We start from the raw sequence: 49,212 nt of genomic DNA, 5'->3' as shown, positions 1-49,212 counted from the left end.
TAGGCTGATATGTAGTTTTTCATAACCTCTCTCGGTTCGCGTTCATTTCCTGGAATTCCCTTTGCATCTGTCAGGTCCTTCAGCATCTGAAGTGTTTCGTCTAATTTTGTCATCCCTTTACCCCTCTCGTTTATTATCTACTATTATACTAAACGCTGGAAAGTAATACAAAATGTTAATAACCCTGTTTCTGGCGGTCATGGTTAACTTCATTCTTTTTCATATAAGCATCTTCAATTTGGGTTCCTGAAAATCCAAGGGCCTGTCCAAGGTGCATATACTTGCTGAACAGCTGGATAAATTGTTCATCCGCACAGTTCTTTTCAAACTGGGCAATTGCGTTAAAAACATCGGCAAAATGAGCAGTGAGCGACTTTTCTTCCGTATACGGCTGAATCTCGATTCCACTCGTTTTTCCGATCTCAATTCCAAGAGACAAAATAAAATGGACGCCGTCCACGTACTCTTCAAGAATGACATCTGTTTCTGCCGGCGGTTTCAGGCTCCAGAATTTGAAGCATCTCGTTTCATTCGCAAGTTCCCCCACTTCCACATACAGGGCAAGAATCTTCTTGTGAATAAGGGATTCCTTCTCAAGGCCATGCTGTTTTTCTATTTTGCTGTCAAGGGTATGCTGCATCTCAAACAATTTTGTTAAATTCACGATTTCACTCTCCTCTACGAGCCAATTTTATCACTGCAGGAACCATGCTTCAAAATTTTTTCATGAAATATGAAACCTTCCGCCGCACTAATACGTATTGTAACAAAATATGTCTTGGAGGCATTGCTATGATTGTTATCTTCCTACGGCTGCTCCTGCTCGCACTCGTCATTTTCATCCTTTATTCTTTAGCAAAATACGTGCTGAATCCTAAACGCAAGCTAGAGCTTGCACAAGAACAGAACCGGTTTTATCTGCTCGATGACCCCGGCAATGTCCGCAAGAATTTTCTCCTGACATATAAAGGCGTCCGGTTTGAAGGCGAAAAATATCTCGGCACGACCGGTCAGGCGTTTGAAGTCGTCTCCATTTTCATCTGGACCGACACACCGAGCAAGCTTCAGGGACTTTCTTTCTCGGATTTCCAATTTATCGCAGATAAAGTGAAAGAAACCTATCCGCATGCAGCCATTGACTGGAAGAGTCCCGTCAGAGAATTTCTCTCAAAAGCACAAAAGCCGTGACCTTGTTGATCACGGCTTTTGGCTATTTCAGAAAAAATTCGTTCCATTTAATAATGCTTCTTCGTTCTCTGAGCAAATAGACAAATACAATAAGCGTGCAGAGGATCAGAATGGTCGCAATGAGCGACAGTCTGCCAAAGTAAGTGCCAAACGAAGTAAAACAGAAGGCCGCAGGAATATGCGTCCAGAAGGAAAGCTTTGCATATTCTTTAAACGAGCCGGATCTGTCCAGAATGCAGAGGGATAAGAGCGAAAAATTCACGAACGGAATCATCCGGAGCACGGTAATCTGCCCAACCGAAAGACGCGTATAATTCCCCAGCCATTTTTTCTTAAGCCCCGAAAAGCGGTCTAAGAAGGATGGAAACTGTTTCGACAGCGTATAAAAAGTGATGCTCGCAACAGTCAGCCCAATAATGGAATAAAACGTGCCGAATTCTGTTCCGAAAAGTATACCCCCGACAATACAAATGGCCACAACAGGTATGAACAAAAACTGCCTCAAAATGTGCATGCCGATAAAAAACACAGGTGCCAGAAATCCCGCAGACTGGACGGTATTGACCACAGCCGAAGTAGCAAGATCGATTGTTCCCACCTCTTTCATGCAGTCCCTGATGATGCTGTGTGAGAATCGTTCCCTAAAGTGTATCAGATGGGAGGCTGTCTTATGACAGCTTATAGAGAAAATAGACAAACAAAACGAGATGGACAACCATCAATGCCGGAAGACCTGCCGCAAACGTTCGGTGCTTCGTTTTGTGGCGGTACGTATTCATCCCTACAGTAAGTCCCGCTGCACCACCGATAAAGGCGACAAGCCAAAGAGTGTTCTCCTTGATTCTCCACTCGCCGCGTTTCGCTTTTTTCTTATCCGCTCCCATTATGTAAAATCCGTACACATTCAAGATCAAATAGTACGCAATCATGAGTGCCATATCATTCAACTCCATAAATAAATGATAAAAAGACCATTCTCATACGGTGAGAATGGTCTTGTGGTATTAGCTGTTAAGTTTAGCTTTAGCAGCGTCTGCAAGTTGAGCGAAAGCTTTTGCATCAGTAACTGCAAGCTCAGCAAGCATTTTGCGGTTAACTTCGATGCCTGCAAGCTTTAAGCCATGCATTAAACGGCTGTAAGAAAGACCGTTTAGGCGTGCAGCAGCGTTAATACGAGTGATCCAAAGCTGACGGAAGTCACGCTTTTTCTGACGGCGATCACGGTAAGCATACATTAATGATTTCATTACTTGCTGGTTAGCAACTTTGTATAATGTATGTTTTGAACCGAAATAACCTTTAGCTAATTTAAGAACTTTTTTACGTCTTTGACGTGAGACAGTACCGCCTTTTACTCTTGGCATGTCAATTCCCTCCTATGTGAAAACGAATTATTTAATGTTATCTAATAAATGACGGATGCGTTTGAAGTCGCCTTTGCTTACTAGCGTGCCTTTGCGAAGCTTGCGTTTTGCTTTCGTTGATTTGTTAGCAAATAAATGGCTAGTGTAAGCGTGTGAACGTTTTAATTTACCTGATCCAGTCTTTTTGAAACGCTTTGCAGCGCCGCGATGAGTTTTCATTTTTGGCATAAGGTATTCCTCCTCGTATCTTTACTTTTCAGCTTTAGGTGCAAGCACCAGGAACATACTGCGTCCATCCATTTTCGGATGAGACTCAATTGTACTTAAATCTTCACAAGCTTTAGAAAAACGGTCCAGAACACGCTGGCCAATTTCTTTATGAGTGATTGCACGTCCTTTAAAGCGGATGGAAGCTTTCACTTTGTCTCCTTTTTCAAGGAACTTGCGTGCATTTTTAAGTTTTGTGTTAAAATCATGCTCATCAATCGTCGGGCTGAAGCGAACCTCTTTCATGCTGATGATCTTTTGATTTTTACGTGCTTCTTTGTCTTTCTTCTGCTGCTCAAAACGGAATTTTCCGTAGTCCATAATGCGACATACAGGAGGCTTCGCGTTTGCGGCAACTAACACTAAGTCAAGATTCGCTCTGGCAGCAATCTCAAGCGCCTCTTGGCGTGTTTTGATTCCAAGCTGGTCGCCGTTTGCACCAATCAGACGAACCTCACGAGCGCGGATTCCATCGTTTACCATCATGTCTTTGCTAATAATTAGCCACCTCCAAGGATTTTTAACTGAACAGACTCTGCTCGCACTTTTTTCAAATAAAAAAGTGCGGGCGCATAAAACACCCACACTACGATTTAGTATACTAAGTATAAAATGGTCGTAAACCTGCAGACTGCGCAATGCGTCAATCAGGTGAGAAGCGGGTGCTTCTGCTTGCTAGACAAACGTTCTATTCAATTACCATGCAAATTATATCACGGAAAAAATTCCTGTGTCAAGTCATGCTGGCTTTTATTGCAACAAAAAGAATTGTATCAAACATCTTCCGCATGTGCAATACTTTTTTACAGATTTATCTTTTAACTTCTTTCACAATGCCGTCAATAAATGCATCCAGGCTGATTGTTTCAGATTTCTGCTCGCCGTATTTACGGACATTCACAGCTGATTCAGCTGCTTCATTATCGCCCACTACAAGCATATAAGGTGTTTTCTGAATCTGCGCCTCGCGGATTTTATATCCGATTTTCTCATCGCGTGCATCAAGCTCGACGCGGAGACCTGCAGCCTGCAGCTTCTCCTGAACGCTTTTCGCGTAATCAAGATGAACTGAAGGCGAAACCGGGATCACCTGAACCTGAGTTGGAGCAAGCCAAGTCGGGAACGCCCCTTTGTACTCTTCAATCAGGAAGGCTACAAAACGTTCCATCGTTGAGACAACCCCGCGGTGAATAACAACCGGACGGTGCTGTTTGCCGTCTTCTCCTACATAGTTCAGATCAAAGCGCTCCGGCAATAAGAAGTCAAGCTGCACAGTAGAAAGCGTTTCGTCTTTTCCAAGTGCTGTGCGGACCTGAACATCAAGCTTAGGACCATAGAACGCCGCTTCCCCTTCTGCTTCAAAATAGTCATGACCAAGCTCGTCCATCGCAGATTTAAGCATACTCTGTGCTTTTTCCCACATCGCATCATCGTCAAAATATTTCTCTTTGTCTTCCGGATCGCGGTAGGAAAGACGGAAGGAATAGTCATTGATGCCAAAGTCTTTATAAACTTCTTCAACAAGTTTTACAACCCGGATAAATTCATCTTTGATTTGATCAGGACGGACAAAGATATGGGCGTCATTCAGCGTCATTGCGCGGACACGCTGCAGTCCTGTAAGAGCTCCTGACATCTCATAGCGGTGCATCGTTCCAAGCTCTGCCACGCGGATCGGAAGTTCGCGGTAGCTGTGAATGTCATGCTTGTACACCATCATGTGATGCGGGCAATTCATCGGACGAAGAACAAGGTCTTCATTGTCCATGTTCATTGCAGGGAACATGTCATCCTGATAATGATCCCAGTGGCCGGATGTTTTGTACAGCTCCACACTGCCAAGCACCGGTGTGTATACGTGCTGGTAGCCCAGACGCTCTTCTTTATCCACAATGTAGCGCTCTACGATGCGCCTTATTGTCGCGCCTTTTGGAAGCCAGATTGGGAGGCCCTGTCCTACTTTTTGAGATGTCGTAAACAGGCTCAGTTCTTTTCCAAGCTTTCGGTGATCGCGCTCCTTCGCTTCTTCAAGCAGGCGCAGATGCTCATCAAGGTCTGCTTTTTTAATGAAAGCCGTACCGTAAATGCGCTGCAGCATTTTATTGTTGCTGTCCCCGCGCCAGTATGCGCCGGCTACACTTAAAAGCTTAAATTCTTTCAGCTTTCCTGTTGAAGGAACATGCACCCCGCGGCAGAGGTCAAAGAAATCGCCCTGTTCATAGATCGTCACTTTTTCCCCTTCAGGAATGGCATCAAGCAGCTCAATCTTCAGGTGATCGCCTATTTCTTCATATAACGCCTTTGCTTCTTCGCGTGTTACTTCTTTGCGGACGACCTCTATGTTTTCATTGATGATTTTCTTCATTTCTTTTTCAATCGCCGGCAGATCCTCAGCAGAAATCGATTCTTCCATATCGATGTCATAGTAGAACCCGTTTTCAATAACCGGACCGATTCCAAGCTTTACATTTCCATATAATCGTTTAATGGCCTGGGCGAGTACGTGGGCAGAGCTGTGGCGGATGATTTCCAGCGCATCTGGGCTGTCGAGTGTGACAATTTCAATGCTTCCGTCCTGCTCAATCGGTGTTTTCAAATCAATCAGTTCACCGTTCAGTTTACCGGCAATGGATTTTTTTCTCAGACCCGGGCTGATGGAGGCTGCGATATCTTCAGTTGATGTGCCTGCCTGATATTCCTTTACAGCTCCGTCCGGAAAAGTAATGTTTACATTTGACATCCTAAAGTCACTCCTTGCATGTTTTCTTAAAAAATAAAAAACCCGTCCCTAAAATAAGGGACGAGTGATTATTCGCCGTGGTTCCACCCTTGTTTCCATTCACATTACGCGCGGTGAATGGCTCAAAAAAGATCTGTAACGGGATTTCCCGTCAGCACTTACTCAGGAATAAGTCCTTTTCAAAGCTGAAGTTCAGAGGCGGTAAGCAGGTTATTCGTACTGGGAAGCTTTCAGCCATGTCTTCCCTCTCTTTGAGCCGTGATAACTCACCCGTGTCCTCATCAAAACTTTTCTTCTATTCATAACGTATTATAAAAGCATTCCGGGAGGAAATCAAGCTGATTCCGCTTTTTCCCTTCCGAAAGCTGAATTTAAACGCCAGCCATCTTTCTCGGATAAATGCTTACCCGTTCAAGAAAGATATTCTGGATGGTCTGCACCATTCCATAATCAGGTGAATCGGTATACAGGTGGATCTTCCCAGGGGCTATAGAGACAAGGGGAGCCAAAAGGGAAGCATCAATGTACATCGGGTGCTGATGAACGAACGTCCTGTCAATACGCCCCGCTAAATCCTCTTTGCTGATTTCAGAAAAATGCTCATTGTAAACGGTCAGTTCGTGTTCATGAACAATGTGAATAACCTCTGCCTTCGTTTCCCTGCTCATGGCATACTCTCTTAAACTATGAATAAACGTCTGATACTCCTGTTCAAGCTTATACTCTTCAATCGCAATCTCAATATATTTATATAAACGCTCCACATAGCTGTGAAGACGGAATTTTATAAAGGACGAAAGAGCAAATGCAAGATCAGGCTTAATAAAGTCATTCAGCGCTTCATAAATCGGCGTTTCTCTCACGGGAAGCTGTTTGGCACCGGGAATTTCCGTCCGTTCACCTTCAATGATCGCCTCTGCAATATGTATGATTTGCTGCTGTTCTTCAGGCTCATGAAAATAAAAGCGGTCCCTGATGATCGAAAGCATAAGACGTGATTCATTGTATTTAAGAATATAAGACGCAAGCGCCGGAATAAAAAGCGTTCTTGCCGCCGCATCAAAATCACTTGCCGAAACCCCGACTCCGTTTCCGTCAATTATGCACAATTCAACGTTCCGCTGATTTTGCTTAAGGACAAGCATTGTATAAAATCTCTCTGCTTCATCCGGAGAATTAAAAAATACTTTGATCAAGGTTGTCCCCCCTTTTAGCCAATACCTGATTCCATGTATATGGCCTGAGAAGAACAATTAGAATCACAAAACCAAAAAAAGCAGCACGCCGCAGGATTTGCGGTGTACTGCTTTTTCTATCTTTCGCGCCAGTTGCGGCCTTTCAGTTCGAACGGTTCTGCCAGATACTTGATCCTCTCCATAATTCTCGCTGATTTTACAGGCTCTTCTTCACCGCGCTGTGTAACGCTTAAATGCGACTGAAGATCTTTCATGCTGAAATTGGAGGTGAAAAACGTTGGAAGGTTTTCAAGCATGCGGTATTGGAGGATTGACCCCAGAATATCATCGCGCACCCAGCTTGACATCGCCTCGGCACCAATGTCATCAAGCATCAGCACCTTTACCTTTTTAACTGCCTCAACCTTCTCTTCCAGCGAATGATCATGCATGGAGCTTTTTAATTCCCTGAAAAATTCCGGCACATACACAAGCATGGAAGGAATCTTTTTCTTTGCAAGTTCGTTTGCAATCGCTCCGAGAATATAGGTTTTGCCGATCCCGAACGGACCGTACAAGTACAGCCCTTTGCGGTACTTGCCCTCTTGATAGTCCCTGCTGAAGCTTAGGGCCATGTCCACAACCTTCAGCCTGCTTGCTTCCTTGAGATCAATGTCTTCAAGGGTTGCATTCAGAACGTCACGCGGAATAAACATGGACTTGATGAGCGACTGCTGTTTTTTCCGTTCATCATCCGCTTCTTTCGTCGGGCAGACCTCATACTTCAGGTCAATGGTTTTTCCCTGAAGGATAAGCTTCGGATGATAGCCTTCTACTAGATTTTTGCATTCTCTGAGACTCGGGCAGTCTGCGCAGCGCTTGCTTTGTCCAATGTATTCGTAGAGTTTGATCAGGCTTCTGTTGATCATTTCTTCATTCACTTCAGAACTGTTTTCATGCAGAAATTCCTGGATATCCGGATTTTGCATGATCTGAGCCTTCATGGCACCCAGCCTCTTCTGAAAATCTTCCCGGCCTGAAAGACGCCCAAGAGATTTGTTGATGGATTCCATTTTGTTCACCTCCGCCTGAGATTAATTTTGTTCCCTGTACTGTCTGAGCTTTTCTTCAAGCCGTTTCCGTTCAAGCTCTGTTTCTTCGTCATCCTGCTCTGCGGCTGGTTCTCCACGTTCTTCGCTTTGCTGTAAATACTGTGGCAGCGTTTCTTTCCGGACAATTTTTCTGCCGGAAGATGTTTTCTTTGAAGCCCAGTCCTGATACTTTCTGTGCTCCTGCTTCGCAAGGTCCATCGCTTCCTTGACAGTTGACACCTGTTTCCGCGCCCAGTGGCTCGCGATTCGCTGAACATACGTCTTTGAGAGCTTCATGTCGGTTTTGAGCATGACATAGTAGATCAGGACGTTCACAACGCCCGGATGAAGCTTTTGTTTGAACATGACTTCTTCAACGATCTGCAGGTCTGCAGCAGATGGCTCTATGCCGTCTGCCAGGTCCTTTAAAAACTGCTTCGGCGAGATGCTCTCAAGCTGTCTGATCAGCGATTCTTCCTGTGACAGTTCAGCCTGAACCGCAGGCTTTGACCTGAGATGGGAAGGCTGTACTTTTTCAGTAAGAGCAGGAAGTCTTTCCCCGTGCTCAAACTGATACCAGTCTCTTGCAGCCTTTCTGAGTTCATCTATTTGAATGGCTTCATTCGCATCAATGGCGTTCATCACAACATTCTTCATCTCCATGGCTCCAATGCCGTAAAGATAAGAAAGTTTCTTGATCGTTTCTTTTACTTTCGGCGTAATGGATTTCCTTGGAATGACAGCTTCTGAAAGCCCGGCGTAAAACAGATCAAAATCAAAAACAGTGTCCGTCATATGGGGAGAGCTTCCCGTCTGAGAACCAAGAAAGTCCTTGCCTTCTTCAGGGATCATGGATTCCTGCATTTCTCCTGAAGCAAAAGAGTGCATTTCTGTTGGCTGCAGGGACTGAAACACCTCATTGAAGGGTTTTGTCACCTGCGTCAAGTTTTCCGGAAGGCTGCTGTCTGAAAAGTAGGCTTTCAGCTGACTGTATTTTGACTTTCCGATCCGGTTATACAGATAGATGTTTAATACCCCGTCCTGAAAAAATTCATCCGGCATGATGGGCGGCATCAGCTCATAGATGTAGAGTCTGGAATCTCCTTCTTCTTTCAGATAGGTTTTAAGCAGTCCAATGCCCTCAAGCTTAATCCGTTCTTCATAGATCTCCCTCAGGTTGCTTTGCATAAGAGACATCAAGCCATGATGCGTCGTTTCTCTGCTCCATATCCGGTCCTGTTCAAGCTCTGACCAGAGTGTCATATAGAGGGCATAGCATTTTGCCCCAAGCAGAGGCTGATAGAGCAGCGTCAGAACTTTTCTGTCAAAATCCTGCAGCAGCCCGTTCATTTTGACGAGATACCTGTCTACCGGAAGTAATTGTTTCCAATGATTGTCCATAGCATTCCCTCTGTTTCATCAGCCGAAACAAGCAGCATGCCTGCGAAAAGGAAAAAAGAGCCCAAAACCATGTTCTGCGCGCTCTTATTTCACCTTTTTGATCAGCTCTGATAATTCTTGAATAAATACATTTATATCTTTAAACTGGCGGTAAACGGACGCAAACCGGACGTAAGCCACTTCATCTACACCTGCAAGCCTGTCCATAACCATTTCGCCAATGTCGTCGCTGTTCACTTCTGATATTCCCTGATTCCGGAGTTCTTTTTCAATATCCTGCACAATCTCCTCCAGTTTCGGAAGAGGAACAGGGCGCTTTTCACACGCTTTGATGAGCCCCCGAAGAATCTTATCTTTGCTGAATTCTTCCCGGACCCCTTCTTTTTTGACAACAATGAGCGGAATCTCCTCTACCTTTTCAAACGTTGTGAAGCGGTACTGGCACTCTTCGCATTCACGCCGTCTCCGAATGGATTTTCCTTCATCAACAGGACGGGAGTCCAGAACTCTCGTGCCATTATGATGACATGTAGGACATTTCATACAACCAGCTCCAATCAAAAAGCATCGGGATTTCTGTTACAGTCTGATCTTGATGCCGAATCTTTTCTTCTATCTTTCCCAAAAGCCTGGACTTTCCTTCGCACGCAGCCGTTATCACTTCGGATAAAGTCCTGTGCCGATAAACGGAAGATCCTTATTCAACTTTTCGTAAGCCTCACTGATCAGCTTTTTGCTGAATCCGAAATCTGTTCCGAGCTTTGAATCTGTTGACACGTTGAAATCAATGGCTGTTTCGTAAGGCCGTACAGATATGACCGTGACAATCATCAGCGCTTTTTTAGGTTTTTCAATGGCAAGACTGATTTCGCCGTGCTCTTCGGAAACGGAGGTTACTTTTGCTCCAGGCATTCTGCCGAGCGTTTGCTGAACGGTTTCCATTGCCTTCTTGGCGGTCGTTTTATAATAGTGGCTTCTCAATGCCTCATCGTAATGATTTTCAGACGTTTCCTGTCCTGCAGAGAAGAAACTTTTCATTTTATGCATCATGCTCATAGTCAGGCTTGGCTCCTTTTCTAATTAGAATAAAAGGTATGTATGTAAAAGGTCATTGCATAAGAAAAAGAGGTGCATGCTGCACCTCTTTCATTTTACATGAAAATGAGTAATCATTAAAGAGCTTTTACTTGAGCCTGTTTCACTTGTACAGGACCCATGCCGCGCGGGATCTCAATGTTCTCGCGTGTTTGTGCGCAAAGAGCCTCTGCAATATAGTCTGCTGCAACATTCGGGTTTAAATCTCCGCAAGTATATACATCAATGCTTGCATATCCATGCTCAGGGAAGCTGTGAATCGTTAAGTGAGACTCAGAGATGATGACAACCCCGCTCACACCTTGAGGAGCAAATTTGTGAAAAGCTACCTCACGCACTTCAGCACCTGATTTCAGCGCAGCATTTACAAACGTTTTTTCAATAAAGTCCATATCATTCAGTTTATCAAAGTCGCATCCCCACAGTTCAGAGATTACGTGACGTCCCATTGTTTCCATTATATGGTTCCCCCTTTAGGAATTTTAGTTTACATGAAGTTCTTCGCAATGGATTGTTGAACTACCACGGGGGAAAGTTAGTCCAGAGAGGTCCTAACCCTTTAAGTAGCCACAAGGCCGCGTTCATTAAGAAGTTCACGAAAAATAGTATACTTTCTTTAGTTTGTTTTTGCAACACACTTTTTTCAAAAAAATGATGCTTCTCTTTCATGCAGGGGCTCGCAGCATACGCTGCCGGGGGTTTTAGTATTTTTTGAGCGGAGATAAATTTCGTTTTTGGGGGAGGACATAATTTGGAATACTTTCTGGCGGGATGGTGCTATTGAACCGGATTTTTTTCTGCTTGAGGGTTCTTATTGGGTGGGATGGTGATACCAAACCGGATTCTTCTCTGATTGAGGGTTCTTATCGGACGGATCAGGGCTACCAAACTGGATTCTTTTCCGCTTGAGGGTTCTTATCGGACGGATTGGTACCACCAAACCGGATTCTTCTCCGCCTGATTGTTCTTATCGGACGGATTGGTACCACCAAACCTGATTCTTCTCCGCTTGAGGGTTCTTATCGGACGGATTGGTACCACCAAACCTGATTCTTCTCCGCTTGAGGGTTCTTATCGGACGGATTGGTACCACCAAACCTGATTCTTCTCCGCTTGAGGGTTCTTATCGGACGGATTGGTACCACCAAACCTGATTCTTCTCCGCTTGAGGGTTCTTATCGGACGGATTGGTACCACCAAACCGGATTTTTCTCTGGTTTGAGGGTTCTTATCGGACGGATCAGGACCACCAAACTGGATTTTTCTTTGGTTGAGGGTTCTTATCAGGTGGAACGGTGCCATCAAACCGGATTTTTTTCTGCTTGAGGGTTCTTATTGGGTGGGATGGTGCCGTCAAACTGGATTCTTATCTGCTTGAGGGTTCTTATCGGACGGATTAGGACCACCAAACTGGATTTTTCTTTGGTTGAGGGTTCTTATCAGGTGGAACGGTGCCATCAAACCGGATTTTTTTCCGCTTGAGGGTTCTTATCGGACGGATCAGGACCACCAAACCAGATATTTCTCTGTTTGAGGGTTCTATCCTCACTGAGTCCTGTTACAGAGTGATTACTAGTTTGCTTATAACCCTTCGCACCATCTCCCTCCTGATGAAGGGGCATATCTTACGCACTAATAACCCTTCGCATAATTCTCCTGCCGCTGAAGGGACATATCTTATACACTTATGACCCTTCGCGCAATTCTCAATCCGCTGAAGGGACATATCTTATACACTTATAACCCTTCGCACCATCTCCCTCCTGATGAAGGGGCATATCTTACGCACTAATAACCCTTCGCACAATTCTCCTCCTTCTGAAGGGTCATTTCATATGTGCTTATATTTGTTCAAGCCAGATTTCCGTGCTATTCTCCTTGATCAGATACGCCAGATTAGTTTTCTCGCAGGTTTGCACCACCCCTAAAAGCTGGATGCATAAAGAAAAGACAGCCAAAGGCTGCCTTTTCCACTTATACGTTTATACCGCCGATAACTTCTTCATTTTCGAAGCAACGAATCGAACGAGATCCACGACTCTGCAAGAATAGCCCCACTCGTTGTCATACCATGCGAGCACTTTGATTTTCCGGTCTGCCATGACCATGGTGGACAGGCCGTCGATGATTGCGGAATGCGGGTTTGTATTAAAGTCAATCGATACTAGCGGCTCTGTTGTAAAATCCAGGATTCCCTGGAGTTCTCCGTCTGCAGCATCCATGAACGCAGCACTCACTTCTTCAACTGTCACGTCTCTTTTCACGTCGACAACGAGGTCGACGAGCGAGACATTCGGAGTCGGGACTCTAAGTGCCATGCCATGAAGTTTGCCCTTCAAATGAGGCAGGACAAGAGACAGCGCTTTTGCAGCGCCTGTTGTTGTCGGGATGATGGACTGGCCGCATGCTCTTGCTCTGCGCAGATCTTTGTGCGGGTTATCAATGTTTTTCTGATCGTTTGTGTAGGCGTGAACGGTTGTCATGAGGCCATTTTCAATGCCGAACTGTTCATCGAGCACTTTTACAACAGGTGCCAGGCAGTTTGTTGTGCATGATGCATTTGAAATGATGACGTGCTGTTCATTGTTGTAAGCCTCTTCATTTACGCCCATGACAACTGTAATGTCTTCATTTTTCCCCGGTGCTGTTAAGATGACTTTTTTTGCGCCGGCCTGTACATGGTACATCGCTTTTTCACCGTCGTTGAATTTACCCGTAGCTTCAACAACTATATCAATATCCATGAGCCCCCAAGGCAAATCCCTCGGATCTCTGAAATTAAGTAATTGGACCTTTTGTCCGTTAACTAGCAAATAATCATCAAAAGGAAGCACTTCCCCTTCGAACTTCCCGTGGTTTGTATCATATTTGATCATGTGCGCCAGCGTCTCAGCCGGATAGCTTGCGTTGATGGCGACAATCGTCATGCTTTCTTCAAAGATTGCTTTTCTGAATACCATTCTCCCAATTCGACCAAAACCGTTAATGGCAATCTTCGCTTTCATACCATTACCCCTCTCGGATTATGTGATATACTAATATATGCTTATTCGCACGATTAGTATATCACATTTAAGCCCAAATAGGATGATTAAATGTTCTTTTTTCAAAAAAAAATGAAACCAGGCTTCACTTAGAAGCCAGGTTCCATTTTTCAAGCAATGTATGAAACTGTTCTTTTGTTGCTTCGATCGTTCCGTTGTTGTCGATTACTTCATCCGCCTGATCCTTTTTTTCATTCAGGGGGAGCTGGGAAGCGATTCTCCATTTTGCATCTTCTTCTGATAAGCCGTTGCGTTTCATTAATCTGCTGAGCTGCACATCCGGATTCACGTATACGACCAGCGTAACATCCGCCAAGTGTGTCAGCTTGCTTTCAAACAAAAGCGGAATATCCAGGACGACCGCAGCCTCCCCGTTTGCCTCCGCCTCTTCCTTTTGCCTCAGCATTTCTTTTCTGACTGCCGGATGCACGATGCTGTTCAGTTTTTCCCGCTCTTTTGCATGTTGAAAAATAATGCTCCCAAGCTTCTCGCGGTCAATCGATCCGTCTTCCTGAAGGATGCCGCTCCCAAATGCTTCTGCAATCAGCCGGTATGCCGGCGCGCCTTGTTCTACGACCTGTCTCGCGATGATATCTGCATCTATAACCGGGATGTTTGCTTCTTTGAACATGTTTGATACGGTGCTTTTTCCGCTTGCAATTCCGCCTGTTAAACCAATTGAGAGCGTCACTTTTTATTCCCCCTGCTTCTAAAGCTTCCAGATTCCGAGTATAATCAGCAGAACTCCCGGAAGAAATGATAGTTTTTCCATCCAGGCAAATCTTGAAAAGAGGTGCCCGGATTTGATTCCGAACATTACAAATAATGAGCTCATAACGGCCACAAGCACGCTTGTCGCAAAGGGAGAATAGCCGAGCAGCGCCGCTCCTATTCCTGCCCCAAACGCATCAAGCGACAATGCAAATCCGAGCAGGAGGGCTTCAACCCCAGTGATTGTGCCGGATTTATCAATATCTGCTGCAGCCGGTCTGCTCAAAATGTTTATCACGATGCCAAACGACTTGATTTCAAGGTTAAGCAGGGTCTTTTCAGATTCTTCCTTTGTCATTTCCCTGACAGGCTGAAGAAACTGATAAAGCACCCATGCGCCAATACCTATTAAGATAATGCCGCCGAGCTTTCCGGTCAGACTGTGCGGGAGAACAGAGGCAAGCGCGTGTCCAACCCCCATTGCAAGCAGCAAGGTAACTGCCGAACAGCAGGCAATGATGAAGACCGACTTAAACGGCATGCTCATTTTTCTTAATCCATAAGTGAAACCGACTGAAAAGCTATCCAGACTTACTGCAAATGCCAATAAAAAAAGTGATGCAGCTGCAACCATAAACCATGCCCCTTCCGCAAATGCTACGGTAGTATATGACATCGGCCTATGAGGTGTTCACTTATCTCTGGCACCTGCTGCAGTAGTGAGTTCCCCTTCCTCCAACTACAGTTTTGATCAGGGTTTCGCCGCAGACCTTGCACGGTTCATTCGTTCTTCCGTATACAAACAGCTGCAGCTGAAACATGCCGATCTGACCTTGCGTGTTCACGTAGGATCTGACCGTGCTTCCGCCTTTTTCAACGGCTTCACTCAAAGTGCGCACAATTTCCTGCTGAAGCTTCGCTGTTTCCTCTGCGCTGAGCCCGTTTGCAGGACGCTCAGGGTGGATGCCGGATCTGAAGAGAGCTTCATCTACATAAATGTTCCCAAGGCCTACAAGCACCTTCTGATCAAGGAGCACAGCCTTGATTTTCCGATTCGTCTTTTTCAGCATTTCCTGCAGGTATTCAGGGGTAAAGCTTTCAGAGAACGGTTCCGGCCCAAGATGGGACAGGGGCATATGCAGTTCTTCCTCGCCTATGGTGAAAAGGTGCATCGTGCCAAACTTTCTTACATCCTTATACCTGAGCTCTGATCCATCCGTCATCTTAAATACGACATGCGTGTGCTTGTCGATGGGGTCAGACGACTGAAACAGGCCGTATTTCCCTTCCATCCTGAGATGGGAGACAAGGACATAGTCATCAAGGTAGAATTTGAGGAACTTCCCCCGTCTTCCGACATCCTGGATCGTCTGACCGGCAACGGCATCCTGAAACTGCACCGTTTCTTCCGGCTTTTTAATCATCTTCGGCCAATGGATATACACGGCCTCAATTGTTTTCCCTTTGACTAATTCAATCAGCGTCTGTCTGACGGTTTCAACCTCCGGCAGTTCAGGCATATTCTCACTTCCTTATTTTGCGTCGTACCAGGATGAACCATAGGAGTAGTCCACTTTAAGAGGCACTTTCAGTTCAACGGCATGTTCCATTACTTGCGGAACAAGCTTTTCAAGTATTGGTATTTCTTCTTTAGGAGCTTCAAAAATCAATTCATCGTGCACCTGAAGGAGCAGGCGTGTCTGCAGCTTTTCCTCTTTCAGCTTTGCAGCCATGTCAATCATCGCTTTTTTGATGATATCGGCCGCACTTCCCTGGATTGGGGTATTCATCGCCGTTCTCTCTGCAAAGCTTCTGATATTGAAATTCCTGCTCGTTATTTCAGGGATATAGCGTCTGCGGTGAAGAAGCGTTTTGACATAGCCGTTCTGCTTGGCTTCCTGTACAATCTCCTCCATATATTCCTTTACTCCATCGAAGCTTTCGAGGTAGCGTTTAATAAACTCTCCTGCCTCTTTCCGGGTAATGTTCAGACTTTGAGAAAGGCCATAGTCGCTGATTCCATATACGATACCAAAGTTAACAGCCTTCGCCTGCCTTCTCATATTTGAAGTAACGGCATCCGCTTCAACGCCGAAAACGTCCATGGCTGTTTTCGTATGAATATCAAGGTCATTTTGAAAGGCCTCAATCAGATTGCTGTCACCTGCAATGTGGGCAAGAACCCGGAGTTCAATCTGCGAATAATCTGCTGCAAACATGACCCAGTCTTTTTCAGAAGGGACAAAGGCCTGGCGGATTTTGCGGCCCTCTTCAAGGCGGATCGGGATATTCTGCAGATTCGGGTCCGTCGAGCTCAGGCGGCCTGTCTGAGTAAGCGTCTGTACATATCTTGTATGCACCTTTCTTGTGTCCTTGTGGACGACTTTCAAAAGCCCCTCAATATAGGTGGACTGAAGTTTTCCAAGCTGGCGGTAATGAAGGATTTCCTGCACGATTTCATGTTTGCCTGCGAGCTTTTCAAGGACGTCTGCAGACGTGGAGTATCCTGTCTTTGTTTTCTTTGCAGCAGGCAGTCCAAGCTTGTCAAAGAGAATCGAGCCAAGCTGCTTTGGCGAATTGATATTAAAGGCCTCACCGGCGAGACGGTGAATCGTTTCTTCCAGTGTCATCAGACGGTCTTTCAGCTCCCGTCCCATGTCTTCGAGACGCTCAATATCCACGCTCACACCTGTTGCTTCCATCTCCGCAAGAATAATGGAAAGCGGCATTTCAAGATCAAGATAAAGCTCAAGCTGCTCATTTTCCTCAAGTTGGAGCTGAAGCTTTTCTTTAACAGCCTTTAGGGCGAGACCTTTTCTCACAAGGTGTTCAGCAAGCATCGAAGCTTCCGGAATGGCGCGTTTTGCTCCCTTGCCATAAACCGTTTCGTCGGACTGAACAAGGTGAATTCCGCTGTGGCGGGCCACTCCTGCTGCATCAGCAAACGACTGCGACGGGTCCAGGATATAGGCTGCAAGCAAAACGTCAAATTCAACTGCGTTCAGCTCAATCCCCTGCCAGTGAAGAGCAACGATGGATTGTTTGGCATCATAGACCGTTTTGCGCTTCGTCCCGTCTGCCGCCCATTTTTTAAACACCTCAGATTTAACGGCAAGTTCTGCCGGCACATAGTAGCTGCCATTCTCATTGATGACGGCAAGTCCGATTATGCTGCTGCTGTGATAGTTGTCATCAAGCACTTCGACAATAAGGACGGCATCATCCGTCAGGTGCTTATCCGCTATTTCGTCCAGCATTTCAAATTGAACATCTTCAATGGGCTCAAGCTCTGCTTCTGTGTCCGCTCCCAGTTTGTCCAAGAGAGAATTGAAGCCGAGCTCTTTGTAAATACCCGCCACATTCTTCGCCTCAAAGCCCTTATACTCGGCTTCAGACAAGGTAATTTCAAGCGGCGCCTCACAGTTGATTGTTGCAAGCTCTTTGCTCATCATCGCCTGTTCTTTATTTTCTTCAAGCTTTTCTTTTAATTTTTTGGCCGTAACCTTGTCTAAGGATTCATAGAGCGCTTCAAGGGTTTCATGTTCCTTCAGAAGTTTGATCGCCGTTTTTTCTCCGACGCCCGGAACACCCGGGATGTTGTCTGAACTGTCTCCCATAAGCCCCTTCATATCGATAATCTGAGAGGGGGACAGGCCGTATTTCTCCATAACAAATTCAGGCGTATAGGAATCAACATCTGTTATTCCTTTTCTTGTAATGTCAACGGTGATCTGTTCTGAGACGAGCTGCGTCAAATCTTTATCACCTGAAATGACTTTTACTTCAAAACCGTCTTTTTCGGCTTGTTTTGACAGCGTTCCGATAATATCATCCGCTTCATAATTCGGAAGCTCATACCGTGATATGCTGTAGGCATCAAGCAGCTCCCTTATAAACGGAAATTGCTCCGACAGCTCCGGCGGGGTCTTCTGCCGGCCGCCCTTGTATTCTTTGAACGTTTCATGCCTGAAGGTCGTTTTTCCCGCATCAAAGGCAACCAGCATGTGAGACGGCTTTTCATCTTCAAGTATTTTCATTAGGATCATGGTAAATCCGTAAATAGCGTTTGTATGTACACCTTTGTCATTATTCAGCAGCGGAAGGGCAAAAAAAGCCCGGTAGGCAATGCTGTTCCCGTCAATCAGCACGAGTTTTTTCGGCATAGGTAAACCTCCCTGTAAAAGGATATAAAAAATCCCCTGATTTTCTTTCTCTATTCTACCATGACAGGCAGACAGAATGAAAATCAGGGGACAGGACGCTGTTAGTCAGTTCCGCCCATCAATGTTTTAGCATAATCAGAGTCAAACGGCATGATAATGACCGTTTCTTCGTCAATTGTCTTTTTATAGGATTCAAGTGTTCTGTACAACTCATAGAATTCCGGGTTTTTAGAATAGGAACTGTTGTAGATTCTCCCTGCTTCCTGTTCTCCCTGACTTCTTATAACATCTGCATTGGCTGCTGCTTTAGCCAGCATTTCCTTTACAGTCCGGTCGGTTGCTGCAATGGCGCTGTTTTTCTTTGCATCCCCCTGGGACAAGTAATCCTGGGCCGTTGACTGTCTTTCGGATATCATGCGGGTATAAACAGATGCTTCATTGTCCTCAGGCAGGTCGGTGCGTTTGATTCTGACATCTGTGACTGTAATTCCGTACCCGTCCTTTTCCAGAAGACCATTCACGATTTCAGTGACTTTATCATTAATGCTGCCTCTTGATGACTTTTCATCATTGATGATTTCATCATAGTTGAGCCGGCCAAGCTCTGAACGGACTGTGGAAAAAGTGAACTCTGCCATTTTTGTTTCAGCGTTCACGAGCGTTCTCGCATTGGCAATCATTTTTTTAGGATCATCCACTTTCCACACAGCATAATTATCGATCAGTATCCTTTTTTTGTCTTTCGTATTAATTTCCGCTTCTTCAACATCATATGTCATCTGATATTTCGGAATAGATGAGACCGACTGCACAAAGGGAATCTTCAAGTGCAGCCCCGGCTTTTCTATGATTCTTACAACCTCGCCAAACTGGCGGACTACTTTATATTCATTTTCTTTTACAACAAACATGTTCGTGAAAAGAACAATCGCTGCAGCAAGGGTGAGTAAAAGCCAGAGTCCCGTCTTTATATATTTGCTGTATCCTCCGGAATCTCCGCGCTTTTCACTCATGTCCACCAGGTTGTCATTGGCCATTCTTTTCACTTCCTTCCTCAGTTTCAGGCTTCGGCTCTTCTTTCTTTTTCTGCAGTTCGCCAATAGGGAGGTATTTCATTGTGCTGCCGTCATCCTTCATAAAATAGATCGTGGCTCCAGGAAGCACTTGATCGATCGTTTCAAGAATGAGACGCTTCTCTGTTATGCCCTCGGCTTTTTCATACTCGCTTAGAACAGCGTTGAAATTAGCTACTTCTCCGCGGGCTTTTTCGATTCTTGCCGTTTTGTCAGCTTCTGCTTTTGAGATGAGTGCATCCTCTTCCCCTTCAGCCTCACGCGTTCGCTGATTTGAGTATTTTTTTGCTTCATTGATTTTTGTATTCATCGTTTCACGCGCACTTGTTACGTCCGTGAAGGCTTTCCTTACCTCATCATTCGGAAGGTCAACATCCTGAAGTTTGACGGCCAGAACTGAAATGCCGATATCATACTTCTCCATCAGGGAAATCAGCAGTTCTTGAACATTTTCCTCGATTTCCACTTTTCCGGACGTGAGAGCATCGTCAATTTCAGAGCTGCCGATAATGCTTCGCAGGGAAGCTGATGTGGCGTCATACAGGATTTCCTCTGGATCTTCCGAGTTAAATAAGTACTTTTCAGGATCGGTAATTTTCCACTGTACAACCATATCTGCGAGAACGATATTTTCATCACCTGTGATCATCTTTGTATCCTTTGGAAAGGATTTTACTTCGCCGTTTTCTTCGGAATAGCCGAACTTAAGACTGAACGTTTCTTTGGACAGCTTTTCAACGGACTGAATTGGCCATGGCATTTTGAAGTGAAGACCGGGCTCACTGATGCCTTGTTCTACTTCACCGAATGTGATGATAACCGCCTGATCGGATTCATCGACCGTATACCATGTAGTAAATGCAACGATTAACAGGACTGCAGCCAGCAGAACTGCCCCTATGATCGTGTAAATGCGCCTGATGCTGATCATTTCTCCGCCCCCTTTTTCTCTTCACAAATATTTACGTTCTTTCCATGAAAAGGTTTCATCTTTTTTTTGAAGACAAAAAAAGGGACGAGAACAGGGATGTTCTCGTCCAAAAGATTGGCTCCTTGGATGAAGGGGTTTTCACTTAGTATATTATCAGCATTTTATTAAGCAGGAATAAATGTGATGTAAATATATTGTAAACTAGCCTTCGTTTTGGTTTTTGTTCAGTTTAACAGTAAACGTAGTCCCTTCTCCAACGGTGCTGCTCACATAAATTCGTCCTTTGTGCGCTTCCACCAGATGCTTGACGATGGCAAGCCCGAGTCCTGTTCCGCCTGAATTCCGGCTTCTCGCTTTGTCTACTCTGTAAAAACGTTCGAAAATCCGCGGAATTTCTTCTTTTTCAATGCCAATCCCCGTGTCACTCACGATAAATACGGCATGGTCACCGCCATCTTTGAGGATAACATTCACTTTGCCGCCCTTGGGTGTATAGTTCAATGCATTGCTGATCAGGTTGATGAAGATCTGCTTCAGGCGGTACACATCCCCGTAAATATGAAGCTCATCCTCCGGCATAACAAGTGACAGCCCGATTTCTTTTTCTTCTGCTTTGCTTTTTAGGATAATGATGACTTCTTCGAGAACTTCCTTCGCATTGCAGTGCTGAAGGTTCAGCTTAAAGCCCTGCTGTTCTATTTTGGACAGGTCAAGCAAATCCTGAATAAGCGTTTGAAGACGGTCGCTTTCTTTCAAGATGATCGAGAGAAAGTACTCCAGCGTCTGCCTGTCTTCAAGTGCTCCGTCAAGCAGCGTTTCCGTAAACCCTTTAATCGATGTAATCGGTGTTTTCAGCTCATGCGATACGTTCGCAACAAAGTCTTTTCTCATCTGTTCGAGTTTTTTCAGCTCAGTGATATCATGGAAAACAAGCACAATGCCTTTCCATTCATCGTTTGTGCCTATAATCGGCGCACCGTAAACTTCAAAATGCCTGCGCTCAATTTTCAGAGGGAGATGCAGCTGTTTTCTTGCTTTGATTTCAGTCATAAAGATATGCTCGACCAAATCAACAATCTCCCGGTGTTCGAACGCTTCATAATAAAGCTTGTATAGGAAGTCTGTTGATTTAATGTGAAAGAGCTCTTTGTATGCCCGGTTTACCAGGTTGATGTAGCCTCTTCCGTCAATCAGAATCAGACCGCTGCCCATATTTTCAATCAGTGTCTGCAGCCTGTCCTGCTGCATTTCCTGTGCACGGTTCATATCCTGAAGGTTTCTGGCAAGCACATTAATAGACTGGCTGAGCATGCCCGTTTCATCCAGGTGATCTTCATAGGTTCTTGCTTTATAATTTCCTTTTGCAAGCTCCATCGCAACATTTGTCGCCGATTCAATCGGCCTTGTGTAGCGTGATGTAATTCTGACAGCAAGCAGCAGAATGACAAGGAGGGCCATTCCCAGACTTGCAATCAGCAAGCCCCATATTTGCTGGTTGATTTTCTTTAAAGACGATTCTGTAGAGCTGAGGACGATGTACCCCCGCTTTTCGTTGTTTTCCAGATAAGGAAGTCCGTAAAAATACAGTTTGTCGTTTTGTATATTTAATTTGAAGCCTTTGTCTGCATTCCGGTGCTTTAGAAGAATCTCTTTTGAAATAGAATTGTGATCCTGTTTAAACGGACCGGCATCATGCAGAACATTCCCGTTTCTGTCATAAATGGTGATATGAGCTTTAATGGCTTTGCTGTAGCGGTTCAGGAAGGAATCCATCTCAGAAGACGACAGTCCCTTTTCCTTCACCAGAAGCTCAGTAATTTTCGCTTCCTCTTTCATGCGCTCCTGAAAAGAACTCATGTAATAGCTGCCGAATATTTGACCAAGCAAAAGCCCCAGGCCGATCAATACGGCAATAATCAGTGTAATAAGGGCAAAAATAAGGCGTGACCGGAATCTATTCATCCAGCCTAGGCTCCTCAAGCTTGTAGCCGAGTCCCCTTATTGTTTTAATATAAAGCGGTTTTTTCGTATTGCGTTCAATCTTTTCCCTCAAGTGACTAATGTGGACATCCACGATTCGTGTATCCCCTGCAAAATCATAGTTCCATACGGCACTCAAAAGCTGGTCGCGCGTCAGTACTCTTCCTTTATGACGGGCAAGGTATACAAGCAATTCAAATTCCTTAGGTGTCAGCTCAAGGCGTTCATCCCCGTAATACGCTTCATAATGTTCAGGAAGAATTCTCAAATCGCCTATCATAATTCTTTCAGATGTATCGACTTCTTTTTCTTCTGATTCAGAAGTTGTCTGCGTTCTTCTCAAAATGGCTTTCACTCTCGCCACAACTTCTCTCGGACTGAAAGGCTTTGTCATATAATCATCAGCGCCAAGCTCAAGGCCAAGCACCTTATCAAATTCATCATCTTTAGCCGTCAGCATGAGAATCGGCACCATGATTTTCTTTTGTCTAAGCTGCTTGCACACTTCGATCCCGTCCATTTTAGGCAGCATAAGATCAAGAACCATTAGATCAGGGGACTCATTCAAACCCTTCTCAAGCCCGTCTTCTCCATCTATAGCGGTTATTACCTCATACCCTGCCTGAACCAGATTGTATTGCAGCAGAGTCAGGATTGATTGCTCATCATCTACGACCAGAATTTTCTTACTCATATAAAGCCTCCACCAAATAGTATTCCCCTAGCAATCCAACGTGTTTTCTCTCTTTTATACTTCCATTATAGAGGATAGATTCAAATGAACAAATGTTTTCTTTCAAATGATCCTTTCAGCACGCTGTCTGTCTCTATTAGAATAGCCAAAACAGGAAAAGACATTCCAGTCACAGGCAGTAAAATGCCGGCACCCTGATCAGGTGCCGGCATTGGATTAAAAATTTTCAAGAGCACTGCCGTCCATAGAGGCAATCGCTGCAGGAGGCGCTACTGTTAACGTTCCCTGAATGACGATCTCGTCTTTGTCATTGTGCGCATGTACCTTGAGTAGCACAGTATTTTCGGACGCATTCACTTGGGTCACCTCGAAAAGGAACTGAATCATGCTGTAATGATAGACTGCCCGGACAAATTCAAGGTTTTGACTGAGAATGTGGCTTCCCGGTCCGGGCATATATTTGGATATCGCAGACGTTATGATGCCCGTCAGCATGATGCTTGGGACAATCGGCTTTTCATAAGGCGTCAGTGACGCATAATCGTGCTGAATATAGAGCGGATTTGAATCATTTGTCAGCCCAAGATAGAGCAGCAGGTCTTTATCTTCAATTTTTTCGGTCAGCGTTAATTTCTCTCCAACCGTGATTTCATCAATCTGTCTTCCGAGTTTTCTTTTTTTGCCAAGCAGCATTATCGTCATCCTCCAATCTTTTGAAAACGTTTACAAGAAACTTGCTGAAAGGGGCTGGAGAGTATTCTCCAGCCCCGGCAGCGATTAAGAAAGAACCTTCATGACACTTTTGACCGAGTCAGCAGACCTTGATAATGCTTCTTTTTCATCATCATTCAAGTCGAGCTCGATAATCTGCTCAAGCCCGTTTCCGCCAAGAATGACAGGAACTCCAAGGTAGATCCCTTCGAACCCGTATTCTCCTTCTAAGTAAACGATAGCGGGGATTACACGGCGCTGATCTTTAAGAATAGCTTCTGCCATTTCTGCAAGAGATGCAGCCGGTGCATAATAGGCGCTTCCGTTTCCAAGAAGATTGACAATCTCACCGCCGCCTTTGCGTGTTCTCTCAACGATTGCTTCCAGGCGGTCTTTAGGGATCAGCGTTTCAAGCGGAATTCCGCCGGCATACGAATATCTCACTAGAGGAACCATGTCATCACCGTGTCCGCCAAGAACAAATCCAGTCACATCTTTCACAGACAGATTCAGCTCCTGTGCCGCAAATGTGCGGAAGCGCGCAGTGTCGAGAACACCTGACTGGCCGATGACGCGGTGTTTAGGAAAACCTGACTCTTTGAAAACCGTGTAGGTCATGGCATCAACCGGATTGGTCAAAACTAGAATGACCGCATCTGGCGAATACTTCACAATCTCCTTTGTCACGCTTTTCATGATTTTCTGGTTCGTCTGAACAAGGTCGTCGCGGCTCATTCCGGGTTTTCTCGCAATGCCTGCTGTAATGATGACAAGATCAGAATCAGCCGTATCTGCATAGTCGCTGGTCCCTGTAATCTGAGCGTCAAATCCCTGGACAGGACCTGCTTCAAGCATGTCCAAAGCCTTTCCTTTAGTCGGATTCTCCTGCTGCGGAATATCAACAAGCACAACATCAGACAGTTCTTTTTGAGCTAATAAAAATGCAGTGGTTGCTCCTGTGAAACCTGCACCGATTACGGAAACTTTTTTGCGCTTCATGCCCATTAAAACATCCCCTTTAGCATAGCAGAGCTGTTTTCCATAAGTGAAAAACAGCTCTGCGGATTATTGACCTGAGAAGACCTTACATTTTGCTGATCAGTGCATCTCCGAACTCAGAGCATTTCACTTCTTTAGCGCCGTCCATTAAACGGGCAAAGTCGTAAGTGACAACTTTTTCAGAGATTGAATTTTCCATTGCTTCTACAACAAGTTTAGCTGCCTCATTCCAGCCTAAGTGCTCAAGCATAAGGACACCTGACAGAATAACAGAAGATGGATTTACTTTATCAAGACCTGCATATTTAGGAGCAGTTCCATGTGTCGCTTCGAAAATAGCATGTCCAGTTTCATAGTTAATATTAGCTCCAGGAGCGATGCCGATTCCGCCGACTTGTGCAGCAAGAGCATCTGAGATGTAGTCGCCGTTCAGGTTCATTGTAGCAACTACGTCAAACTCGCGCGGACGAGTAAGGATCTGCTGAAGGAAAATATCAGCAATGGAATCTTTTACGATGATTTTGCCTGCATCTTCAGCTTCCTGCTGCGCTTTGTTTGCAGCGTCTTTGCCGTCTTTTTCAACGATGCGGTCATATTCAGCCCAAGTGAACACTTGATCTCCGAATTCTTTTTCAGCAAGCTCGTAGCCCCAGTTTTTGAAGGCTCCTTCTGTGTATTTCATGATGTTGCCTTTGTGAACAAGTGTTACGGATTTGCGGCCTTCTTTGATTGCATAGTTGATAGCAGCACGCACAAGACGCTGTGTACCTTCTTCTGATACAGGCTTGATGCCGATTCCTGAAGTCTCAGGGAAACGGATTTTGTTTACGCCCATTTCATTTTTAAGGAAAGCAATCAGCTTTTCAACTTCCTCAGAGCCTTTTGCATACTCGATGCCGGCATAAATATCTTCAGTATTTTCACGGAAGATTACCATGTCTGTATCTTCAGGGCGTTTGATTGGAGACGGAACACCGTTGAAGTAGCGTACTGGACGCAGGCATGTGAACAGATCAAGCTCCTGGCGAAGGGCAACGTTCAATGAACGGATTCCGCCGCCTACAGGAGTTGTTAAAGGTCCTTTGATTGCAATGAAATACTCGCGGATCACGTCAAGTGTTTCTTCAGGAAGCCACTCGCCGGTCTGATTGAATGCTTTTTCTCCTGCAAGCACTTCTTTCCATACGATTTTCTTCTCGCCATTGTAAGCTTTGTCAACAGCTGCTTCAAGAACGCGTGAAGCTGCAGCCCAGATATCAGGACCAATGCCGTCTCCTTCGATAAATGGAATAATTGGATCGTTTGGTACGTTAAGTACTCCGTCTGCAACTGTGATTTTTTGTCCTTGTGTCATTGTAGTTACCTCCTGTTATGTATGTGAAATTTGATTTTTGGGAGTAATGCGCAGGGACAGGCAGCATCAGCATTTGCCAATACTGCCTCATCCGCTGAAATCAGCCGCGCTGCTCAATTGGAACGTATTTTTGCATGTCAGGGCCTGTGTAATCTGCGCGAGGGCGGATCAGGCGGTTGTTTTCGTACTGCTCAAGAATGTGGGCAAGCCATCCTGATACACGGCTGACAGCAAAGATCGGCGTGAAAAGGTCATGGTCAATTCCAAGGCTGTGGTACATGGATGCTGAATAGAAATCAACATTCGGCGGAATTGATTTTTCGCTGGTTACGATCTCTTCGATTTTTGTGGACATTTCAAACCATTTCGGTTCGCCTGTCAGGTTAGTCAGCTTCTCGGACATTTCTCTCAGATGCTTGGCTCTCGGATCTCCCTGGCGGTATACGCGGTGTCCGAATCCCATGATTTTTTCTTTGCGGGCAAACTTTTCGTGAAGGTACGCTTCAACGTTATCTACATCGCCGATTTCCTTCAGCATCTTCATAACAGCTTCGTTTGCTCCCCCGTGAAGCGGCCCTTTTAGAGCTCCGATCGCTGCAGTGATTCCGGAATAGACGTCTGACAGTGTCGCCACGCAGACACGCGCTGTGAATGTAGATGCATTTAATTCATGATCTGCATGAAGAACGAGCGCCTTGTTGAAAGCCTCAACAGCAACACTGCTTGGCTCTTCGCCTGTCAGTGTATACAGGAAGTTTTCTGCTAAGCTTACATCTGCCTTCGGTTTAATAGGCTCAAGACCCTTGCGGATACGTGCGAATGCAGCCACAATTGTAGGCAGTTTAGCCTGCAGACGGATCGCTTTGCGGTAGTTCGCTTCCGGATCCATGACATCGGCTTCGCTGTCAAACAGCCCCAGAAGGGAAACAGCTGTGCGGAGCGCCGCCATCGGATGCACTGACTTAAGGTCGTATGATTTAAAATGGCTGACAACCTCCTGCGGTATTTCCGCATTCTCTGCAAGCTCTTTTTTAATTTGTGCAAGCTCTGCATGATCAGGAAGCTTTCTGTGCCACAATAAATATACAACCTCTTCGAAACTAGCATTCTCTGCTAAATCATCGATGTTATACCCCGCATATGTAAGAGTATCATCAATAATTGAACTTACGGATGAAGTAGTAGCAACTACTCCCTCCAGACCCCGTGTTGTTGTCATGTAAATCTCTCCTTTGCAAAAATATCCCCATTGATCCGCTCTTCTCGTCAGCAATAAAAGATAGCATTCGACAAATCTTTTTTTCTTCTTATTTGCCCATTCTTCCAATTATTTAAACGACCGAGCGCTTGCTCAATACTCAAGCATTTTTAAAAAGAAAATGCTTACATTTACAGCCATTATAAGAGCCACATCGAATGTTATCTTCAATTGTGACTTAAGATGAACAAGAAGGCGTAATCAAACTGCCTATATCCATTATAAACAATTATCTGATTTTTGTGAACGAAAAGAATTTCCAGAAGCAAAAAATTTGTCAGAAAAATGATATTTAAGATGAATAATAGGTTTTCAAGGCGCCTTCTCGTATATTGTATCAGAATTTATTATATTAACCAAAAAATTTAACCGTTTGCATGGCCAGATAGGCAATGCCCGCTCCGATCAGCGGCCCGACTGCCACTCCCCCAAATAAAGAAACGGCAAGAATGGTTCCAAATACAAGCGCTGTTGTAATATGCGGGTCATCCTGCAGCAGAGTCAAACCGTTTTTCGCAATCAGCGCCACAGCAATTCCTGCACCAAGGGCAATCCATGCGTACGAGGATTTCATTGCTTCTGTCAGCTGCTTAAACCCGATATCCCCTGTGGCAATCGGGACGAGAACAGCAATCGTAATAACCGTAACACCCCAGTTTATGCCTTTTGACTGAATGTGCGGAAACAGCTTTTCATCAAGTCCGGTCAGTTTAACAGCAAGAAGAAAACCTACTGCAAACATTAATGACTGATTTTTGGCAAGAAATCCAACGATGAATAATATGATTAAAAATAGGACAGGTTGATTCATTTCATTCTTCCTTTCCAGATTTTTCTTAAAGAGAACAGGAGGGTAATTTATTGAATGCACATCCGGCAGAGGCCGCCTTCAGAGCCCTTGCAGTCACGGCGGTCATCATAGCTGCAGCTGCGTCCGTCTATTATGTATCTGCCCTCGCTTATCCATTTATTATAGGTTTTCTATTAGCCTCTATTATAAATCCCATGGTCGATCTGCTTGAGAGGCGGATGGTTCGCGGCGCTGCCGTGTTTTTGTCTATTGCGTGCTTAGTCATTGTCTTTGCAGGAATGGTCACACTTCTTATTGCAGAGATTGTAGCGGGAACGACTTATTTAGCTTCATCTGTTCCTGAGCATTTTAAAACGCTTGTTGTTTATATTGAAACATTTACTTTAGACCGGATTCTGCCGGTCTATGAGGACTTTGCAGCGCTGTTTAATACTCTTGATGCATCCCAGCAAAAAACGATTCTTGCAAACATCCAGCACACCGGTGAACAAATTGGATCTAACGCGGCTGATTTTTTAAAAGAAATTTTAGAAAACATTCCGCTTCTGATCAGCTGGCTTCCAAATGCTGCAACCGCCGCTGTCTTTTCTCTTTTAGCCGCTTTTTTTATCAGCAAGGACTGGTACAAGTTCCAGCGGCTCCTCAGAAAATACCTTCCCGTCAAAGCACGAAAAAGCGGAAGGTCAGTCGCAGATGACTTAAAAAAAGCATTATTCGGTTTTATAAAGGCTCAGATTATTTTAATCAGCATCACTGCTGTGACCGTCCTTATAGGGTTGCTCTTATTGAGAGTGGATTATGCAATCACGATTGCTCTGCTGATTGGCCTGGTCGATCTTTTGCCGTACCTTGGCACCGGTCTTGTTTTTGTTCCCTGGATCATCTACTCTGCTTTCAGCGGCGAACTCCCCTTTGCTATTGGACTTTGCGCGCTGTATCTTATTATCTTAATGCAGAGGCAGCTGATAGAGCCGAAAATTCTCTCTTCCACCATTGGTCTTGATCCGCTTGCTACCCTGCTTTCTCTGTTTGTCGGCTTTAAGCTGATCGGGTTTTTAGGCCTGATTGCAGGACCGGTTGCTCTTGTCATTTTTAACGCCCTTCAGAACGCCGGGGTTTTTGAGGATGCGTGGAAGTTTATAACAGGGAAAAGCAGGTGATAAGAAATAGCGTAACTGCTATGCCCAGAAGCAGTGTCCGCGTTTTCGGCAGCTTTCCTGCACGTTCAACTCAGAGGGTGGAGTTTTCATAGTTCCTTACCCTCGCATATTGTTTTACGGTTCTACAGGGTACGATTCAAGACTTTCCTTACCCTCGCATATCGTTTTACGGTTTTAAAGGGTACGATTCCGGGCTTTCCTTACCCTCTAACATCGTTTTTCAGTTTTACAGGGTACGATTCTTGGCTTTCTTTACCCTCTAATATCGTTTTTCAGTTTTACAGGGTACGATTCCGGGCTTTCCTTACCCTCTAATATCATTTCACAGTTTTACAGGGTACGATTCTTGGCTTTCCTTACCCTCTAATATCGTTTTTCAGTTTTACAGGGTACGATTCTTTGACTTACTTTCACTCCGACGCATCCAAAAATCTCCAATTTCACAGCAAAGTGTAAGCACCTATTATACCCCTGCAGCCAGATAAGAAATCCCCCGAATTATTTCGGGGGATTCTTCTTGCCGGAAAGCTTCGCGCGGCTCTATCTGATAATGGTAAACCGGTTTCGGTCGATCATTTTGCTGATTTGCTTCTGAAGAAGCGGTTTAACCATTTTCCTCGTGCCGGGTATGAGCAGGATAAAACCGGTTAAATCGGTGATGAAGCCTGGTGTGAGCAAAAGAAGCCCGCCTGTAAGGATACAGAGTCCGTCGAGAATCGAGTCTCCGGGAATGTTGCCCCTGCTTATTTCCCTCTGGACTTTTTGAACGGCTTCTATGCCTTGTTTTTTGGCAAGCCATGCTCCGCCTACTCCAGTTGCAATGATCAGCAGAATGGTCGGAACAATTCCGAGCGTTTTGCCTGAGAACAGCAAAATGCCAATCTCAAGCGCTGGGATGATGATTAGAAAAGGCAGGATATATCTCAATCTGAAGTTCACCTCGCATTTGGATAAAAAGGCTTGTTCATCTACTGCAACAGTATATGAAACATATGCAAAAAAGAGAAGGGAACTGCCCTTCTCTTTTTCTGTATTCACTTAAAGTACGCTTGCGTGTCCTTGATAGATCGCGCCGCGTGATCCGTCTACTGTGATTTCCTGTCCGTCTTTGAAGATGTCTGTTGCGTTTTCAACGCCGACAATAACAGGAATTCCAAGGCTTAAGCCTACAACAGCAGCATGACTTGTCAAGCCGCCTTCTTCTGTAATAAGAGCAGCTGCTTTTTCAAGCGCAGGCATCATGTCGCGGTCTGTGCTTTGAGAAACCAGAATGGCTCCCTGTGTCATTTTTGCTTCTGCATCAGCAGCTGAGCTTGCCACTACAACTTTGCCGAATGCTGTTTTGCGGCCAATGCCCTGGCCTTTAGCGATAACATCGCCGACAACATGAACTTTCATCAGGTTCGTTGTGCCTGTTTCTCCGATCGGCACACCAGCTGTGATGACAATCAGATCACCATGCTTGACTACACCTGAAAGAAGGGATTCCTGAACAGCCTGATCAAGCATTTCATCTGTTGATGAAGACTGTTCGCCGTTGCGTGAATGTACGCCCCATACAAGAGCAAGCTTGCGTGAAACAGATTCACATGATGTAACCGCAACGATTGGAGCTTTAGGACGGTATTTTGAGATCATGCGTGCAGTATGGCCGCTTTCAGTCGTTGCTACAATTGCAGCTGCCTGAAGGTTTAAGCCTGTATGTGCAACCGATTGTCCGATTGCATCTGTAATCGTCATATCAGCTTGTTCGCTGCGTTTTGCAAGGATCTGCTTGTAATCAAGTGCCTGTTCTGCACGAGAAGCGATGTTGTTCATTGTTTGAACAGCTTCTACCGGGTATGAACCGGCTGCTGTTTCACCAGAAAGCATGATTGCATCGGTACCGTCGAATATGGCGTTTGCAACGTCACTTGCTTCTGCGCGTGTAGGGCGCGGGTTGCGCTGCATGCTGTCTAGCATTTGCGTAGCTGTGATAACAGGCTTGCCTGCTGCGTTGCACTTTTTGATCAATTCTTTTTGAACAAGAGGCACTTCTTCTGCCGGAATTTCAACACCAAGGTCTCCGCGCGCTACCATAAGGCCGTCTGATACTTCAAGAATTTCATCGATGTTGTCGACGCCTTCCTGGTTTTCAATTTTCGGGATGATCTGGATTTGAGATGCTCCATGTTTTTCAAGCAATTCGCGGATCTCAAGAACATCTGCAGCGCGGCGCACGAATGATGCAGCGATAAAGTCCACTCCCTGCTCAATTCCGAACACGATGTCATTTGCATCTTTTTCCGTGATTCCAGGAAGTTTTACACTTACTCCCGGCACGTTGACGCCTTTTTTATTTTTAAGTGTTCCTGTGTTAAGGATCTTTGTTCTGATTTCACTCGCCTGTTTATTTATTTCAATGACTTCAAGACCGATCAGACCGTCATCAAGAAGAATGATTGAACCTGTATGAACATCGTCGATAAGACCTTCGTAAGAAATGGAGAACTTGTCTGCTGTACCAAGAACTTCAGTCATAGAAACCGTTACTTCAGATCCTGCTACGAGTTCAATTGCTCCGTCCTGCATAGAATGTGTGCGGATTTCCGGTCCTTTCGTATCAAGAAGGATGGCAACATTCTTATTAAGCTTTGCAGCTGCTTCGCGGATGTTTTTGATGCGTGCTCCGTGCTCTTCAAAATCTCCGTGGGAGAAGTTCAGGCGTGATACGTTCATGCCTGCTTCCATCAATTGTGTAAGCTTCTCTACACTTTCACTTGCAGGGCCGATCGTACAAACTATTTTCGTTTTTCTCATTCGATAAATTCCTCCTGTATATAGGTGTGAAAACGATACCAGTCTGATGGGATATCAGATGGATAATTCTTTGGAAAGCTGGTACATGTTCTGATCAATCGTATGCGGTGTGTCTAGAATTTCGAGGATATCATTGTTCGTCAGCTTGTTGCTCTGAATGCCGACCGCACGTCCGCCTTTGCCTTCAAGAAGAAGTTCTACAGCATAAGCTCCCAGACGGCTTGCAAGGACTCTGTCAAATGCTGTTGGCGATCCTCCGCGCTGAATGTGGCCAAGAACGGAGACACGTGTTTCGAGGTTTGTAGCTTCTTCGATCCTTCTTCCGAAGTCAACTCCGCTTCCAACGCCTTCAGCAACAATGATGATACTGTGCTTTTTGCCGCGGTCTGTTCCGTGCTTCAGACGGGCAAGTACATCTTCCATATCATAGTCAACTTCAGGAATCAGAATGGTTTCTGCTCCGCCTGCAAGGCCGGACCATAATGCAAGGTCTCCTGCATGGCGTCCCATTACTTCAATTACATATGTACGCTCATGTGAAGTTGCTGTATCACGAATTTTGTCTATTGCATCAATCACGGTATTAAGTGCCGTGTCAAATCCGATTGTAAAATCTGTGCCTGGAATGTCATTGTCAATGGTGCCTGGAACGCCTACGCACGGGAAACCGTGTTCAGTCAGTTTTTTAGCTCCCATATAAGAACCGTCTCCGCCGATGACTACAAGGCCTTCAATGCCGTGCTTTTTCAGTTGTTCGATGCCTTTGAGCTGGCCTTCAACTGTTTTAAACTCCGGGCAGCGGGCTGTGTAGAGCTTTGTACCCCCGCGGTGGATAATATCTCCTACCGAACCGAGTTCAAGTTTTTCTATATGGCCTGCAATCAAGCCTGAATAACCATGATAAATGCCGAACACCTCTACGTCATGATAGATCGCTTTACGTACGACAGCACGTACGGCAGCGTTCATGCCAGGTGAATCTCCTCCACTGGTTAATACGCCGATTTTTTTCATTTTTCTCACCCCAAAGTAGTATGTGATATTAAAATAACATGAAGAAATGGGCAATACAATAGACAAGAAACGACAAATGTCGAAAATTCACGTTACCTTTAAACCTTTCTCATTATACAATAAAACCGCCTGTCCTGAAGGGTTTTCAGCGAATCTTTGAAAATTAAGTCAAGTAAACGCTTCCTTTTCGGATTGTCGAATAATCTCACTCACATGAACTGGCTGTTTTTCTATGAATAACCAGATTTGGCATTCTTCATTTATGATTTAAGCTCTGCAAAACAGTCCTTTCAAAAAAAGAAACGTGCCGCCTTCCTGACGAAGGCTACACGTTAACCTATTTTACCCCAATAATTTCCTCTGCAAACGAAACCTGGCCGATTCTTTTAAACTTTTCATATCGGTGCTGAATCAGCTGCTCTCCATTAAGCTTTAAAAGCTCCTTCAGAGAATCATGAATGACCTGATTCATATTTTTTGCCTGTTCAGCAACATCCCTGTGGGCGCCGCCTTTTACTTCTTTGATGATTTGATCAATTACACCCAGTTCTTTCAGGTCCGGGGCAGTAATTTTCATCGTTTCCGCTGCCTTTTTTGCAAGCCCTGAATCCTTCCACAAAAGGGCCGCAGCTCCTTCGGGGGAAATAACCGAATAGGTTGAATTCTCAAGCATATGGATGTGGTTGCCGACTCCAAGAGCAAGCGCACCGCCGCTTCCGCCCTCGCCGATTACGATACAGATGACCGGTACGGATAACCCCGCCATTTCAAAAAGGTTCTTTGCAATGGCTTCACTTTGGCCGCGTTCTTCGGCTGCTTTTCCAGGGTATGCTCCTTTTGTATCAATCAGGCAAATGATCGGACGGCCGAACTTGTCAGCCTGATGCATCAGCCTGAGCGCCTTGCGGTAGCCTTCGGGATGAGGCATTCCAAAGTTTCTGCGGATGTTTTCTTTTGTATCTTTTCCGCGCTGATGGCCAATGACCGTTACAGGAAGTCCGTTAAATTTGGCAATTCCGCCGACGATGGCTTCATCATCCCCGTAATAGCGGTCCCCGTGAAGCTCAAAAAAGTTTGTGAAGAGCTTTTCAATATAATCAAGTGTTGTCGGACGGTTCGGATGTCTTGCAATCTGAACTCTGTCCCACGGCTGAAGATTTGTGTATATTTCTCTCTCAAGCTTTTCAAGGCGTCCTTCAAGGTTTGAGATCTCAGCAGACAAATCCACATCTGTACTCTCCGTAAACTCTTTCAGTTCAGAGATTTTTGCCCTCAGTTCTGTAACGGGCTTTTCAAATTCCAGTTCCCCTACCATGAAGATGCACCTCCTGAGGAATGAAGCTCAAGGATATTCGAAAGAGTATCCTTCATATCGAGACGGTTGATGACCGCATCTAGCTGACCATGTTTTAAAAGAAATTCTGCCGTCTGGAAATCTTCCGGAAGATCTTCCCTGATCGTCTGTTCAATAATCCGTCTGCCGGCAAAACCGATCAGCGCTTTCGGTTCAGCAAAATTGTAATCTCCCAAAGAGGCAAAGCTTGCTGATACACCGCCGGTTGTCGGGTGTGTCATAACAGAAATGATCAATCCGCCGTTATCACTGAACAGTTTCAGGGCAGAGCTCGTTTTGGCCATCTGCATGAGGCTTAAAACACCTTCCTGCATTCTCGCTCCGCCTGAAGCTGTAAAGATGATAAATGGAAGTTTTCTTTCATTCGCGCGCTCAATCGCTCTCGTAATCTTTTCTCCAACAACCGATCCCATGCTTCCCATCCGGAAGGTGGCATCCATGACCGCAACCACGGTCTGATTGCCGTTAATGGCTCCCTCGCCTGTTACGACCGCTTCATTCATCTTTGTTTTCTTCCGGTCTTTTTCTACTTTTTCAAGATAGCCCGGAAAATTAAGAGGGTTTTCAGATACCATCTCTTTATCAAACTCTTTAAATGTATGTTCATCAAATAAACTCTTAATGCGCTCTTTGGCATTCATTGTATGGTGGTGGCCGCAGTTCATGCACACGCGCAGGTTTTTATTTAATTCTTTCGTATACATAATCTTTTTACAGCTTGGACATTTTGTCATAATTCCTTCAGGCACATCGTGCTTTGCCTGATCTGAAGGAATGGATGCATATTTCTTTTTCTTTGAAAATAAATCCTTTAACAAATCGCTGCCTCCTTTTCTATGAAAACGACCGGGCAATTGCCAGACCATCATCCATTTTTTTGCAGGCTGTGAAGCTGCGCCGCTGATAATAAGCCGGCAGCAGGGAAGCCTTTCCGAAAAAAGATGTTATGCCTTATCGGCACTTTCTTTATGAGCTAGAGTGTAAAAAGATTGGAATACACGATTTTCGTCCTTGGAAAGCAGTCCGTCAATGATTTCTTTATAGACGGCTTGAGATCCGGTTTCAGGTTTGGGCTGAATCAGCTTTACGTACTCGCTGACAACTGTCCAAATGCGGTACAGCAGAAAATTATCCGACAATTTCATAAGCTCTGTCATGAATGCTGCACGGGTCATCATCTCTTGCTTCAACCTGTCTCTCAGTTCTTTCAGTTCCGCCTCGCGGTCTTTTGTAAGCAGGACCTGCAGGGCATTATATTCAAGAAGCTTATTCATCTCAGTAAGATCAGAAATCGCATTTTTATCCTGAAGAATAAAGGTGCCGAGAATTTCAACAAGGTCATTGTCGCGAAAGTCTTTAATAAATGTGCCTTCCCCGCGCCTCGTTTCAATGATCCCCAGGAGCTCAAGCGCCCGAAGCGCTTCTCTGACAGAGGACCGCCCGGCCTGCAGCCGTTCGGCAAGCTCGCGTTCAGATGGAATTTTATCACCCGCAGCGAGCCCGTCTTCTTTTATGATCGACCTGATTTCGCGGAGAATTTCGATATATACTTTAGGTTTGGATGCACTCATTGTACATCACTCACTTTGATTCAATAATCGCAAGCTGCTTCGTTTTTTCTGCAATTTCATCAGGATCGGCTTTTATTCTGGCCACTCCTGTTTCCATTGCTGCCCTGGCAACAGCCGCAGCCACCGCAGGAGCAACCCGGGCATCAAATGGAGCCGGGATAACATAATCCGCCGTCAGTTCCTCAGTTGAAATCAGGGCAGCAATCGCTTCTACAGCCGCAATTTTCATTTGTTCATTTATGTGTGTAGCGCGCACATCAAGCGCCCCGCGGAAAATGCCCGGAAAAGCGAGAACGTTGTTTACCTGATTCGGGAAATCGGAACGGCCTGTTCCGATGACCATCGCGCCCGCTTCTTTCGCTTCATGGGGCATGATTTCAGGAACAGGGTTTGCCATAGCAAAGATGATCGGATCTTTTTTCATGGATGCAATCATTTCCTTCGTTAAAGCTCCTTCTACTGAAACGCCGATAAACACGTCCGCATCTTTAATGACGTCGGCAAGGCTTCCCTCTGTGCGGTCGCGGTTTGTATATTTGGCCACTTCCTCTTTTACACTGTTCATTCCATAAGAGCGGCCTTCAAAGATCGACCCTTTGGAATCGCACATGATAATATCGCGCACACCGTAGCGGTAAAGCAACTTAATGATGGCAATGCCAGCTGCACCCGCTCCGTTTGCAACCACCCTGATGCTTGACATGGATTTGCCCGCAAGCTTCAATGCGTTTACAAGGCCTGCCACTGTTACGATGGCTGTGCCGTGCTGGTCATCATGGAAAATCGGGATATTTGTTTCCTTTTTCAGGCGCTCTTCAATAACGAAGCAATTCGGAGCAGCAATATCCTCAAGATTTACGCCGCCGAAAGTAGGTTCGAGAAGTTTGACCGTTTCTACAATCTTGTCCACATCCGTTGTGTTTAAACAGATTGGAAACGCATCAACCCCTGCGAAGCTTTTGAAAAGAACAGCTTTCCCTTCCATAACAGGAAGTGCTGCCTCAGGTCCGATATTTCCAAGCCCGAGCACAGCCGTTCCATCAGAAACAACGGCAACCATGTTGCCTTTCATTGTATAGTCGTACACTTTATTTTTATCTTCATAAATCGCTTTGCAAGGTTCAGCGACCCCTGGAGAATATGCTAAGCTCAGGTCTTTAGCATTTCTGACTGGTACTTTTGATTTCGATTCAAGCTTTCCTTTATGAACTAGATGCATATGTAATGCTTCTTCGCGCAATGACATGTTCTCACTCCTTAGGGTCTATTTGGAGGTGGTCAGACCACCTCCAGCCAATAATAAATCATAACATAATTTTAAGTATTGTAAAGTCCTGTCTTTTTGTCCGGCACCGGACCTTTGTCCTTATTCTTTGACGGCTGCATTTTTCTCTCCGAGTAATTTTCTAAGCTCTGAAAGACATGCAGCACTCGCTTCTGTGTTATATTCATCCGGCAGTCTGACGCTCTTTTTCTCTTTTTCATAGTAGAGAATAACAGGCGTTGTGCCGCGGTGCTTTTTAAGAGTATTCTGCACGGTTTGAAGCTTTCCTTCTGCAAGATGCATTTCCTCGATTTTTAAAAAGAGCGTCTTTGCTCTTTTCTTCAGGTCCTCTACTGTTTCCGCATCGGAAATAATCAGCTGCGTGCGGTCGCTGCGGGTTTCCATTTTGCCTGTAAGAATGACCACATTTCCCTGATCAAGCAAATTTCGGGCCTTCGTATAAACGTTCGGAAAAGCGACCGCTTCAAGATCCCCGCTTTCATCACTTAAGGCAAGAAACGCCATGACTTCGCCTTTTTTCGTCCGGATTGTGCGCATAGCAGAAATGAACACGCCGACCTTCACTTTTTTCTGGCCGAAAAGCACGGCTTCACTCAGCGGAAGAACTCCCGCACGCTGAAACAGCGGCAAATGGGCTGAAGCAGGATGGCTTGAAAAATAAAAACCAAGCGACTCTTTTTCAAACTTCAGCTTTTCTTCCGTTTTAAACGGCTCAACTTCTATATATTTCGGCTTGATGCTGAATTCTTCCTCTTCTAAAAACAAATCAAATGAATTTTCATCATCCGTTGAAAAGAGGGCAGCATGTTCAATCGCAAGATCCAGGCTTGCAAGCAGAGTGGACCTCTCCATCCCAAACTCATCCATGGCTCCCGAAAAGATAAGAGACTCAATAACCCGTCTGTTCACGGTCTTCATGGATACCCTGGTGCAGAAATCAAACAGATCTGAGAATGCTTTTTTCTTTCTGGCCGCATAGATTTCTTTTACAGCGTTGACGCCTACACTTTTAATCGCATTCAGACTGAAGCGGATGCTTCCGTTTTCGACAAGAAAAGGATATTCGCTCTTATTAATAGAAGGGGGAAGAACTGTGACTCCATGCTGCTTTGCCTCACGAATGTACTGGGCGGTTTTTTCATCGTTTCCGATCACGCTCGTTAAAAGAGCGGCCGTAAAATAAACAGGATAGTGGGCTTTTAAATAAGCAAGCTGAAAGGAAATCATGCTGTAGGCAACAGCATGGCTCCGGTTGAACCCGTAATTTGCAAATTTGACGATTAAGTCGTAAATATGGTTTGCATCCGACCGGTCATAGCCGTTATTCAGGCAGCCCGAAACAAAATGCTCTCTCTCACGGTCAAGAATTTCTTTTTGCTTTTTTCCGACAGCGCGCCTTAAGAGATCCGCTTCGCCTAAAGAAAAACCTGCCATTTTAGACGCAATCTCCATGATCTGCTCCTGGTAGACGATAACGCCGTTCGTCGTTTGAAGGATGGGCAAGAGGTCCGGATGCGGGTACTCGATTTGCTCTTCCAGGTGTTTCCTTCTGATGTAAAGCGGAATGTTTTCCATCGGACCCGGACGGTACAGGGCATTTACAGCCACTATATCTTCAAGATCTGTCGGCTTGAGCCGTTTCAGAACGCTGCGCATCCCGTCTGATTCAAGCTGAAAAACCCCTGTTGTGTCCCCTTTGCCAAGAAGCTCGAACGTTTTATCATCCGCGTAGGAAATGCGGGCAAAATCGATCCGTTTCTTTTCATGGCGTTCGATTAAACCTGTGATCTGCTCAATCAGCGTTAAATTTCTGAGGCCGAGAAAATCCATTTTCAAAAGCCCGAGATCCTCAAGATAATCCATTGAAAACTGAGTTAAATAAATGCCGTTATGACCCTCCTGGATCGGAACGATATCTGTAAGCGGCTGGCTGCTCAGCACCATGCCCGCTGCATGTGTGGAGGTGTGCCTCGGCAGGCCTTCAAGCTTTACGGCTGTTTCAAAAATCCTCCTGTACAAATCCGAATCATTCAGAAGCTGCTGAAGGTCTTTGGATTCTGAGAGAACCTGCTCCAAGGTGGATCCGGGCTTAGAAGGAATGAGCTTTGCAAGAACATCCGCTTCCTTGGCAGATGCCCCCATGACTCTCCCGACATCCCTTAGGGAAGCTTTTGCAGCGAGTGTTCCGAACGTCACGATTTGAGCTGCGTGCATCGCCCCGTATTTTTCTGCCACATACGAAATGATCTCATCCCTTTTAGAATCAGGAAAATCAATATCTATATCAGGCATATTTATGCGCTCCGGATTTAAGAAGCGCTCAAATAAAAGGCGGTGCTCAATTGGATCCACATCTGTGATTCTCAAAACATAGGCAACAAGTGAGCCTGCTGCAGATCCTCTTCCCGGACCCGTGAGAATTCGATGATCATGGGCATATTTCATGAAATCCCAGACAATCAGGAAATAGTCGCTGAATTTCATCTCCCTGATTACATTCAGCTCATAGTCAAGCCTTTTATAGTAGCTGTCTGACGGATTGCTGAACCTCTCTTTGAGACCAGACAGGCAAAGACGCTCCAAATATTCGTCAGCCGGCTGCCCCTCAGGTGCGGGATACTTCGGAAGACGGGTTTGTCCAAGTTCCATTGTGACCTGGCACATGTCTGCTATTTTCAGAGTATTTTCCAGAGCCTCTGGACAATCCCTGAACAGCTCTGCCATTTCAGCAGGGGATTTTAAATAATACTGATTGGAAGGAAGGGCGAAGTCACTGTCGTCTTCAAGCTTTGCACCGTTTTTAATGGCCAGAAGGCAATTGTGGGCGAACGCATCTTCTTTTTCGATATAGTGAACGTTGTTAGCAGCGGCAAGAGGCACCCCTGTTCTTCCGCTTAATTCTAAAATCCCTTTCTCCAGTTCTATATCTGTATGCAGGCTGTGGTTTTGGATCGAAAGATAGAAATCGCCTTCATGAAACAGAGATTTATAGAGCAAAAGCGTTTTTTCCGCTTCCTCTTTATCCCCGCTCAAGACCGCCTTTTCTACCAGGCCCTTGTCACCGGCTGTTAACCCGATAATTCCTGAGCTGTAGGATTTCATCCACCGGGATTTTATTCCTTCTGGAGATCTTGTTTGAAGAACACTGCTGATTTTGATCAGATTTCTGTATCCTTCGTTGTTTTTGGCAAGGAGAACAAGGGGGTATCCTTCGCTTGCGCCATGTTCTTCGAGCGTAACAGACGCTATTAGCCCGATAATTGGTTTGATGCCGTGTTTCATGCATGATTTATAAAAAGCTACCACCCCGTACATCGTATGGAAATCGGTAATCGCGAGTGATTTTGCTCCTTGAGCTGCTGTTTTTTCAACAAGCCGGTCAATCCGCGCTGAACTGTTCAGCAGACTGTAGGCACTTTGAACTTGAAGGTGAACAAATGGCAATCGCATGTCCCATCCTTTCTGTGAATCTCATCTTTTTATTATATTCTCTATTGAAAAGTGACACAAATTGAAGCCGTCCCATCTCATACTTCCATTGTTTGTCCATATACATAGAAGAAAGGGGTGAATCGCATGGAGGTTAAAGAGGCGTTTATTCCGGCCTTTATCAACAGTTATTTCATAGCACTCGGCGTTATTCTGGGCGGATCGATCGTTGGCGGCATCGGTGCTTACTTAGCAGGTGAGCCTCCGCTGTCGACCATTTACAGTCTCGCAAACAGACTGAAAATATGGGCCCTTGTCGCTGCAATCGGGGGTACCTTTGACGCTTTTTCAAGCTTTGAAAGAGGATTTTTTGAAGGAGAAACACGTGATGTGATTAAACAGGTCCTGCTGATCATTTCAGCCATGGGCGGCGCGCAGACCGGCTGGCTCCTGATCTTATGGCTGACGCAGGAGACACCGGAATGAGAATCCCTCCATTATACAGACGCCCATCCTGGCAGCGGCTTTTTGGAGGCATGGTGCTCGGCGCCATCATCAGCTGGTGCATCTTTCTTTATATATATGGCGAGTGGCAGGAGAAGCTGGTGACAAAAATTGAAGAACAGACATACACAATTGAAGATTTGAAACAGACAAATAAAAGCTACTATGAGGAGATTCAGAATCTGAATAAAATCACTCAGGAAAAACTCCGGGTGCAGAAGATCAGCGTGACCTTAATGAACGGGGAACGCTATCAGTTTACGTCCCTGATGACATTTATGATTGAGGATCAGGTGAAAGAAGATGTATCTGATGTTTTGGCAAAGGATCTGGAAAGTGTTTATAAAACGAGAAAGCTGATGAAAAAAGCAGTTGAAAACAAAGTATATAAAATCGATGACAAGCAGTACCGGGTCGAAATTGAGGAAATGTTCATATACACCACCCTCTCAATCGAGCTTAAAGTCTCATTCGCAAAATAGAAAACGGGACCAATGAACCTTTCCGCGGGAACCGAATGGTTTATTTTTAGAAATTTCAATTAATTTACCCGCACTCCTTCCTGCCTTTCGGGTAGAATGGTAATAGCAGCAAACCCAAAATCAGGAGGAATGAGGATGTATGTCTTAAACCACAAACAGATGGCCCGGGAAAAAGCGGCACGCCTGAAAGAAGGCTATTCAGCTTATGCGGAGTCGAACGAGCTTGCTTCACTGATTAAAAAAGAACTTCTTGCACAGGGATTGACCTTTCACGAAGATTCAACTGAATTCGGGTACTGGTTTATCCCTGTGAAATAAGTTCATCCATCTTGTTTATTGAAAGCTCCGGCAAATGCTTTCAAGGTCTGAAAGAACCTGATCCGCTTCTTCCCAGCTTGTGACAGATGCACCTGAAGCAAGCGGATGGCCGCCGCCGCGGTATTTTTTTGCCAGTTCATTAATAACCGGACCTTTGGATCTAAGCCTTACTCTGATTTGATCTGCTTCTTCTACAAAAAAGACCCATGCCCGAAGACCTTCAATATTGCCAAGCATGCCCACCAGCTGTGAAGCCTCAGAAGCACTCACTTCAAATTGCTCCAGGATCTCTTTCGTCAGGATCATGGAAGCAGCACCCGATGACGACAGCTTGAAATTCTGCAGCACATAGCCGCTGAGCTTAGCCGCATTATATTTTGTCTTATACATCTCATCATAAATGCCCGTAAACGAAAAATCATACTCAACAAGCTCACTGGCGTATCTTAATGTTTTTTTCGTCGTGCTTGGAAAAAGGAATCTGCCCGTATCGCCGACAATTCCCGCATAAATCAGCTCTGCTGCTTTGTCAGGCATAACAAGCCCGTCTTCTTTGCCGGCAAGATAAAATTCATAAATCATTTCACTGACAGAACTGGCGGACGTATCGACCCAAAGAAGGTCTCCATAAGGATCTTCATTTGGATGATGGTCAATCTTTATGAGCTTTGCACCGGTATTGTAACGCTGGTCACACACACGCTCCTGATTGGCGGTGTCGCAGACAATCACGAGCGCACCTTCGTAGTCACTGTCTTTCACGGTGTCCATTTTATATAAAAATTCGAGTGAGGATTCACCAAGTCCCGCTGCAAGGACGTTCTTTTCCGGGAAAGAAGCCTTGATGATCTCTGCCAGTCCGCATTGCGACCCGTATGCATCGGGATCAGGACGAACGTGGCGGTGAATGATGATCGTTTCATACTGCTTAATCTCTGACAGAATTTCCTGTTTCATATGTAGTCTCCTTTTCGAACCTGATTATAGACTAATTAAAGCATAAAACCGTCCGGGCAGAAAGCGAATCTTGTCTTTGGTTATAGCAATCCTGCGCAAGAATGATTAAAATAGAGGATGTAAGTTTACTATGGAGGTTATTCTTAATGCCTGTACTTGTCATTCTGATCGTATTTGCCTTCTCTTTTTATCTTTTCTATAAAGTGAAGTTTTACAGAACCAGAAAGCCGATGGAAAAACAGTGGCTCTCTGCAAAATCGAGCATAGCACTGGGTGTATTTGTGTTTTTGTTCGGCCTGAACCAGCTGTTTTTATTTCATTCAACGGTTTCATTGGTCGTTGGAATTATTTTCATGGTTGTCGGACTTGCCAGCAGCTGGGCCGGCTACAAAGCCTATAAGCACTATCTTCCTCACGCTGCAAAAGAAGCAAGGGAAGGCTGACCGTTCAAAAAAGCAGGCAGGAAAACCTTTCGTTTTCCCTGCCTGCTTTTTTGCATATATTCAGCTTCTCTCAATCAGCTGCACCATCAGCATGGCTTTGCCTACTGCCACTCCGCTGCTGAATACTTCTACATCAATCTTTCCGAACTTGCGTCCGACTTCAAGGATCTTCGGATGCACTTCAAGCATACTGTCCATCTGAACAGGCTTCATAAAATAAATCGTGATGTTTTCAACGACGATCTCGCCTTTTTTCTGTGTGCGAAGGTACCGGTTTGTTGCTTCTGTCACAACGGTTGTAAATACACCATATGAAATCGTGCCGAGATGATTGGTCATTTGCGGGGACACTTGAAAACGGTAGACATTCGCTTTTTTGGCATCCTCAGCCGTGACAATAAACTGATTGGTCACGATGTCATCCAGCTTCTCACCGATTTGAGGCTGCCTTTGAATCATTTGCAGCGCCTGAAGAACGTCCTGACGGCTGATCATTCCTTCCAGCCGGTTGTTCTGATCGACTACAGGCAAAACCTCAATGCCTTCCCAGACCATCATCTGAGCTGCTGAGGCAACGGATGTTTTGCCAATGACCGTGATTGGATTTTTCGTCATGACTTTCTCAACGATCACACTGCGGTCATACCCCATTACATCTTTTGAGGTGACCATCCCCTGTACCCTCAGCTGGTTATCAATAACCGGAAAACGGCCGTGCCCTGTATTCACATTATGCTGATACCACGCATCTACTGTATCAGTCGTTTTCAGGCAGATCGTTTTATCAAGCGTTGTCAGAATATCTTCAACAAGAACAATTTCCTTTTTGATCAGCTGATCGTAAATCGCTCTGTTAATCATGGTTGCTACAGTAAACGTATCATAGCTTGTTGAAATAATCGGAAGCGCGGCTTCATCAGCAATTCTTTTTACATGCTCGTCGGTGTCAAATCCGCCGGTGATCAGCACGGCTGCACCCGCTTCGATGGCTAGCTGATGGGCATTTGTCCGGTTCCCTACAATAAGCAGATTCCCCGCACCCGTATAGCGCATCATCGCCTCAAGCTTCATGGCGCCGATGACAAACTTGTTGAGCGTCTTATGAAGTCCCGCCCGTCCGCCGAGGACTTGTCCATCTACAATATTTACAACTTCAGCGTATGTGAGTTTTTCAATATTTTCTTTCTTTTTCTTTTCAATTCTAATCGTTCCGACACGCTCAATCGTGCTTACATAGCCTTTGTTTTCAGCTTCTTTAATCGCACGGTATGCAGTGCCTTCACTAACGTTCATATCTTTTGCGACCTGCCTGACCGAAATTTTTTCCCCGATCGGGAGGCCGTCAATATGCTGCAGTATTTGCTCATGCTTTGTCGCCAAGCTTCTTCACCCTTTTTTATCAGCCATTCTTTCTTTTTCTATTATAAGGGTGAGACCGCTTTATATCAACGCGCCGCTGCACGCTGCCTGACTTTCATCCTGCGCACTTGCGCCTGTTTTGCTTTGTGTTTTTTCGGTGCATACATCAGACCCGTTAAATTCCCGCCTGCAGCAAAAAGAGCAAACAGAATCCAGATGAGAGAAAACAGGCTTTCAAGAGGATTTGCACTTGAGATATCCAGTCTTGGCAGTGCATAAAACAGCATGGCTCCCGCCAGCAGCAAATAGAGAATACGCATATCAACCAGCTCCTTTTAAACAGCTTGGTTCATTTTATGCGAGTGGAGTGGATTTCATGAAAAAAATGCAGTCTTCCGGGTCTGTTGACAATCAAACAGCCCCTTCCGCCTGCATTTTTGCTGGTGCTTATAGTTTAATAGAGTCTCCCGCTTTCATGACTTTTCCCATTTCACCTGGAAGGCTGTCCGCAAAATCCTGTGGATTCTGCTCAATCACAGGAAATGTATTGTAGTGCATCGGAACAACGGTTTTCGCCTTGATCCATTTTGCTGCTATAGCTGCATCCTCCGGCCCCATTGTGAAATTATCGCCAATCGGCAGGAACGCAAGATCAATCTCTTCGAGTTCCCCAAGAAGCTTCATATCGGAGAAAAGGCCTGTGTCTCCTGCGTGGTAGACTGTTTTTCCGCCATGTTTAAAAAGTATTCCGGCAGGCATCCCGGTATAAACGATTTTTTCTCCTTCTTCCTCATAGCTCGAGCCGTGGAAAGCCTGAGTCAGCTTGACCGTGCCGAAATCAAAGGTGTGAGATCCGCCGATGTGCATCTCATGAACGTTGAGTCCCTTCCATCCCAGGTATGTAGCAAGTTCAAACGGCGCCACAACAAGCGCATTATTCTTCTTTGCAAGTTCAATCGTATCCCCAACGTGATCATTATGCCCGTGTGTAAGCAGTATTACATCTACTTTCAAGTCATCCGTCTTCAGGTCTGTCTGACCGTTCCCGTTAATGAATGGGTCAATAATAATCGTGTGCTGATCCGTTTTAATCTGTACAACAGAATGGCCATGGTATGAAACGTTCATTTCTCTCACTCCCATTTATTTGATAGCTTTATCGTACTAAAAATGGAAGGGGCTGTCGAATGTGAGGGTGCGGGAGAATGGGTTTTGAGAGACTTCTTTTTTGAGGCTGGGTTTGAGGAAATTTGGCGTGTGGTGCCATCAAGCGGATCGCCGCTGCGCTTGAGGGTTCTATTCCTGGCGTTCAGTGCCATCAAACGGATTGTCGACAGCTCTTGAGGGTTCTATTCCGGCTGTTCAGTGTCATCAAAACAATTGCATACAGCTCTTGAAGGATCCATTCCCGCCGTCCGGCAAAATCTTGCTCCCCACAAAAAAAGACACGGGCTCTTCATGCCCGTATCCATTCTATTCACCAAGAAGAGCTCTTGCATCTGAGTATGTTAAAGAATGCGCTTCTGCGACTGCTTCGTATGTGACAAATCCCTTCAATGTGTTAACGCCTTTTAAAAGCGGTTCATTTTCAAGGCACGCTTTTTTGTACCCCTTGTTGGCAATTTGCACCGCATATGGAACGGTCACGTTTGTCAGCGCGATTGTCGAGGTACGCGGCACGGCACCCGGCATATTTGCCACAGCATAATGGAGGACCCCGTGCTTTTCATACGTAGGATGATCGTGTGTTGTGATTCTTTCGGTTGTTGCAAAGATGCCCCCCTGATCGATGGCAATGTCAACAATCACAGAGCCGGGAGTCATGCTCTGGACCATCTCTTCTGTCACGAGCTTCGGTGCCCGTGCACCTGGGATGAGGACCGCGCCGATTACAAGATCTGACTGGGCCACAGCATATGCAATATTAAATGGATTGGACATCAGCGTGGAGATTTCTTTGCCGAAAATGTCATCAAGCTGGCGGAGCCGTTCCGGATTCACATCAAGCATCGTCACATCCGCCCCGAGTCCGACCGCGATTTTCGCAGCATTTGTGCCTGCTACTCCTCCGCCGATGATGGCAACTTTTCCGCGTTTTACGCCCGGAACTCCTGAAAGCAGGATGCCCTTTCCGCCTTTTGTCTTTTCTAGAAACTGTGCACCGATTTGTGAAGCCATTCTGCCGGCCACTTCACTCATTGGCGTCAGCAGCGGCAGGGACCGGTTTTGGAGCTGGACCGTTTCATACGCGATGCCAGTGACTTTCCGATCGATTAAAGCGCGCGTCAGCTCAGGCTCTGCTGCCAGATGCAAATAGGTAAACAGGATCAGGTTTTCGCGGAAATACTGATATTCAGAAGGCAGCGGCTCTTTTACCTTCATCACCATTTCCATCGACCAGGCTTCTTCCGGGGAAGAAACGATTTTCGCCCCTGCTTCTGTATACTGGTGATCCGGAAAACCTGATCCTTCGCCCGCATTTTGTTCAATATAGACTTCATGTCCTGCCTGAACAAGGTGAACAACGCCGGCCGGGGTCATAGCAACACGGTTTTCATTATTTTTAACTTCCTTGGGGATGCCGATTTTCATACATCTTCCTCCTGTGCCATTACATTCCGTTTCTGCTATAAGTATTTCCTTTCTTTAGTATATGGAAACACACGAAATTTGGAAATCCATTCCTGTTAAATGTGCGCATCTGAACGGGCTCTTCCTCCGGCATGCATAGTTTCCCGTGTCACTCCAGTTCCAGAAGGAAGAAAGTGTCTTCCACAGCGATTCCCATTAAAACAACATGCAAAAAAACCCCGGAATCTCCGGGGTTTCTCTTATTGTCTGCGGCTCAGCACGTTGACTGCCCCTGAAGCTTCAACGATGGCTCCAGTGATCATATCAGAATCTTCCTCGCACAAAAAGGAGATGAGCCTGCCGATATCTTCTCCTGTGCCGGATCTGCCTACAGGTGTTTCTGAGTCGGGTGTTTTTCTCGACTCCTGGATGGATGCTTCCTTCATCTCCCCGACAATATTGCCCGGGCAGATCATGTTCGCAGTAATGCCGTTCTCCGCTTCTTCGATGGCAATTGTCTTTGTCAGAGAAGCAAGCCCTGTCTTTGCCGCGCTGAAAGCAGAACGGTGGAGCCAGCCGGATGATGATTCAGCTCCCTGAAATCCGTAGGTGATAATCCGTCCGTACTGCTGCTCTCTCATGACAGGTATCACTTTTTTGAAAAGATGAAAGACCGCGCTTAAATTGCCTTCAATCATTTCATACCATTCATCATCTTCATAGTCTGCAAGCTTCTTGCGCTCAAATATGTATGGCCCTGCATTATTGATTAAGCAGTCAATCCGGCCGAATTTGCTGAGAGTTTCATCCACAAGCTTTATGAGATCATCTTTTTTCGTGACATCGCCTTTCAAAAAAAGCATGCGTTCGCTTATGTGCGCATATTTTTCTTTTAGCTGCAGCACAGCATCTTCATCGCTGCGGTAATTGACCGTAACGGAATAGCCTTTCTCAAGGAAGATTTCCGTCACTTTTCGTCCCAGTCCTTTGGAACCGGCTGTAATAATTGCGTGTCTCAATGGCAAAATCCTCCTCGGTGGTCCGGGAAATGTAATGCTGTTTCTTTTCCATTGTATTGAACAGAAAGGAATCTTACAATAATCTTATCTGCGCTGAATGTTTTTCACGGTGCTTTTACTTTTAGAAAAAGGCGGAATACATATGTCTCAACCTGCAGTACAGTCAAAAATGGAACGTTTTGGTCTGGAAGCTGTTCCAAAAGAGCTCCGCAGCACATCATGGTTTGATTACTTTCTGATTCAATTATCTTTTTCTGTGAATGCAGGCAATTTCCTTCTTCCTGCTCTGGCCGTCATGGAAGGAGGCCTCTCTGTCATGCAGGCAGCAGTCTCCACAGTCATTGGAGCTGCACTCGCTTTTTTATTTGTCTCTCTGCTGTCGTTGCCTGGCTCTGTTCACGGGATTCCGGCCCAATATGCAATGAGATCGTTTATCGGGGTCAGCGGAGCGCGTTTTTTCTCATCACCAGTCAGAACACTGACCTCTCTTTACTGGTTTTGTGTTCAAACGATTGGCGGAACGTTTATGATCACAGAAATCTGCAGGCGCTATTTTTCTTTTTCCCCACATTTTGCTCTGACTGCCGTGCTTCTAGGGATTTTCATGGCTGCTGTCGCTGCAGCCGGGTTTGATGCCGTCAAGCGCATGACCAAGTATTTTCTGCCATTCCTACTTGCGGGGCAGGCTGTTATGGTTTATTTATATTTTACTGCAGAACCTGCTCTCTTATCATCGCCGAGTGTGCCGGAATATTCTTCCTCATCCCTGCCTGCAATGGCTTTTTATGCTAGCCTCGTGTTTGTTCAGTATATTTCAGGTGTCAGTGCTTCTGCTGATATGGCAAGATACGCAAAGTCTCCAAAACAGGGATTCTTCGGACTCTATGCAGGCAACCT

General features: G+C 45.4%; 49 protein-coding genes and 2 other annotated features (1 of these 51 only partly in view). Of the genes, 7 read left to right on the top strand and 42 right to left on the bottom strand.

Features of this window, described 5'->3' with window-relative positions; translation table 11 throughout:
- Both ACTSEZ_RS21350 and ACTSEZ_RS13355 read right to left on the bottom strand, forming a co-directional pair.
- Positions 1–113: hypothetical protein (locus ACTSEZ_RS21350; protein WP_503129026.1), on the bottom strand; the 113-nt coding region annotated here is incomplete at its 3' end.
- A 62-nt stretch (positions 114–175) separates the two neighbouring features.
- On the bottom strand, positions 176–664 hold the full coding sequence (locus ACTSEZ_RS13355) for a dUTP diphosphatase (protein WP_369734668.1): 489 nt from the start codon (positions 662–664) through the stop codon (positions 176–178).
- 128 nt (positions 665–792) lie between these two features.
- Here ACTSEZ_RS13355 and ACTSEZ_RS13350 point away from each other — a divergent pair, with 128 nt between their 5' ends.
- Positions 793–1,188 (top strand): sigma-w pathway protein ysdB, encoded by a 396-nt coding sequence (locus tag ACTSEZ_RS13350; RefSeq protein ID WP_369734667.1) that lies wholly within the window; start codon positions 793–795, stop codon positions 1,186–1,188.
- Positions 1,189–1,210: 22 nt separating this feature from the next.
- Here the strand turns inward: ACTSEZ_RS13350 and ACTSEZ_RS13345 are convergent, their stop codons facing one another.
- From ACTSEZ_RS13345 to ACTSEZ_RS13220, 26 genes are all read right to left on the bottom strand, one after another.
- Positions 1,211–1,795 (bottom strand): TVP38/TMEM64 family protein, encoded by a 585-nt coding sequence (locus ACTSEZ_RS13345; RefSeq protein WP_369734666.1) that lies wholly within the window; start codon positions 1,793–1,795, stop codon positions 1,211–1,213.
- Between the two features lie 61 nt (positions 1,796–1,856).
- Entirely contained in the window at positions 1,857–2,126 is a 270-nt protein-coding gene (locus tag ACTSEZ_RS13340) for a DUF1294 domain-containing protein (protein WP_369734665.1), read from the bottom strand.
- 66 nt (positions 2,127–2,192) lie between these two features.
- The gene (gene rplT, locus ACTSEZ_RS13335; protein ID WP_369734664.1) at positions 2,193–2,552 is read right to left on the bottom strand and encodes a 50S ribosomal protein L20; all 360 of its coding nucleotides are present in this window, start codon (positions 2,550–2,552) and stop codon (positions 2,193–2,195) included.
- 27 nt (positions 2,553–2,579) lie between these two features.
- Complete coding sequence (gene rpmI / locus ACTSEZ_RS13330; RefSeq protein ID WP_029279195.1) at positions 2,580–2,780, bottom strand: 50S ribosomal protein L35; 201 nt, start codon at positions 2,778–2,780, stop codon at positions 2,580–2,582.
- A 21-nt stretch (positions 2,781–2,801) separates the two neighbouring features.
- Positions 2,802–3,320, bottom strand: coding sequence for a translation initiation factor IF-3 (gene infC, locus ACTSEZ_RS13325; RefSeq protein ID WP_161781213.1), 519 nt, complete (start codon positions 3,318–3,320; stop codon positions 2,802–2,804).
- Positions 3,321–3,369: 49 nt separating this feature from the next.
- Positions 3,370–3,499 (bottom strand) — a sequence feature (ribosomal protein L20 leader region).
- A gap of 131 nt (positions 3,500–3,630) precedes the next feature.
- A complete protein-coding gene (gene thrS / locus ACTSEZ_RS13320) occupies positions 3,631–5,559 on the bottom strand; it encodes a threonine--tRNA ligase (protein WP_369734663.1) in 1,929 nt (642 codons plus the stop codon).
- Positions 5,560–5,612: 53 nt separating this feature from the next.
- Positions 5,613–5,853, bottom strand: a binding site (T-box leader).
- A gap of 77 nt (positions 5,854–5,930) precedes the next feature.
- On the bottom strand, positions 5,931–6,755 hold the full coding sequence (gene ytxC / locus ACTSEZ_RS13315; RefSeq protein ID WP_369734662.1) for a putative sporulation protein YtxC: 825 nt from the start codon (positions 6,753–6,755) through the stop codon (positions 5,931–5,933).
- A 116-nt stretch (positions 6,756–6,871) separates the two neighbouring features.
- Positions 6,872–7,807 carry a primosomal protein DnaI gene (gene dnaI, locus ACTSEZ_RS13310; protein WP_029279187.1) on the bottom strand — a complete coding sequence of 312 codons (936 nt, stop codon included), beginning with the start codon at positions 7,805–7,807 and terminating at the stop codon, positions 6,872–6,874.
- Positions 7,808–7,828: 21 nt separating this feature from the next.
- Positions 7,829–9,226 carry a replication initiation and membrane attachment family protein gene (locus ACTSEZ_RS13305; protein ID WP_369734661.1) on the bottom strand — a complete coding sequence of 466 codons (1,398 nt, stop codon included), beginning with the start codon at positions 9,224–9,226 and terminating at the stop codon, positions 7,829–7,831.
- 84 nt (positions 9,227–9,310) lie between these two features.
- On the bottom strand, positions 9,311–9,769 hold the full coding sequence (gene nrdR, locus ACTSEZ_RS13300) for a transcriptional regulator NrdR (RefSeq protein WP_029279183.1): 459 nt from the start codon (positions 9,767–9,769) through the stop codon (positions 9,311–9,313).
- Between the two features lie 114 nt (positions 9,770–9,883).
- Positions 9,884–10,282, bottom strand: coding sequence for a cytosolic protein (locus ACTSEZ_RS13295; protein WP_369734660.1), 399 nt, complete (start codon positions 10,280–10,282; stop codon positions 9,884–9,886).
- 116 nt (positions 10,283–10,398) lie between these two features.
- Positions 10,399–10,779, bottom strand: coding sequence for an adenosylmethionine decarboxylase (gene speD / locus ACTSEZ_RS13290; RefSeq protein WP_029279179.1), 381 nt, complete (start codon positions 10,777–10,779; stop codon positions 10,399–10,401).
- A 1,524-nt stretch (positions 10,780–12,303) separates the two neighbouring features.
- Entirely contained in the window at positions 12,304–13,326 is a 1,023-nt protein-coding gene (locus tag ACTSEZ_RS13285; RefSeq protein WP_369734659.1) for a glyceraldehyde-3-phosphate dehydrogenase, read from the bottom strand.
- 124 nt (positions 13,327–13,450) lie between these two features.
- On the bottom strand, positions 13,451–14,056 hold the full coding sequence (coaE, locus tag ACTSEZ_RS13280; protein ID WP_369734658.1) for a dephospho-CoA kinase: 606 nt from the start codon (positions 14,054–14,056) through the stop codon (positions 13,451–13,453).
- 18 nt (positions 14,057–14,074) lie between these two features.
- Positions 14,075–14,710, bottom strand: a complete 636-nt coding sequence (gene ytaF / locus ACTSEZ_RS13275) for a sporulation membrane protein YtaF (RefSeq protein WP_369734657.1) — start codon at positions 14,708–14,710, stop codon at positions 14,075–14,077.
- Between the two features lie 61 nt (positions 14,711–14,771).
- Positions 14,772–15,596 carry a DNA-formamidopyrimidine glycosylase gene (gene mutM, locus ACTSEZ_RS13270; RefSeq protein WP_369734656.1) on the bottom strand — a complete coding sequence of 275 codons (825 nt, stop codon included), beginning with the start codon at positions 15,594–15,596 and terminating at the stop codon, positions 14,772–14,774.
- Between the two features lie 12 nt (positions 15,597–15,608).
- Positions 15,609–18,239, bottom strand: coding sequence for a DNA polymerase I (polA, locus tag ACTSEZ_RS13265; protein ID WP_369734655.1), 2,631 nt, complete (start codon positions 18,237–18,239; stop codon positions 15,609–15,611).
- Positions 18,240–18,340: 101 nt separating this feature from the next.
- On the bottom strand, positions 18,341–19,276 hold the full coding sequence (gene hflC, locus ACTSEZ_RS13260; RefSeq protein WP_369734654.1) for a protease modulator HflC: 936 nt from the start codon (positions 19,274–19,276) through the stop codon (positions 18,341–18,343).
- Positions 19,266–20,243 (bottom strand): FtsH protease activity modulator HflK, encoded by a 978-nt coding sequence (hflK, locus tag ACTSEZ_RS13255; protein WP_369734653.1) that lies wholly within the window; start codon positions 20,241–20,243, stop codon positions 19,266–19,268. The genes hflC and hflK overlap by 11 nt, the downstream gene beginning before the upstream one ends.
- 201 nt (positions 20,244–20,444) lie before the next feature.
- A complete protein-coding gene (gene pnpS, locus ACTSEZ_RS13250; RefSeq protein WP_369734652.1) occupies positions 20,445–22,205 on the bottom strand; it encodes a two-component system histidine kinase PnpS in 1,761 nt (586 codons plus the stop codon).
- Entirely contained in the window at positions 22,198–22,917 is a 720-nt protein-coding gene (locus tag ACTSEZ_RS13245) for a winged helix-turn-helix domain-containing protein (RefSeq protein ID WP_369734651.1), read from the bottom strand. Before ACTSEZ_RS13245 ends, pnpS begins: the two co-directional genes overlap by 8 nt.
- Before the next feature lie 216 nt (positions 22,918–23,133).
- Positions 23,134–23,607, bottom strand: a complete 474-nt coding sequence (locus tag ACTSEZ_RS13240) for a MaoC/PaaZ C-terminal domain-containing protein (RefSeq protein ID WP_369734836.1) — start codon at positions 23,605–23,607, stop codon at positions 23,134–23,136.
- Positions 23,608–23,694: 87 nt separating this feature from the next.
- Positions 23,695–24,633 carry a malate dehydrogenase gene (gene mdh / locus ACTSEZ_RS13235; protein WP_369734650.1) on the bottom strand — a complete coding sequence of 313 codons (939 nt, stop codon included), beginning with the start codon at positions 24,631–24,633 and terminating at the stop codon, positions 23,695–23,697.
- A gap of 79 nt (positions 24,634–24,712) precedes the next feature.
- Positions 24,713–25,981, bottom strand: coding sequence for an NADP-dependent isocitrate dehydrogenase (gene icd, locus ACTSEZ_RS13230; protein ID WP_369734649.1), 1,269 nt, complete (start codon positions 25,979–25,981; stop codon positions 24,713–24,715).
- 100 nt (positions 25,982–26,081) lie between these two features.
- On the bottom strand, positions 26,082–27,200 hold the full coding sequence (citZ, locus tag ACTSEZ_RS13225; RefSeq protein ID WP_369734648.1) for a citrate synthase: 1,119 nt from the start codon (positions 27,198–27,200) through the stop codon (positions 26,082–26,084).
- 391 nt (positions 27,201–27,591) lie between these two features.
- Positions 27,592–28,050 carry a DUF441 domain-containing protein gene (locus ACTSEZ_RS13220; protein ID WP_029279153.1) on the bottom strand — a complete coding sequence of 153 codons (459 nt, stop codon included), beginning with the start codon at positions 28,048–28,050 and terminating at the stop codon, positions 27,592–27,594.
- A gap of 50 nt (positions 28,051–28,100) precedes the next feature.
- Between ACTSEZ_RS13220 and ytvI the strand changes: the two genes are divergently transcribed.
- The gene (ytvI, locus tag ACTSEZ_RS13215) at positions 28,101–29,210 is read left to right on the top strand and encodes a sporulation integral membrane protein YtvI (protein ID WP_369734647.1); all 1,110 of its coding nucleotides are present in this window, start codon (positions 28,101–28,103) and stop codon (positions 29,208–29,210) included.
- A gap of 540 nt (positions 29,211–29,750) precedes the next feature.
- On the opposite strand, the gene ACTSEZ_RS13210 is transcribed toward ytvI, so the two are convergent.
- From ACTSEZ_RS13210 to dnaE, 8 genes are all read right to left on the bottom strand, one after another.
- Positions 29,751–30,137 (bottom strand): FxsA family protein, encoded by a 387-nt coding sequence (locus ACTSEZ_RS13210; RefSeq protein WP_369734646.1) that lies wholly within the window; start codon positions 30,135–30,137, stop codon positions 29,751–29,753.
- A gap of 111 nt (positions 30,138–30,248) precedes the next feature.
- Positions 30,249–32,009 (bottom strand): pyruvate kinase, encoded by a 1,761-nt coding sequence (gene pyk, locus ACTSEZ_RS13205; RefSeq protein WP_369734645.1) that lies wholly within the window; start codon positions 32,007–32,009, stop codon positions 30,249–30,251.
- 54 nt (positions 32,010–32,063) lie between these two features.
- Positions 32,064–33,023 (bottom strand): 6-phosphofructokinase, encoded by a 960-nt coding sequence (pfkA, locus tag ACTSEZ_RS13200; protein ID WP_369734644.1) that lies wholly within the window; start codon positions 33,021–33,023, stop codon positions 32,064–32,066.
- 337 nt (positions 33,024–33,360) lie between these two features.
- Positions 33,361–34,338, bottom strand: coding sequence for an acetyl-CoA carboxylase carboxyl transferase subunit alpha (gene accA / locus ACTSEZ_RS13195; RefSeq protein ID WP_369734643.1), 978 nt, complete (start codon positions 34,336–34,338; stop codon positions 33,361–33,363).
- Complete coding sequence (accD, locus tag ACTSEZ_RS13190; protein WP_369734642.1) at positions 34,332–35,195, bottom strand: acetyl-CoA carboxylase, carboxyltransferase subunit beta; 864 nt, start codon at positions 35,193–35,195, stop codon at positions 34,332–34,334. The genes accA and accD overlap by 7 nt, the downstream gene beginning before the upstream one ends.
- Before the next feature lie 126 nt (positions 35,196–35,321).
- Positions 35,322–35,948 carry a FadR/GntR family transcriptional regulator gene (locus ACTSEZ_RS13185; protein ID WP_369734641.1) on the bottom strand — a complete coding sequence of 209 codons (627 nt, stop codon included), beginning with the start codon at positions 35,946–35,948 and terminating at the stop codon, positions 35,322–35,324.
- Between the two features lie 10 nt (positions 35,949–35,958).
- Positions 35,959–37,194: an NADP-dependent malic enzyme gene (gene ystJ, locus ACTSEZ_RS13180; RefSeq protein ID WP_369734640.1), complete on the bottom strand. Its 1,236-nt coding sequence runs from the start codon at positions 37,192–37,194 to the stop codon at positions 35,959–35,961.
- Positions 37,195–37,314: 120 nt separating this feature from the next.
- Positions 37,315–40,677: a DNA polymerase III subunit alpha gene (gene dnaE, locus ACTSEZ_RS13175; RefSeq protein WP_369734835.1), complete on the bottom strand. Its 3,363-nt coding sequence runs from the start codon at positions 40,675–40,677 to the stop codon at positions 37,315–37,317.
- A 132-nt stretch (positions 40,678–40,809) separates the two neighbouring features.
- Here dnaE and ytrH point away from each other — a divergent pair, with 132 nt between their 5' ends.
- The 3 genes from ytrH (at position 40,810) to ACTSEZ_RS13160 (ending at position 41,966) form a co-directional block, all read left to right on the top strand.
- Positions 40,810–41,148, top strand: a complete 339-nt coding sequence (gene ytrH, locus ACTSEZ_RS13170; RefSeq protein WP_029566849.1) for a sporulation membrane protein YtrH — start codon at positions 40,810–40,812, stop codon at positions 41,146–41,148.
- Positions 41,145–41,648, top strand: coding sequence for a sporulation membrane protein YtrI (gene ytrI / locus ACTSEZ_RS13165; protein ID WP_029279132.1), 504 nt, complete (start codon positions 41,145–41,147; stop codon positions 41,646–41,648). Before ytrH ends, ytrI begins: the two co-directional genes overlap by 4 nt.
- Positions 41,649–41,783: 135 nt before the next feature.
- Positions 41,784–41,966: a YtzJ family protein gene (locus ACTSEZ_RS13160; RefSeq protein WP_029279131.1), complete on the top strand. Its 183-nt coding sequence runs from the start codon at positions 41,784–41,786 to the stop codon at positions 41,964–41,966.
- Between the two features lie 15 nt (positions 41,967–41,981).
- Here the strand turns inward: ACTSEZ_RS13160 and ACTSEZ_RS13155 are convergent, their stop codons facing one another.
- Positions 41,982–42,923, bottom strand: coding sequence for a DHH family phosphoesterase (locus ACTSEZ_RS13155; RefSeq protein WP_369734639.1), 942 nt, complete (start codon positions 42,921–42,923; stop codon positions 41,982–41,984).
- Between the two features lie 146 nt (positions 42,924–43,069).
- Between ACTSEZ_RS13155 and ACTSEZ_RS13150 the strand changes: the two genes are divergently transcribed.
- Positions 43,070–43,366 (top strand): YtpI family protein, encoded by a 297-nt coding sequence (locus ACTSEZ_RS13150; RefSeq protein WP_369734638.1) that lies wholly within the window; start codon positions 43,070–43,072, stop codon positions 43,364–43,366.
- A gap of 60 nt (positions 43,367–43,426) precedes the next feature.
- Here ACTSEZ_RS13150 and ACTSEZ_RS13145 read toward each other — a convergent pair whose 3' ends face one another.
- From ACTSEZ_RS13145 to ACTSEZ_RS13125, 5 genes are all read right to left on the bottom strand, one after another.
- Positions 43,427–44,746: a DRTGG domain-containing protein gene (locus ACTSEZ_RS13145; protein WP_369734637.1), complete on the bottom strand. Its 1,320-nt coding sequence runs from the start codon at positions 44,744–44,746 to the stop codon at positions 43,427–43,429.
- Positions 44,747–44,811: 65 nt separating this feature from the next.
- The gene (locus tag ACTSEZ_RS13140; protein ID WP_029279123.1) at positions 44,812–45,045 is read right to left on the bottom strand and encodes a hypothetical protein; all 234 of its coding nucleotides are present in this window, start codon (positions 45,043–45,045) and stop codon (positions 44,812–44,814) included.
- 127 nt (positions 45,046–45,172) lie between these two features.
- Positions 45,173–45,853, bottom strand: coding sequence for a metal-dependent hydrolase (locus ACTSEZ_RS13135; RefSeq protein WP_369734636.1), 681 nt, complete (start codon positions 45,851–45,853; stop codon positions 45,173–45,175).
- Between the two features lie 345 nt (positions 45,854–46,198).
- A complete protein-coding gene (gene ald / locus ACTSEZ_RS13130) occupies positions 46,199–47,317 on the bottom strand; it encodes an alanine dehydrogenase (protein WP_369734635.1) in 1,119 nt (372 codons plus the stop codon).
- 239 nt (positions 47,318–47,556) lie between these two features.
- Positions 47,557–48,315 carry an SDR family oxidoreductase gene (locus ACTSEZ_RS13125; protein WP_369734634.1) on the bottom strand — a complete coding sequence of 253 codons (759 nt, stop codon included), beginning with the start codon at positions 48,313–48,315 and terminating at the stop codon, positions 47,557–47,559.
- Positions 48,316–48,457: 142 nt separating this feature from the next.
- On the opposite strand from ACTSEZ_RS13125, the gene ACTSEZ_RS13120 reads away from it, so the two are divergent.
- On the top strand, positions 48,458–49,212 hold the 5' portion of the coding sequence (locus ACTSEZ_RS13120) for a cytosine permease (RefSeq protein WP_369734633.1). It continues 541 nt past the right edge of the window; only the first 755 of its 1,296 coding nucleotides appear in the window; the start codon lies at positions 48,458–48,460; its stop codon lies off the right edge, out of view.

The sequence above is a fragment of the Metabacillus mesotrionivorans genome, from assembly GCF_052171315.1.
Taxonomy (GTDB): Bacteria; Bacillota; Bacilli; order Bacillales; family Bacillaceae; genus Bacillus_P.
Note: the sequence above shows the minus strand (reverse complement) of the source record. Positions and strands in the feature narration are given on the sequence as shown.

Bases quoted from the DNA above. Each gene is read 5' to 3' on its own strand.
- ACTSEZ_RS13350 (WP_369734667.1), top strand. From the start codon at position 793: ATGATTGTTATCTTCCTACGGCTGCTCCTGCTCGCACTCGTCATTTTC.
- ACTSEZ_RS13345 (WP_369734666.1), bottom strand. From the start codon at position 1,795: ATGAAAGAGGTGGGAACAATCGATCTTGCTACTTCGGCTGTGGTCAAT.
- ACTSEZ_RS13340 (WP_369734665.1), bottom strand. From the start codon at position 2,126: ATGGCACTCATGATTGCGTACTATTTGATCTTGAATGTGTACGGATTT.
- rplT (WP_369734664.1), bottom strand. From the start codon at position 2,552: ATGCCAAGAGTAAAAGGCGGTACTGTCTCACGTCAAAGACGTAAAAAA.
- rpmI (WP_029279195.1), bottom strand. From the start codon at position 2,780: ATGCCAAAAATGAAAACTCATCGCGGCGCTGCAAAGCGTTTCAAAAAG.
- thrS (WP_369734663.1), bottom strand. From the start codon at position 5,559: ATGTCAAATGTAAACATTACTTTTCCGGACGGAGCTGTAAAGGAATAT.
- dnaI (WP_029279187.1), bottom strand. From the start codon at position 7,807: ATGGAATCCATCAACAAATCTCTTGGGCGTCTTTCAGGCCGGGAAGAT.
- ACTSEZ_RS13305 (WP_369734661.1), bottom strand. From the start codon at position 9,226: ATGGACAATCATTGGAAACAATTACTTCCGGTAGACAGGTATCTCGTC.
- nrdR (WP_029279183.1), bottom strand. From the start codon at position 9,769: ATGAAATGTCCTACATGTCATCATAATGGCACGAGAGTTCTGGACTCC.
- ACTSEZ_RS13295 (WP_369734660.1), bottom strand. From the start codon at position 10,282: ATGAGCATGATGCATAAAATGAAAAGTTTCTTCTCTGCAGGACAGGAA.
- speD (WP_029279179.1), bottom strand. From the start codon at position 10,779: ATGGAAACAATGGGACGTCACGTAATCTCTGAACTGTGGGGATGCGAC.
- ACTSEZ_RS13285 (WP_369734659.1), bottom strand. From the start codon at position 13,326: ATGAAAGCGAAGATTGCCATTAACGGTTTTGGTCGAATTGGGAGAATG.
- ytaF (WP_369734657.1), bottom strand. From the start codon at position 14,710: ATGGTTGCAGCTGCATCACTTTTTTTATTGGCATTTGCAGTAAGTCTG.
- mutM (WP_369734656.1), bottom strand. From the start codon at position 15,596: ATGCCTGAACTGCCGGAGGTTGAAACCGTCAGACAGACGCTGATTGAA.
- polA (WP_369734655.1), bottom strand. From the start codon at position 18,239: ATGCCGAAAAAACTCGTGCTGATTGACGGGAACAGCATTGCCTACCGG.
- hflC (WP_369734654.1), bottom strand. From the start codon at position 19,276: ATGGCCAATGACAACCTGGTGGACATGAGTGAAAAGCGCGGAGATTCC.
- hflK (WP_369734653.1), bottom strand. From the start codon at position 20,243: ATGATCAGCATCAGGCGCATTTACACGATCATAGGGGCAGTTCTGCTG.
- pnpS (WP_369734652.1), bottom strand. From the start codon at position 22,205: ATGAATAGATTCCGGTCACGCCTTATTTTTGCCCTTATTACACTGATT.
- ACTSEZ_RS13245 (WP_369734651.1), bottom strand. From the start codon at position 22,917: ATGAGTAAGAAAATTCTGGTCGTAGATGATGAGCAATCAATCCTGACT.
- mdh (WP_369734650.1), bottom strand. From the start codon at position 24,633: ATGGGCATGAAGCGCAAAAAAGTTTCCGTAATCGGTGCAGGTTTCACA.
- icd (WP_369734649.1), bottom strand. From the start codon at position 25,981: ATGACACAAGGACAAAAAATCACAGTTGCAGACGGAGTACTTAACGTA.
- citZ (WP_369734648.1), bottom strand. From the start codon at position 27,200: ATGACAACAACACGGGGTCTGGAGGGAGTAGTTGCTACTACTTCATCC.
- ACTSEZ_RS13220 (WP_029279153.1), bottom strand. From the start codon at position 28,050: ATGAATCAACCTGTCCTATTTTTAATCATATTATTCATCGTTGGATTT.
- pyk (WP_369734645.1), bottom strand. From the start codon at position 32,009: ATGAGAAAAACGAAAATAGTTTGTACGATCGGCCCTGCAAGTGAAAGT.
- pfkA (WP_369734644.1), bottom strand. From the start codon at position 33,023: ATGAAAAAAATCGGCGTATTAACCAGTGGAGGAGATTCACCTGGCATG.
- accA (WP_369734643.1), bottom strand. From the start codon at position 34,338: ATGGTAGGGGAACTGGAATTTGAAAAGCCCGTTACAGAACTGAGGGCA.
- ACTSEZ_RS13185 (WP_369734641.1), bottom strand. From the start codon at position 35,948: ATGAGTGCATCCAAACCTAAAGTATATATCGAAATTCTCCGCGAAATC.
- ystJ (WP_369734640.1), bottom strand. From the start codon at position 37,194: ATGTCATTGCGCGAAGAAGCATTACATATGCATCTAGTTCATAAAGGA.
- ytrH (WP_029566849.1), top strand. From the start codon at position 40,810: ATGGAGGTTAAAGAGGCGTTTATTCCGGCCTTTATCAACAGTTATTTC.
- ytrI (WP_029279132.1), top strand. From the start codon at position 41,145: ATGAGAATCCCTCCATTATACAGACGCCCATCCTGGCAGCGGCTTTTT.
- ACTSEZ_RS13160 (WP_029279131.1), top strand. From the start codon at position 41,784: ATGTATGTCTTAAACCACAAACAGATGGCCCGGGAAAAAGCGGCACGC.
- ACTSEZ_RS13155 (WP_369734639.1), bottom strand. From the start codon at position 42,923: ATGAAACAGGAAATTCTGTCAGAGATTAAGCAGTATGAAACGATCATC.
- ACTSEZ_RS13150 (WP_369734638.1), top strand. From the start codon at position 43,070: ATGCCTGTACTTGTCATTCTGATCGTATTTGCCTTCTCTTTTTATCTT.
- ACTSEZ_RS13140 (WP_029279123.1), bottom strand. From the start codon at position 45,045: ATGCGTATTCTCTATTTGCTGCTGGCGGGAGCCATGCTGTTTTATGCA.
- ACTSEZ_RS13135 (WP_369734636.1), bottom strand. From the start codon at position 45,853: ATGAACGTTTCATACCATGGCCATTCTGTTGTACAGATTAAAACGGAT.
- ald (WP_369734635.1), bottom strand. From the start codon at position 47,317: ATGAAAATCGGCATCCCCAAGGAAGTTAAAAATAATGAAAACCGTGTT.